Here is a 57,671-nt window from a genome sequence, read left to right on the forward strand (position 1 = left end):
TTGTAAGACATCAGGTTCTATTAAACCTGGTAAAATACCGAAGCTATCAGGTTTTACTGTTACAGACCCATCATTTAGTTTGGTAATACCTCGGGTTAGGTAATTGGTGATAATGACCTCGTCTAAATTTTGAACCCGATGTAGCGGGTTACCTTGATCTATTTTTTTTATGACCACGAACCGATTATCAAGCAATTGAAAGTCTAAAAAGGTTTCTTTTTCGAGTAAATTTAATACGTCTTCTAAAGAAAGGAGCGTATCTGGGTTCTTGATTCTTTTGTCTTTAATGGTGTCATCAGCAAAAGAAAAGCTAATATTGTAGCGCGTTTCAAGAGTTTTTAAAACAGTAACAAGTAGTTGCTTTTCTTCTTGAATAGTTTGCGCTTTTAGGTTGGCAACATTCAAAAAAAACAATATAGCAAAAATTAAAAAATTAAAGTTTTTACTCACCTTTTAATATGATAGTATCGTTGGTTTTACTATATGTTACATGTAAGGGTAAGGTAATGGATTTTAAAGCAATTTCTAAATTATCATGAGTAAAACTACCTGTAAAAAGTTGTGTGGAATCAATATTAATCAATGTAAAATCTACACTGTATTGTCTTTCAAATTCAGCAATAACTGTTTTGTACGGTAAGCTTTTAAAGGTGCTTTCGTTATTTAGCCACGAAGGAGTTGAGCGGTTTTCTTTTTCTTTAGCAATGGTTTTCCCATCAATAATTAAAAAACTGTCTCCAGGTTTTAATTTTGTTTCTTTCGATTTGTAGGTAACTCCAACTAAACCTTCGTAGCAAATAACCTCAAAATGATTGTCCCGTTGTTTTACATTAAATTGCGTACCATAAACGGTAACAGTTCCTGATTTGGTAATCACCTTAAATGAAGAGCCTTTGGCAACTTTAAAGAAAGCTTCGCCTTCAAGTTCCACATCACGGTCTTTTTTCCAATGGTTTTTATTAAAAACCAATAGCGATTTTGCGTTGAGGAAAACACTGGATGCGTCTGGGAGCGCAATAGTTGTTTTTTGAGCCAGATCCGTTGTGATTTTAGTATCTAAAGTCGTGGTGTAATAATACACGCTAAAACAAATGGCTAAAACAGCAGCAATTCGTAGAAACGGCTTCAACCAATGTGTTGGGGTTTGGGTTTTACCCCCGATAACTGTCGGTGTAATTTTAGATAATACGTTTTCAAGTTCTTTTGAAGTGTCGTAATCATCTGCCTTAAAAGCTTGTAGCCCGGAATTTAACCTTACTAAATCATCATAGTCTTCAAGGTTTTTAAACGCTTGTAGCTCCTGATCATTTAGATCATTATTTAACCATTTCGATATTAAAGTTTCTCTGTTCATCATTTTCTTATACAACTATATAACAGTTAAGTTTTATTTTTTCCTACCCTCAATTAAAAAAAGTTTAAAATTCAATATTCAAAGTTTATTGGTAATCAATTTTGAATCTTAAACCTGAAACTTTTGAACTTAAAGTTCCTTAATATCCTTCCGTAACTTTTTTAAAGCGCCATAAATACGTTTTTCAACTGCTTTCGTCGATATGTCTAAAAGTGCTGCAATCTCCTTAAAACGTTTTCCTTCTACACGGTTCATCATAAAGGCAACGCGTTGTGCTTCGGTTAAATTGGCCAGTGCTTTTTGCAGTTTATCATAATATTCGCTTTCCTGCATTAAAAATTCAGGACTCTCATTGGTATACTGTTTCGGTTTGGTTTGTTGGTGTTTTAAAACTACTTTTTGGTGTGCCACTTCATTTAGCATCATATTATTGGCAGTGGTAAATAAGAAACTCTTTGCTTTATCGGGTGAGATTTTTGTGCAATTTTGCCAGAGCTTTATAAAGGCTTCCTGCACTTTATCCTTGGGGTTTAGTAAATCACCAAACTTATAGTATAAAAAATCGTGTAAATTTTTAGAATGCTTATTAAAAATAGATGAAAACAGTCGCTCTTCGCAAATATTATCATGTAGTTGTTTGCCCATAAAAAGTGGTAGTTGGTGGCACTAAAATAAGGCTTTTTGGAATTTGGAATTTGGAATTTTTGATTTTTTTTCAAAAGTGGGGGTAGGGATTTTTGAAGTTATCCTGTTTTATTATCAAAACGACATGTTTAACCCAAAATCAAATATCATGAAAACTATTTTGAGAACATTATTGCTAACACCTTTTTTTGCCTTGTTATTGTTTACCTCTTGTCAAGAAGAAGTAATAGATATTACTGAACCTAATGAAGCGGAAATACTTGTTGCCGAATCCACCTTGACTAACTTAATGAGTGCCACATCCATAATGGATGGATCTGCGGATAATATTATTGACAATGCGAGTTGTTTATCTGTAGAATTGCCTATTACCGTTATTGTTAATGGTTTAGAAATTAGAGTCGATTCTAGAGAAGATTTTAAAGTTATTGAAGCTATTTTTAAAGAGTTTGATGACGATGAAGACCGATTGGATATTGTTTTTCCTATTACTATTGTTTTGTCTAATCACGATGAAGTGGTTATCGAAAACCGTGACACTTTAGAAGAATTAATTGATGAATGTCGTGGTGAAAATGAAGACGACGACGATATTGAATGTATCGATTTTCAATACCCAATGTCTTTTTCAGTGTATAATGCAGATTTTCAAGTTATCAATGTAATCACTATTGAAAATGATAGAGAATTATATCATTTTATAAAACGAGTTAGACATGAAGCAGGATTATTAGCAAGCCTTAATTTCCCAGTCACTATGGAATTAGCAGATGGTACTGAAGTAGTTGTAAACAATAATGAAGAATTACAACGAACCATTGAAGAAGCAAAAGATGTTTGTGATGAAGATGATGATAATGATTATGGCGATGACGATTTTACTAAAGAACGTTTAGACGAATACTTAATGACTTGCCCATGGGTTGTTCATGAGTTTGAAAGAAACGAAGACGATTTAAGAGAGCAATACCGTGAATATGTCATAGTGTTTAAAGAAGATCATGTTGTTAAGGTTCATGCAAGAGGTGGCGATGTTTTAACAGGAACTTGGTCAACACGTGTTACCCATCATGGTGCCCTAATAAAATTAGAGTTTGATACCCTTGCAGACTTCACGTTAGAATGGTTTGTATATGATATTGAACCAGGTAAGGTAAAACTCTATCAAGCTGGTGGGAACCGAATCATCTTAAAGAAAAACTGTGATATTGTTATTGATATTACCAAAGAACGCATTGAAAACTACTTACAAGAGTGTTTATGGAGAATTGCACGATTACAAGTTGATGGCGCCGATAATGAAAAAGAGTATATAGGCATGCCTTTAAAATTTTTCCCAGACAATGTTGTAAAACTTAGAGTAAATGGTGAGTTAGTAGAAGGTACTTACGAGGTTGGAGTGAGAACTATGGGTTTCATTTTGCAAATCACTCTTGATGGCAGACCAGATTTAAAATTAGAATGGTTAATCACGTTCTTAGAGCCAGGTTTAATTAAGTTGGAAAATGCCAATAATAAAATGATCTTGGAAAGACATTGTCCTGGTACCGATGACGATTTAAATTACATTGATGGTGTATTGATTAATGGAGCGTGGGAAGTTGCTGCTTATCAAGTTAATGGTGAAAATAAACCAGAAGAATTCTTGATGTACACTTTAAACTTTTTAGAAACTGGTAGAGTAGAAGTAACAGACCCTAACAATGGCGTATTTAGTGGAGCTTGGTTATCATATAGAAAAGAAGGTTTGAATCTTGGATTGTTCTTCGGAAATAATGCACCGTTTGATGACTTAAACCACCGATGGAAAATAGTTGAAATCACAGCAGATAGAATTGAAATGAAAGATTTAAATGCTAATGGTGAGATTGAACGCATATTAGTCCTTGAAAAGAAAGCTTAATATGTTTTGGTTGAAAAGGAGAAACTTATCTTTCGGTTTTTAGGTTAATTAGTTAAGTTTCCTTTGTAAGGCTGTCAAATTAAATAATTTGGCAGCCTTTTTTGTTTGCATTTTTACCACGTGATGCTTCAATAATACACAGCAAATCCTTAAATTTGCATTTCTTAAAATTACAATACAAATTATGTTTAATAATTTAAGCGATAAATTAGATAAAGCCTTACACGTTCTAAAAGGGCATGGAAGCATCACAGAAGTTAATGTTGCCGAAACCTTAAAAGAGGTGCGTCGTGCCTTATTAGATGCCGATGTTAACTTTAAAATAGCTAAAGAGTTTACCACAAGAGTTAAGGAAAGGGCGATTGGTCAAGACGTTTTAACGACCTTGCAGCCTGGGCAGCTCATGGTGAAAATCGTTAAAGACGAGCTTACCCAACTTATGGGTGGTGATGCCGAAGGACTCAACCTGTCGGGCAATCCAAGTGTTATTTTAATGTCAGGTTTGCAAGGTTCTGGTAAAACCACGTTTTCTGGTAAACTGGCTAATTTTCTTAAGACTAAAAAAACAAAGAAACCGTTATTGGTAGCCTGTGATGTATATCGTCCTGCCGCGATAGATCAGTTGCACGTCGTTGGCGAGCAAATAGGCGTAGAGGTATTTAGTGATAGGGGCAATACAGATCCTGTTGCGATTTCTCAAGCAGGTATAGCACATGCAAAGGCGAACGGATTTAATGTGGTTATTATAGATACTGCGGGTCGTTTGGCTGTAGATGAGGTCATGATGAATGAAATCTCCAACATTCATAAAGCCGTTCAACCCCAAGAAACTTTGTTCGTAGTAGATGCTATGACGGGTCAAGATGCGGTGAATACGGCCAAGGCATTTAACGATGTGTTGAATTTTGACGGGGTTATCCTTACTAAATTAGATGGTGATACTCGTGGTGGAGCTGCCATTTCTATTAAATCTGTAGTAAATAAACCGATTAAGTTTATTGGTACAGGAGAGAAAATGGAAGCCATTGATGTGTTCTATCCCGCACGTATGGCAGATCGTATTTTGGGCATGGGAGATGTGGTGTCTTTAGTAGAGCGTGCTCAAGAACAATTTGATGAAGTCGAAGCTAGAAAACTCCAAAAGAAAATTGCCAAGAACCAATTTGGTTTTGATGATTTCTTAAAGCAGATTCAGCAAATTAAGAAAATGGGAAACATGAAAGACCTTATGGGTATGATTCCCGGTGCTGGAAAAATGATGAAAGATGTAGATATTGATGATGATGCTTTTAAGGGTATAGAAGCTATTATTCACTCCATGACGCCAAAAGAGAGAACAAATCCATCCATAATAAACTCTAGTAGAAAAATTAGAATTGGTAAAGGTTCAGGGACTTCAGTTCAGCAAGTTAATCAGCTTTTAAAGCAGTTTAACCAAATGAGTAAAATGATGAAAATGATGCAAGGTGGGGGCGGTAAAAAGATGATGCAAATGATGAAGGGGGTGCGTTAGGGTTTTAGTTTGCAGTCTCAGTCTCAGTTTGCAATATTTTAAAAATTAAGTTAGGAATATGGATTTTAAAAAATTATTGGCTTATCAAAAAGCGTTTGATGTAGCTATGTTGATTTTTGAAATTTCTAAAACTTTTCCGAAAGAAGAAACATATTCGTTAACAGATCAGATTAGAAGAAGTTCTCGGTCGGTATGGGCAAATATTTCCGAAGCTTATAGAAAAAGAAGATACCCTAAACATTTTATAAGTAAACTTACAGATGCTGATGGTGAGAATTCTGAAACCAATTCTTGGTTAGATTTTGCATTGGCTTGTGAATATATTTCATCTGAAGATTACTCAAAATTTTCAGAACAAAGTAAAGAGATTGGAAAGATTATAAATTACATGATTAACAATCCAGGGAAATTTGGAGTAAAAATAGAATAGAAAATAGTCGTATAAGGTGTCTCCAGCAGAGTAAAAACTGCGACTGCAACTGCGACTGAAAACTTTAAGAAATGACAATTTTAGACGGAAAAAAAGTTAGTAACGATATTAAAAATGAGATTGCTGCCGAAGTTCAGAAAATGAAGGACAAAGGTGAAAAAGTGCCTCATCTTGCAGCCATTATTGTTGGGAATGACGGCGCTAGCTTAACTTATGTGGGTAGTAAGGTAAAAGCTTGTGAACGTGTCGGTTTTGAGTCTACGCTTGTTAAAATGTCAAATACCACCAGTGAGATAGAATTGTTAGACAAAATAAAGGAGCTAAATACGAATCCTGATATTGATGGCTTCATTGTGCAATTGCCATTGCCACCACAAATAAACACTCAAAAAGTATTACTGGCTGTTAATCCAGATAAAGATGTCGATGGTTTTCATCCTATGAATTTTGGTAAAATGGCTTTAGACATGTCAACGTTTATTCCCGCAACGCCGTTTGGAATATTAGAATTACTAGATCGTTATGGCGTTGAAACTAATGGGAAACATACCGTAGTTATTGGTCGTTCTCATATTGTGGGTAGACCCATGAGTATTTTAATGGGTAGAAAAGGGTTTCCTGGAAATTCTACCGTTACTTTAACACACAGTCATACCAAAAACATCACACAAATTACATCTCAAGCAGATATTATTATTTCGGCATTAGGGGTTCCAGATTTTCTTAAAGCTGAAATGGTAAAAGACGATGTGGTTATTATTGATGTAGGCATTACACGTGTGCCAGATGAAAGCAAACCTAGAGGTTATAGAATTACAGGAGATGTTGATTTTGCCAATGTCTCTAAAAAAGCAAGTTTTATAACACCCGTTCCTGGAGGTGTGGGACCAATGACCATTGCTATGCTACTAAAAAACACCTTACTTGCCAGAGAGCAACATATGATGTAGTTATCTTTTTATAACTATCCTTGTATTATGAACTGGCACATAAATCAGGTAATGTATTTATTTACAGGGGTATCTATTGGTAGTGCTCCGCACATCTTTCCCATTCTTATCGCACTTATATTTGCTGTGTTTTTTATAAGGTACGCCAAAAAAAAACTTCAGAAGAAGCAACAACATGTGTTTTTACATCTATTTGGATGCTTAGTATGTTTGACTGTTTTAGTATTTCATGTTTACAAAATATTTTTAGGAAATTATAAAATAGCGACAGATTTACCTCTGTACTTATGTAGTTTTTTGGCTTTACTAATACCCATATTCACACAGTATAGAAAGTACTGGATGTATGAAATCTTATTGTTCTGGATTATCGCCGGAACCTCCCAAGGCATTATAACACCTGATATTGCTGATGGCTTTCCTAGTTTTGATTACTTTAGGTATTGGGTCGTTCATTTAGGATTGGTAATTGTCATCTTATATGCCACATTTGTATTAAAAATGAAGCCAAAGCTATCAAGTGTTTTTAAGTCTTTTTTCGCCCTTCAGCTTTATGTTATTTGTATCATGTTTATAAATCACCTCTTAGATGCAAATTATTTTTATTTAAATAAAAAGCCTGCCTCAGCGTCGTTATTAGATTATTTTGGGGAATGGCCATACTATATAATAACGACTCAAATCATTATTATTCCTTATTTCTTGTTGATTTATTTACCCTTTCATTTAAGTAAAAGGAGCTATAAGTAGTTAAAATTTATTACCTTTTTTGAAAATATGTCTTACTTATGAAACAAGTCCATGTTCTATACTTCACTCTTTCAATGCTAATAGTAAGTTGCGATTCCAAGTATTTCAAAAAATCTGATGGTGTGAATATCAATATAACCTTTCCTGATTCCGGGAATTCTAAAAACTTAGATGGCAGATTGCTTTTAATTTTTTCTGATAATGATGAAAAGGAGCCTCGTTTTCAGGTGACGGCAGAACTTAAAGCACAACCTGTATTTGGAATGAATGTGAATGATGTTTCTCCAAATTCAACAATTCCTTTTGATAATAAGGCATTTGGGTTCCCGTATAAAAACTTAAGCGATATAAAAGCTGGTGACTATTTTGTTCAAGCTGTGTTTCATGTATATGAAACCTTCAATTTATCTACGGGACATACCGTACAATTGCCAATGGACAATGGTGAAGGACAGCAATGGAATAGATTTCCAGGAAACCTTTATAGCACACCGTTCAAAATAACAATTACTGAAAATGGTATGGAAGCGCTTGATATTGTTCTAGATCAGGTTATTCCTCCTATCGAGGCTCCAAAAGACACGGCATGGATAAAACATATTAAAATGAAATCTGAATTGCTTTCAAGGTTTTGGGGTAGAGATATCTATTTGGGAGCACACGTTTTATTGCCTAAAGGATTTAATGACCATCCGGAAGCAAAATATCCCTTGATGGTTTTTCAAGGACATTTTCCAACAGATTTTGGAGGTTTTAGAACCACAGCTCCAGACCCTGATTTGGAACCCGATTATTCAGATAGGTTTGATGTTAAAGGCTATAACATTATGCAGCAGCAAGAAGCTTACGATTTCTATAAACACTGGAACGAGCCTGATTTTCCTCGATTTCTTGTTATTGAAATTCAGCATCCAACACCTTATTATGACGATTCTTATGCGGTAAATTCGGCAAGTCAAGGGCCTTATGGCGATGCGCTTACTTATGAGTTAATTCCACATATTGAAGAACTTTTTAGAGGTCAAGGCGAAGGCTGGTCGCGTTTTTTATATGGCGGTTCCACCGGAGGCTGGGAAGCTCTGGCGGTTCAAGTAAAATATCCGGATGAATATAACGGGTGTTTTGCAGCATGTCCCGATCCAATTGATTTTAGAGCCTATTGTCTTACTAATATTTACGAAGATGATAATGCTTATTACGCTGATAGCAAGCATAAAATTATTGAGGTTCCAGCGCATAGAGATTACTTAGGAAATATAAGTTCCACAGTAAAAGAGAACAATCATTTAGAATTGGTTTTGGGTGATAAATCGAGGTCCGGTGGCCAGTATGATATTTGGGAAGCCACGTATTCACCACAGGGTGAAGATGGTTACCCCAAGCGTTTATGGGATAAGTACTCTGGTGATATTGATCATGATGTTGCTGAGTTTTGGAAGGAAAATTATGATTTAAGACATATTTTAGAACGCGATTGGTCTAAGTTAGGACCGAATTTAAAAGGAAAAATTCATATTTATTGTGGCGATATGGATAATTACTATTTAAATAATGCCGTCTATTTAATGGAAGATTTTTTAGAAAGCACCACAGATCCGTATTATGATGGTGAAGTGGACTACGGTGATAGGGCAGAACATTGCTGGAATGGCGATCAAGAAAACCCAAATCATATTTCTAGATTACGATACAATAGCATGTACGTTCCTAAAATAATGAAGCGCATCATGGAGAGTGCACCAAAGGATGCCGATCTAACGAGTTGGCGGTATAAGTAATCTTACTTGGAAAATAATTGCCCAATATCCTTAAAGGCTTTAAATTCTAAAGCATTGCCTGCGGGGTCGTAGAAAAACATGGTTGCTTGCTCGCCCATTTCGCCTTCAAAACGGACGTAGGGTTCAATTATAAATGACATGTTTTGACTTCGTAATCGTTCCGCGAAAGCCTTAAAAACATCCCAATCTAAAACCACACCAAAATGCGGAATAGGAACTGCTTTACCATCCACAGCATTGGTATGTAGCTCTTCAGCGTTTTCTTTGGGTTTATAATGAATGACGAGTTGGTGTCCAAAAAAATTAAAATCTGCCCAATGGTCGCTGCTACGACCCTCTTCACAACCTAAGGTGTCTCTGTAAAATTGTCTACAGGTTTTTAGATTGTGAACAGGAATAGCTAAATGAAACGGACGAACATCTGTAGTCATTATATTGTAATTTAATATTACTCTACAGGTACGTCTTTTCTATATTTTAACATAGAAACGCCTGCGATAAAAAATACAATCCCTAGTATGGTTAGGGCCCAAGGACTTAAAGCCACGAGATTATTTCCAAATAGACCTAGTACACCTAGTATTAGTGCTATCATTCCTCCAATTGTTAAAATTAAAGCTAATATTCTAATCATAATGTAGTTGTTTTGTTTAGGTGATAAATGTAACAATATTTTTGCAACTGTATTAAACTATTAGCAAATGGGGTAATAATAATTTGGATAGAACGAAAGCTTAGCGCTTGTTGTATACAAATTTTTATATTTTAAAATAGTGGAGATAATAATGCCATAAACTTGTACGCTAACGGTAAAGCCAGTTCTGTTATAAAGAATCTGCTGTTTAAATGATGCGATGGGTTTATATTCAGACGAGCGAAATACTTAGCGCTTATTGTTTCGCTTTGGTCTTTGAGTCTCGGGTTTGTAAGATTTAATAGACTCACTTAACAAGTCATTCAAATCTTCAAATTCATTTGGAGTGAGTTCGCGATATTCGCCCACAGGCATATCTAATTTAATATTCATGATGCGCACCCGTTGAAGTGTTGCCACATTATAATTTAGATATTCACTCATGCGTCTAATTTGTCTGTTAAGGCCCTGCGTTAATATGATTCTAAATTTGTATGTGCCCAGTTTTTCAACAATACATTTTTTGGTTATTGTATCCAGAATAGGAATTCCACCAGACATTCTACTTATAAAGGTTTGGGAAATTGGTTTATCTACGGTAACAATATACTCTTTCTCGTGGTTGTTGCTTGCACGTAAAATTTTGTTTACAATATCCCCGTCATCCGTTAAAAGTATTAAGCCTTCACTGGGTTTGTCAAGGCGACCAATAGGGAAGATTCGTTTCGGGTAATTAATAAAATCAATAATGTTATCCTTTTCAACACTGGTATCTGTAGTGCACACAATACCAACAGGCTTATTAAAAGCTAAGTAAACAAAATCTTTTTTTTCGTTTTTAATGGCTTCACCATCGACATGAACCACATCTAATAATGATATCTTTGTCCCTTTTTCAGGAATTTCGCCATTAATAGTTACACGTCCTGCTTCTATTAATTTATCGGCTTCTCTACGAGAGCAATAGCCAACTTCACTTAAAAATTTATTGATGCGTTTTAAATCTTCTGCCATGTGCCAAAAATACAATAAATCTAAGCGTTTAGGAATTCTATAATATGATTGTTTACTGTATTCGACTTCAGGCTGTGTCCGTAACCTGTAGTACTTATCAATTTGCTATTGGCATATTTATATTCAATTTTCAAAGCGTCCATATACGGAATGACCATGTCTAATTCATCATGAATAATTAAACCTTCGGTTTCAATGCTTTGAGAAAAGTCAGCAGCAGAATAATATTCGGGTGGGTGATTGTAATGTTTAAGCACATAGTCGTCCATACCTTGTTTGATACGCTCGTTATATCCCATCATTTTTCGGTAACGTTCAAAAATACCGACAACATCGGATGGAGCTCCTAAAATAACCAATTTTTTAAGCGTTGGTATTTTGTATTTGTAATGGGCAAAAATGGTAGCAGTGCCACCCACGGAATGCCCAATGATAACACTTGCCTTAAATCGATTGGCAACGGTATGTATGCATTCTGAATAAAATACGGCATTAAACAATTTGCTGCCAGAATTACCATGTGCCGGGGCATCTAAAGCAATGACATCATAATCGTTAACTTGTAACATTTTGATGAGTCTTTTCCAACGATAGGCATTGCTTTCCCAACCGTGGACCAAAAGAACGGTATCTTTGATGCCTTTCCAATGGTAGGTCATAATGGGGATGTCTTCATGAAAAACAAATTCCTGAACGGCTTTTTTTAAAAATTTGTCTGCATTACTGTCTAGTTTTCCTTTTCTTGGCGTGGATGAAATCTTTATGGCAAGTTTAGCCGCATAAGATTTTGATACAAGACTTATGAGGTTCAAAATAAAACCTAAAATTTTTGGTAGGTACTTGTTCATAGGGTTAACCCTCTCTGTTTACTAAATCCATAGAGAAAGCTGGGGTACAGATGGCAATATATTCACAGACTTCTGTGAATGGATTTGAATATTGAACACGCGTATTTTTGTTTATTTTAATGGATTGACCCGCTTCTAAAACAATAATGTCGTCGTTTATAACGAATTGCTTTTTACCGCTAATGATAAAGGTGTATTCATCAAATTCTGGAGTTTGAAAAGGTTCGCTCCAGCCCGCTGGTGCTTTCATGTGGGCCATACTGATATTGGAATCTCCATCTGTGGCTAGACCAAAATGTTCCTTGATTATTTTACCATCGGTTGTTGGGACTCTAAATGGACTGTCTTGTATTTTATAAGATTTCATAGTATAAAATTTGAAGCTATTATTTCATAGGTTTTCTTTTAATCATACCGCCTTTAAGGTCTTTCACAACGCTCATAACAACAAAGGCATTACGATCAATTTTATCAATTTCAGTTTGTAATTTAGCGAGTTCAAGTCTGGTTACAATGGTATATATAATATCTTTATCGTAGCTTCTACGGTGTAGCCCAAAGCCGCCTTTACCAGCATAAATGGTGCAAGCACGACGCAATTTTTCAGTAAGCATAATCCTTATGTCTTCATGCTTGTTTGATATGATGGTAACACCAACATATTCTTCAACTCCATCTACCACAAAGTCTACGGTTTTAGCAGCCGATAAATAGGTGAGAATGGCATAAAGAGCCACTTCAATAGATAACATATACGCACCCACAGAAAATATAATGATATTAATGAGGAGCAACACATCACCTATAGTAAGCGATAATTTTCTGCTTAAATAAATCGCTAATACTTCAGTGCCATCAATAACACTTCTACCACGCATAGACAAACCGATACCCAACCCTAAAAAGAACCCTCCAAAAACAGCTATGAGCAATTTGTCTTCTGTTATGATTGGGTACTCTATAAAGTGCACCACAAAGGCCAATAGGGTTATAGCCACGATACTGCGAATTGCAAATTTCATGCTAATGGTTCTTGAGGCCAATATGATAAAGGGTAGGTTAATTAAAATTAATAACACACCAAGGTTTAAAGAGGTTACATTTCCTAATAATAGTGAAATCCCTGTAGCACCTCCATCTATAAACTTATTGGGCAATAAAAATCCTTTTAAACCGAAACCTGCTGAAAAGACACCGATGACGATAAAAAGATATTCTTTTATAGTGTGTGATAATTCAACTTGTAAGCGCCTAACTACTGGAACTATTTCTTTTTTGCTAATGGATCTATCGGCATGTTTAGCTTCAAGTCTTTTGCGCACAAGGTCTACTAATAACTTCGATAGAAATGGATTCATATAAATTAATTAAGATTGTTCCAGTTTATAAAAAAATACTTGATTTTTGCGCTGTCAGGAATATGCATCGCTTCAATAGCGATATCCATATTGAATCTTAAATTCGCGGGTAACTCTTTTTTATCAATGGCGAAACTGGCATGGATGTCATCAACTGTAACCACCACCGAGTTTATCAAATTATCTATTCTTGAAATCTTGTAATTATCTGTAAGGTCTTTAAAAGTGCTGAGTATAGATATGTTTTTATCCGTGATATAACGGGGGTCAATGATTTGAATATTATCAATAACCGATGTGGAATCTAATGATCGACTAGGGGTTAAAGCCAATAACTTTTTACCACCTTTTTCATAAATATCAATCGTGTTTTTGCTGCCTGTAAATTCGTCGCCGCTAATAAAGGTGACAATAGAATCATTGCTAAAAATGGTTTTTAAGTTTTTTACACTTGTGGAATCTGTTAACAAGCCAATATGCTGTTTGCCGATTTGAAACGGGTTTTGTTCTTTTTCACAACTAAAAAATACACATAATAAGATAATTATAAGCGGGATCGATTTTTTCATAAATAGGTAATAGTTTAGGTTGTAATTAAAATTTAAGGCGTGCTATTTTTTCATGACTTTGTTCAGGATTCCAAAAACACTTCTTATAAAAGTGGCACTGGTAAGCACTTTAACTATGGGATTCATAACGGTGCTTTTTCTTCGTGTTGATGCCGCTTTCTGTTTTGATTCTGCTTTTTTAAGAGCTTCGCGTTCCTGTTTTGCTTTTTCTTTGGCTTCTTCGGCGTCAGCTAATTCAATTTTTTTATTTAAAAGTTCGTAGGCGCTATCTCTGTCAATGGTTTCGTTGTATTTTTTAACAAGTTTGGACTGTGCTAAAAGTTGGTTTAATTCACCTTCGGATAATACATCCATTCGGCTCATTGGTGCGCGCATCATGGTGGCGGCCAAAGGTGTTGGACGTCCTTTTTCGTCCAAAGCAGATACTAATGCCTCTCCAATACCTAAAGAGGTTAATACTTCGGCGGTATCATAATATTGCGAATCTGGGTAATTTTGAGCTGTAAGTTTTATGGCTTTTCTGTCTTTGGCAGTAAATGCTCTTAAGGCATGTTGGATTTTAAGCCCTAATTGTCCTAAGACAGCTTCTGGAACATCGGTAGGGTTTTGAGTTACAAAATATAAACCAACGCCTTTACTTCTTATGAGTTTAACAATACTTTCAATTTGACTTAATAAGGCTTTCGATGCTTCGTTAAAAATAAGATGTGCTTCGTCTATAAAAATTATAAGTTCCGGTCGGTCATTATCACCTTGTTCAGGGAACGTTGCATAGATTTCAGCAAGTAAACTGAGCATGAATGTTGAGAATAACTTAGGACGGTCTTGAATATCTGTCAATCTGATAATATTAATATAACCGCGACCATCGTCGTCAACACGTAATAAATCATCTACATCAAATGAGGTTTCACCAAAAAATAAATCAGCACCTTGTTGTTCCAATTCCACCACCTTTCTTAAAATAGCTCCTGTGGAAGCGGTTGAAATTCGCCCATAGGCCTTTGTAAACTCCGCTTTACCATCTTGAGTAGCATACTGCAGGATCTTTTTAAAATCCTTTAAATCAAGTATGGGCAGTTTATTATCGTCGCAATACTGGAAAATGACAGCAATAACACCAGTTTGAGTGTCAGATAAATTTAAAATACGAGATAATAAAACCGGGCCAAATTCGCTCACTGTGGCACGCAGGCGTACACCGTCTTGCTCTGAAAGCGTTAGGATTTCCACAGGAAACGATTTCGCTTCAAATGGCAAGCCTATTTTTTCATGGCGCTCATCAATTTTGGCATGACCAGGGCTAGGTTTAGCTAAGCCACTTAAGTCACCTTTAATGTCCATAAGCAACACGGGAATACCCTTATCACTTAAATTTTCAGCAAGAACTTGTAAGGATTTAGTCTTTCCTGTTCCGGTAGCACCAGCAATTAAACCATGCCGATTCATGGTTTTTAAAGGAATTTTTACATGGGCACCGGTGACCGTTTCACCATCCAACATGGCAGCACCAATAGGAATAAAATCACCTTTAGGGTTGTTGCCTTCGGTAATGTGGTTAAAAAAGTCCTCTTGCTTACTCATATATTTTAATTTGTGCTAAAAATACACGAAAAAGGAAGAAGAAAAAAATAAGACGTCTATTAGAAAAGTGAATTATTTTATTTTCTCAATGTAGATATTAGAAGTATTTGCACTCCTAAACACAGCGGGTGCCGTGTTACCACCTCTTACTGTTTGAACACTAATAGTTTGACCTGCGGAAATAAATAAAACTTCATTCAAATGTAATGAAGCTTCTCTATTATTGCTTAGAAATCTAATATAGCCTGTTGTTGCTATAGCGCCAGTTAACACACCATTGACAGCTATTTGGCTTTCAACAGACACACGTTGGTCCGTTGAGCCGCTTATACTTGGTACACGGTATGAAATGTTTGCTGCTATCCTGTACCTCCCAGTTGTATTTATGGTTAATGCGTTTCCTGAAATTGAATAGATAGAAGTATCATCATTCCAATGTAAATTTCCAAAAATGGGTATATTGGTAGAGGCCGCAGTGTTTAAATTGGTCGTAGTATTTGTGTTGCTATACTTTACCGAACTATTATGAGATATTTTACTCCAATCTGGAGCTAAAGCCGTACCAAAATTAAATTGAAATTCGTTCAAATCTGTATTATAGACTAGAAGTCCAATTGCTGGGTTTACAATGTTTCCAATCTCTATAGTGCTCAATCTTGGGATAAGCACACCTTTGTCGCTAGATTCAACATGTAAAATAGAGGAATCGTCTGGATTTGTAGTGCCTATACCTACTTGGGCGTAGCTTGAATAATAGGTGCAGCATAACAGCATGACTAAAATAGTGAACGTTTTCATGATAGAGGGATTGAGAGAGTGAGAACAATTTATATTGTTTTAATGATGCTAATTTACTAAAACGAAATCGGTTATCAAAATGGCTAGGTTATAAAGGAATATGTATCTTTGCAGCCTTAAGAAATGAGCCATGGATAATGGTTATACTTTCCAATAATTAATAGCGGTAAACGGTACCTAAATGGATTGGAAAACAGAAATACAAAGATGAAAAAAGAAATTCAAGATTTGGTTGATAAGGGTGTAATGTTGCCCTTAATGGAGGAGTTTTATACCATACAAGGGGAGGGTTTCCATAAAGGAACGGCAGCCTATTTTATTCGCGTGGGCGGATGCGATGTAGGATGCCATTGGTGTGATGTTAAGGAAAGCTGGAATGCAGATTTGCATCCTCCAACGGCGATAACGCAGATTGTGGAAAATGCCAAAAAATATAGTGATACGATTGTCATTACAGGCGGCGAGCCATTAACTTGGGATATGCAGCCTCTAACTACAAAATTAAAAGCTGAAGGCTTGCAAGTACATATTGAAACCTCTGGAGCCTATACATTAACGGGCATTTGGGACTGGATTTGTTTGTCACCTAAAAAAATGAAGTTGCCAACGCAAGCGGTTTATGATAAAGCGCATGAATTAAAAGTAATTGTTTATAATAAAGACGATTTTCGCTTCGCGGAAGAACAAGCTGCCAAGGTAAACAAAGATTGCATTTTATATTTGCAACCAGAGTGGAGCAAACGCGATAAAGTCGTGCCGGAAATTGTAGATTATGTGATGGCGAACCCCAAATGGAAAGTGTCGCTTCAAACGCATAAGTATTTGAATATCCCTTAATTAGTGCTCAGTCGCAGCATTCAGTTGCAGTATTCAGTCAAATTAATAAACATGTTCCTACAGTGTAAAACCATTGGAACATGTTTATAGTATCTAAAGACTACCGTCTAATTATTTCGTAAAAGGGACGGCCACTCTAACAGTTCCCCAACCTAAATGCATATCTACGCCATTTTCAGATTTCTCAAAGGCGATTGAAAAAGCTTCAAGAGATTCTTTGCCAGTTGAAACAGGAACAGATAGTCGTGCTACATCGTTGGCTTCTTTATAGTAATAAGAACCCCAAACATTTAAGTCTGTACTAACTATAGCAGTCCATTCTTTTTCTCCTGGAATGACATAAAACGTGTACATTCCAGCTTTAATGTTCGTGTTTCCTAATTTCATATCCTTATACAAGGTGAGTTCCGCAGCTTCGTTTGCTCCAGTTCGCCATACTTCACCATTCGGTGCAAGTTTGCTTAACGAGCGCTCTTTTAATTGCGGTCTACTATACACAATCTTGATTAGTTTATTGGATTCTTTGTAGCTGGTAGGAAATGCAGCGGCATCCATAGGGCTTTTGTCCATTTTCGCAAATGCTTGAGCGTCTATATTTGTGGATAATAACATGATAAATGCAAAAGCAAGTGTTGAAATACATGATGTTTTTTTCATAATAAGTTTTTGGTTTTTAAATTTGACTAAAGTTAAATGGAAATTCTCTTAAAGTTTTAATAAATGTCGTTTACAAGTGTTAAAGTTTAAAATTCTAGCCAACGCACCTCTTCTTGTCTAAGAATGATTAATAATTTATATAAAATTCATTTATTTTGTTATAAATTGAAATCATTTTATATAATTATGTTTTAAATATAAAAGGGTATCTGCATATTTGCATCATTAATTAGAATAAAAGAATTTAAAATATAGATTATGTGCGGAATTGTATGTGCTTTCGATTTGAAACAATCAGCTGAAGATTTAAGACCTCAAATATTAGAGATGTCTAAACGGATTCGTCATCGCGGACCAGATTGGAGTGGAATATATCATAATGAGAAGGCTATTATGGCACATGAGCGTTTGGCTATTGTAGACCCTGCGTCTGGAAAGCAGCCCCTATTTAGTGCCGATAAAAAATTAGTACTTGCGGCGAATGGCGAAATTTATAACCACAGGGAACTGCGCAAACAGTTTGAGGGTAAATACACGTTTCAAACGGAAAGTGATTGCGAAGTGATACTTGCTTTATACAAAGAAAAAGGAGCTGATTTTCTGGATGAGATGAACGGCATCTTTGGTTTTGCCATATATGATGCTGAAAAAGACACGTACTTTGTAGCGCGCGATCACATGGGGATCATTCCTTTATATATAGGTTGGGATGAAAACGGGACATTTTATGTTGCTTCAGAATTAAAAGCATTAGAAGGTGTTTGTACCAAAATACAGTTATTTCCTCCTGGGCACTACATGTCTAGTGCGGATGGCGAATTTGTGCAATGGTACAAAAGAGATTGGACAGATTATGAAGCAGTAAAGGACAATGAGACGAGTATTCAGGCCATCAAAGAAGCTTTGGAAGCGGCAGTACATAGACAGTTAATGAGCGATGTGCCTTATGGCGTATTGTTGTCAGGGGGTCTCGATTCTTCAGTAACATCAGCTATTGCTAAAAAATATGCAGAAAAACGAATAGAGTCAGACGATAAGCAAGCGGCTTGGTGGCCGCAATTACACTCTTTTTCAGTTGGATTGGAGGGGTCTCCAGATTTAGCTGCGGCTCAAAAAGTGGCCGACCATATTGGCACCATTCATCATGAAATCAAATTCACGATTCAAGAAGGTTTAGATGCCATACGTGATGTGGTCTATAACCTGGAAACCTATGATGTGACTACTATTAGAGCAAGCACACCTATGTACTTAATGGCACGGGTTATTAAATCTATGGGAATAAAAATGGTGTTATCAGGAGAAGGAGCCGATGAATTATTTGGTGGCTATCTGTATTTTCATAAAGCGCCAAATGCACGTGAATTCCATGAAGAAACAGTTCGAAAATTAGAAAAACTTCATATGTATGATTGTTTGCGTGCTAATAAAAGTTTAGCGGCATGGGGCATAGAAGGGCGCGTACCGTTTTTAGACAAGGAATTTATGGATGTTGCTATGCGTATCAACCCACAAGATAAAATGATTAACGGGGAGCGTATGGAAAAATGGGTCGTGCGAAAAGCATTTGAGGATATGTTGCCAGAAAGCGTAGCATGGAGACAAAAAGAACAATTTAGTGATGGTGTTGGGTATAGCTGGATTGACACATTAAAAGAAGTGGTTAATGAAGCCGTAACAGATGAACAATTAGCAAACGCCCAATTTAGATTCCCATTACAAACCCCGACTAGTAAAGAGGAGTTTTATTACCGTTCTATTTTTACAGAACACTTTCCTAGTGATGCCGCGGCATTATGTGTACCGCAAGAAGCCAGTGTGGCGTGTAGCACACAAATTGCTTTAGAGTGGGATGAGGCATTTAAAAACATGAATGATCCCTCTGGACGTGCAGTTGCCAATGTGCATGAAGATGCGTATTAAACTCAGATTTTTTTATTAAATAATCAAAGACCAACAATTTAGTTGGTCTTTTTTTTTTTTGAATACTTATTTTTAGAAAATCAACCAACCAAGTTTATAATTAAATTCTTCAGACGTATGCGTCAAAATCTAATTTTAGAAAAAAAACAGGTAAATACTTTAAATGTGCTATTTGTGAAATTGTACTAGTAGTTATTGGTATGAGATTTACAAGTAGATTAATTTTATTTAATACATATTTATGTATTTATCCAATTATATGTTGACCAGAAGTATAAAAATTGCAAAGCAGTGGGTGGACGAAGCTTATAAAAATTTGAATGATCCTTCAGGGCGATAAGTAGTAAGTATTTATGATTAAGCGTATTAGGCAAAATTAAAAGGCTTCAATTGCACATTCATCGTAAATATCTGCATTTTGTCGATAAAATACTTTATGTTTGTCATCGCCCTAAATAATTAAATAAAATGAATATTAAGATTAAGGATGCTTTCCTAGGAGTATTATTTTTTTTATTAACTTTTAGCTTGGCAGTTGCGCAAACTATTGTAAAAGGTACAGTTACAGATAATACCAATATGCCTTTGCCAGATGTTAATGTGAGCCTTAAAGGAACTTTTACAGGTACAACAACAGATTTTAATGGAAATTTTGTAATAGAATTACTATCTATTAAAGACGCTATTTTAATGTTTAGTAGTTTAGGCTTTAAAAACCAAGAGATCATAGTTAATGAGCCTTCGACTTTGTTAATTGTTATTCTAGAAACTGATATTAGTCAATTAGACGACATAATTATCACAGCAAACAGAACAACCCAATCCTCACAAAATGTAGCACAGAGTGTGAGTGTGTTAAGTTCAAAAACAATTCAAAGATCGGGTGCAAGGGAATTTAGGGATTATGCTTCTGGAATTCCGAATCTTTCTTTTGGTTCTCAAGGGGGTGATGGTGGCGGACGTTTTTCCAATGAAATTACAATTAGAGGTATAGCAGGCCATAATACGACTGCTCTGTATTTAAATGGTGCTCCTTTGCCAGAGAGGATCAATCCTAATCTTATTGACATATCAAGAATTGAGGTGCTTAAGGGACCGCAAGGCACTTTGTATGGCTCTGCTACTATGGGTGGTGCCATAAAAGTGATTTCCAATATACCTCAAACTGATAAAATATCTGGTTTTGCAGAAAGTGAAATAGCAACCGTAAAAGAAGGTGATGCAGATTATAACATTCAAGGTTTGTTAAACATTCCTATTACTAAAAATTTAGCCTTTAGAGGTTCTGGGTATTATAATTTTCAAAGCGGTATTTACGATAGGGTAGTTAATCAAGATATAGAATGGTTGAATAGTGATGCTGTTTTAACTGAAGATTTTTATGGCGATACCGAAGACTATTTTGGTAATCCATTTGCTATTGAAACAAACGGTTGTGAAGGCTGTTCGCGAGAGAATAAAGAAAACTTAGATGATAGATTCAATTATGGTTTTAATGCTAATCTTGGGTTTTATCCAACAGATGATCTGTCTATAATAGCGACTGTAATTCATCAAAAACTGAAAGGTGATGGTTATGATTTTGCCGAAAGTAATGTGGATTCTTTTATCCAAAACAGTAATACAGGTTTAGGTGAAAGTTTTAAAGACGGGTGGACAAATTATAGTTTACAAGCAGAATTAGAGACTAAATCAGGAACCTTCATTTCTAGCACCAACTTTTTAAATAGAGCTATTATTGAAACAGAAGATGCTTCAGATATAAATACGTATTATTGGATTGCCTATGATGACGACCCTGGCGTTGTACCTTTAGAATCAATTTGGGGTGCTACAACCGATAGAAGTATTGATACAGAATTATTTCAGCAAGAAATTCGTTTTAACTCGGATTTTGAAGGGAAATTCAATTTTTTAGCAGGAGTATTTTATAGCTCGAATACACAGTATTGGAATTATAAAGACGACAGTAAAGGTTTGGCAACCTATCTACTATCAGATAATGCATGGTATGAAGATGCGTACTGGGGTGAAACTGAAGCAGATTATGCGTATATTCTTAATAATAATGATTTACCCTGGTATGCCTATGATGGGGATTTCCATAATTCTGAATTTGCTTTATTTGGTCAATTTTATTACGACTTTACCGATACATTAAAATTTACATTGGGACTGCGCTATTTTAATGCTACGTCCGATCAAAGTACTAATGAGAATGGTGCAGATTTTGGGTTTGTAAATAAGTTTTTTAAAGCAAAATTTTCAGAAGATGGTGTAAATCCGAAATTCAACTTAACTTATAAAATAACTAAAGATAAGCTTGTTTATGCTACTGTAGCAAGAGGTTTTAGAATTGGGGATGCTAATGAGTCACTCCCTTTATTTGTTCTAGAAGAATTGGAAGCGCTTGATGGTGAGTATGTCAGAGAATATGATGCCGATTACCTTTGGAATTATGAATTAGGCTTTAAAAGTGCTTGGCTAAACGGTAAAATTATTGCCAATATTGCTTTGTTTTATAATAATTGGAATGACCTACAGCAATATAGATTATTGCCTTCTGGTTGGGGATATACAGCCAATGTTGGTTCTGCCCATACTGTTGGTTTGGAGTTGGATTTTAGAAAAAAAATATCTAAAAATTTTGAATTTGGTTTCGGATTAGGACTTCTTAGCCCAGAAATAGATGAAGGGAGTTTAGCACTAACAGCTTCTAAAGGAGATAAAATCCTTAATTCACCGAGTGTTACCGGTAATTTAAATGCAGAATACAATAAGGTTTTAAGTAATAACAATACCATTTACGCTACAGCAGGTCTGCAATATGTTGGTGAGCGTTTTGGAACGTATGAGCCAGAATTGGAACCAGAATTGATTTTTCCAGAATATACATTACTCAATGCCAGAGTAGGCTATGTGTTTTCAAATTTTGAAGTTGCTGTTTTTGGAAGAAACTTAACCAATAAGCAAGCCAATTTTGGAAACATACAATCCTTTGGGGCTATTCTACCAGGCAGACAACGTTACTCTACAAATAGACCGCTAACAATGGGTTTAAACTTAAAATATAAGTTTTAAATTTAATGTCACTCACAAATCTTTATTAGGCAAACGCACAAATTAAATGAGAGATATCATTTAATTTGTCCGTTTATATTACGCCTAATTTGTAATAGCTTTTCTATAAGAAAAGAGCAGTAAGATGTATAGTTGTAACTCTAATCAATAAAGCCGTTTTATTTACTCTAGTAAAGTTTAGTGGGTTTAAACTAGGCGTTTTTGTTTTGAGTCTCTATAGTGTTTTTTGCGAAAGCGTTGTGCGAGAGATGTAGTGTTTTAGAGGAATCGTTACCAGTAATCAAACAATATTTATTTCGTTTTTACGAGCTATCGATTATTTTTAAACATTAATTGAGGATTAATGCTCGACAATAAAACCAAGTTACTTTTTTTTAAAAGGTATTTAATACGTTACAGATAGTGTGGCTTGAAAAAAGTTACGACCAGAAAACTCTGTATTTTTTGTAGATGCATTATGAATATAACTTAAGCTAATAGGAAGGTTTAAATTATTAGAAAGTTTAAACGTTTTTATAGCGTCCAATCTTAAATTTATAAAAGAAAGTTTATCATAATCTGCATTAACATAGGCTTGGGCAGCATTATTAAAAAGAACACCAGCTGTAGGAGAGAGTTCGAAATTTTCAAAAAAATTATAGAATGTGTAGCTTAATTCAAGATATGTAGTGAAGTTTAGTTTTGGGTTTTCATCATTACCATCGTATCTGTAATCATTACCAGCAACATAAGTGCTTATTAGTCCGGAAAGTGGTAGATTTTTTTCTGTGAAATCAAAAGTGATACTTGCATCTAAAGTTTTTGCACTAGATTCGCCATAATAGAAATAATTATTATAAAAGTCTCCCTCGCTGTTATATTTAATTGGGGCGTAATAGTCGTCCAATCTCACTGTAAAGTACAGGGCAAACTCACACTTTTATTCCTAAGATCTTAATAAGATAGTTGTTATCGTAAGCCGCTTTTAGCCTTTTTCCTTTTAGTCCTTGCTTGGTTTGTTTATCTTTTCTTAGCAAGTTTAGTGCAATTTTGCTTAGTATAGAGAAATTTTGGGCAGCATTACCAGCTCTTTTTCTTGAGGCGTCTTCAGAGAAAGCCACATCGAGTACCCAATGTAGTTTGTTTTCAATTCCCCAATGTAAGCGTATCATTTTCTGTAGTGCTTTTGCATCTGTTTTCACACTTGATATATAATATCTTGTAGCTGTTTCTGTTGGCTTGTCGGAGTTTTTAAATTCTCTAATACTTTCTACTTTTACTATACTTTCCAGCCCTGTCCATTTATCTTGGTCTTCAATAAATTTAAAGTCATTGATAACACTACATTTTCGTGTTTCTATCCTGCCGTGTCCCAGATCTTCATCGGTATGGCTATCTATAGTCTTGCCAAAGCGAAATTCGTCTAGAATATCTTGATGCAATTGCTTTTGGTTTTCTTTTACAGCTAAGATGTAATCTGCTTCTTGTTTAATAATAGTTTCTGCAATAGCCTTTTGACAGCCCATGGCATCAATGGTAACTACACATCCTTTTACAGTAATTAGTTCCAGTAGTTTTGGTATGGCCGTAATTTCATTGGATTTTTCAGAAACCTTGACCTGTCCTAAAACCATATTGTTTTTGCTTGCCCAAGCACTTACCATGTGAAAAGGGGATTTCTTACCATTAGATTTAGCACCTCTCAAGGTTTTACCATCAATGGGAATAACCTCGCCAGCCGTTATATCAATCAAATTAGAGACCCAATCTATAAAACAGGTTTCAAATTGTTCTGAATCAATGGAAGAGAACACTCGGTTAAAGGTGTCATCAGAGGGCGTACCATTTGGCAAATCAAGAAATGAACGCAAAAAATCTACTTTTGCTTTGGCATAAGTTTCCATATCTTTCCATGAATCTGCCGCACAAATCACACTAATTATACCAATAAGAAGGATGTCTTCTAAGTTATGAAGCTTGTTTATATCGCTTCTAGGATCGTTTATCTTACTGAATATAGACTTGAATTTGTTCATTGTTTTTAAAACACTTAAATTATTGATTATCAGTATAATATACAATAATTTAAAATGAAAAACAACAGCTATCTAACTAAATATCAGATAATTAAGTGTGTTTTTAAGTAAACAAAATGGCTGAAAAAAGTGTGAGTTTGCCCTGACTGTAAAGTAATTATTAATAGTATAGATTAAAGAGAGTGTTATTTCATTATAGCCTCTTAAACCGTATTGGTTATGCAAGAATACATTCTTTCTAAAATTAGTGGTTGCCCAAGCTCCAATAGTAAATTTATCAGAAATTGAATATTCTAAATAGGGTTGGATAGCAAAAAAATCACCACCATAAGCTTGACCACGCCATATATAACGATTTGTGAAATCTACACTAAAAAAGAGTCTCTTTTCTGATTTAATAGCGACTGAGCTCTTAGAAACAGAGTCTGTTAGAACAAGTTTTGCTTTTGTAACAGCAGAGCCTACAACTCCAATTGTATTTTGAGCTTTTATAATTTGTGTTACTACTAGCAATAATGATATAAAAATAAATTTCATTATAAAGTTCTAAAATATTTAATGGTTAGGCTAAAAATATGTAAGGCTTAATTTATACTTACAGCATGTAATTATTGATAATCAAGTTTTGCTAACACCCTATCAATAGATCTATATAGTTTTATTTTATCTAATGGCTTGGTCACGCAGTCTGCAAAACCCTCTTCAAAAATTTTATTTTTATCCTGTTCAGAAGAAAAGGCTGTATGCGCTATAATTGGAAGATCTGGTCTAAAAGTTTTTATAATTCTGTTTGCCTCTATACCTGTCATAAAAGGCATTTTTATGTCCATCAGTACAAGGTCAATAGCATCGTTTTCCTTACAAATATCTACAGCTTCTTGTCCGTTTTTTGCTCTTATTACAGTGTAGTTTTTTAAACTTAAGATTTGTTTAGATAGCATAAAATTTATATTGTCATCTTCGGCAACGAGTACTGTTAAATGTTCTTCGTAGTTTTTAGCATTTTCTAAAGACCTGTCGGTTATATTAATTTTTGATTCTTTTTTTAAATTAAGTGGTATTGTAAATCTAAAAGTGGTCCCAATATCTTTTTTTGATTGGACCCATATGCTACCTTCGAGCATTTCAACATAAGCTTTTGAAATTGACAATCCCAGCCCTAAGCCTATCAGATTCATGTTTTCATTTGTTTGTATTTTGTGAAATCTGCTAAAAATATGGTTTAAGTCTTTCTCATCAATACCGGTACCCGTATCTGAGATAAAAAACTCAATAAGACCAGAATTGTAATTTATAGTATAGCCAAAATTCACACTTCCTTTGTCGGTAAATTTAATGGCGTTATTAAGTAGATTGATTATGATTTGCCTTAATTTAGTTTCGTCACTTATGAGTTTTGATTCTGGACCGTTATCAGGTATTAAAAGCACAATGTCTAGTGGAGCGTTATCTGGGACTATAACAGAAATAGTTTCTTTAATGTGGGACATAAACTCATTTAAAGAAAAGGCAGAGTAATTTGGTTTTACCTGTTTTGTGTCTATTTGAGACATTTTAACCAAATCATCTATGATATGGACTAGATTTTTACCACTTCGTTTTACAATGTTAATATATTTGAATTTTTCTTCACTTGGTAAATTGTTGTCGTCCAACAAATCAGTAAAGCCAATAATAGCATTCATTGGCGTTCTTATCTCGTGAGATAAATTGGTAAGGAAAGATGATTTTAACTTATCGCTTTCTTCAGCTTTTTCTTTTGCCGCTATTAGCTCTATTTTTTGTATATCATTGTCTAAGAATAAATTACCTATGTGGCCAAACTCACCAGAATGTTTTCTTAGTTTATTCATGTCACTACGCTGGCCTTCTTCTAAGACCTTTGTTGTAAGGTATAAAGGTAGATAGATGTATTTTTTTAAAAAAACGGTAATTATCAATAATGCTAATAAAAAAAATGCCACAATAATTTTTATGATTTCTTTTGACATTTCAAAATTTAATTCGAAAGGTCTTTTAAATACTAGCGTTTCTATCGTATTGCCTTTAAAGTCTATTAAGGGCACCATACTAGTTACATCATTTTTATTGGATATGGGTGTTTGAATACTATCCATTATCTCTAGATTAGAACTACTAATCTCTTTCAATCTCTTAAAGTGTTCTTCATCTAAATAATTAGCCATAATAAACACGCCACTGGGTTTGGTAAATTTTCTTTGAGGATCATTTGTTGGATGGATTGTAGCAGCATATATTTCTAATAAACCAATATCCGATTGATAATAAAAATGGGTTAATCTTTCTTTAATAATGTAAGGAAAAAAGTCCTGTGAGAGACTTATTTTATGACTAAAACCTTCTGTGTATTGATCCGCAATTAAATTTTGTTCCATATCGTAAGTAGCAACATAATCTATGTTGTAGGATGCTGTCATAGTGCCTACATTTGGACCATACCAATCGTCTTGAATTTCTGACCCGCTTTTTCTTCTTTTAATAAAGTCTACATGCTCGTCCCAATAGGTTAGGTCATCCACAGTGTTTTTATAAGGCTCAGACTTAAGTTCTAACAGGAGGTTTATTTCTTTTGAGAATTGGATATTAGAGGATTTATATACCATTTCTTCTTCATATAAGGTATAATAATAAAGATAGCCAAATAGACCTAGCATAGAAATGCTAGCTACAAATAACATAAGAATCACTTTTCCATAAGTGGTTTTTAAAGGGCTTGTCATGCGGTTTTAGGTCAAATTCTTTAATTTTTTAATATTAAAAATTAATTAGGGATTTTGCAACTTATGAAAAAATTACTTGAAATGTATACTTAATCGGATTTTTTTTACAATTCAACGATAAAATTGTCGTTTAAACGATGTATTGAATCTTTTTTTGAATTAATAGATTGCCAATAATCGATTATAGTTGTTAAAATAGCATCGATAGACAATTTGGTATAGATAACTCAAAATAATGATTATTTTCATTATTACTTAACCTTAAGAGGTCTCAAAATATGAGTTTATAGCGCTTTTGTGATATTGTGATTTTTTTACTGAATGAAATAAAAGTGAAATCCATTTTAAGATGCTTTTCAGTCATTTTAAGCCACTTTTACGTAATTAACAAATGTTGATAATTATCAGGTTCAATCGATGAAATGCTTTTAAAATGCGTTCTTAATTCGTATATTTGTTCGTATTCAAACGGATGCTAGATAGCATCTTTTTTTATGTCATAAATAATTAAAGAACAGATCATAAATAATAGAAATATGAGTGAAAAAAAAGAAGAATTTAACAAGCATAATTATTCGGCCGATAGTATTCAAGCTTTAGAAGGTATGGAACACGTACGTATGCGTCCATCCATGTATATTGGCGATGTTGGTACGCGCGGATTGCACCATTTGGTGTATGAAGTAGTAGACAACTCTATTGATGAAGCATTGGCGGGCCATTGCGATAACATTACTGTTACCATAAATGAAGATAACTCCATTACTACAGAAGATGATGGGCGTGGGATTCCAGTAGATTTACACAAAAAAGAAGGTGTTTCTGCGCTAGAGGTCGTCATGACTAAAATTGGTGCAGGTGGTAAGTTTGATAAAGACTCATATAAAGTATCTGGTGGTTTGCACGGTGTGGGAGTGAGTTGTGTGAATGCCCTGTCGGAACATTTAAGAGCGACCGTTTATAGAGACGGCAAAGTATATGAGCAAGAATATGAGCGTGGAAAATCCTTATATCCAGTAAAACAGATTGGTGAGACCGATAAGCGAGGTACAACCGTAACGTTTAAACCAGATTCTACCATATTCACACTAACTTTAGAGTACAGTTATGATACTTTGGCGAGTAGATTGCGGGAGTTGGCTTATTTAAATAAAGGAATAACCATTCACTTAATTGATAGACGAAGTAAAAAAGAAGATGGTGAATTTGAAGGTGAAACATTTCATTCTACGGAAGGTTTAAAAGAATTTATCCGGTATTTAGATGCCACACGTGAGCCTTTAATGAAAGATGTCATTGCTTTTGAAGGTGAGAAAAACGGCGTCCCTGTTGAGGTCGCCATGATCTACAATACCTCGTATGCCGAAAATTTACACTCCTATGTAAATAATATCAATACCCATGAAGGTGGAACACATTTGTCTGGGTTCCGTCGTGGTTTAACACATACCTTAAAAAAGTATGCAGATGAATCGGGATTACTTAAAAATTTAAAATTCGATATTGCTGGAGATGATTTCCGTGAAGGTTTAACAGCCATCATTTCCGTAAAAGTTCAAGAACCTCAATTTGAAGGTCAGACGAAAACAAAACTTGGTAATAGAGAGGTGTCTGCTTCCGTAAGTCAGGCCGTTTCAGAAATGTTAACCGATTACTTAGAAGAACATCCAGACGATGCTAAAATCATTGTTCAAAAAGTAATACTTGCAGCCCAAGCGCGTCATGCCGCTCAAAAGGCCCGTGATATGGTACAGCGTAAAACGGTCATGAGTATTGGTGGTTTGCCTGGGAAACTTTCAGATTGCTCCGAACAAGATCCTACAAAATGTGAAGTATTCCTTGTTGAGGGAGATTCGGCAGGTGGAACTGCAAAGCAAGGTCGTGACAGAGCGTTTCAAGCCATTTTGCCGCTTCGTGGAAAAATCTTGAATGTCGAGAAAGCCATGGTACACAAGGTTTTTGAAAATGAAGAAATAAAAAACATCTTCACAGCGCTTGGAGTAACTATTGGAACTGAAGAAGATAGTAAAGCATTAAACCTGTCTAAGTTACGATACCATAAGGTGGTCATCATGTGTGATGCCGATATTGATGGTAGTCATATTGCGACCTTAATCTTGACATTCTTCTTTAGATATATGAAAGAGTTGATCGAGAACGGACATATTTATATTGCAACGCCGCCGCTTTATCTAGTAAAACGAGGTGCAAAAAAACAATATGCTTGGTCTGATAAGGAGCGTGATGATATCGTTGCAGAATTTGGTGACGGATCAAAAATTCAGCGTTACAAGGGTCTGGGGGAAATGAATGCCTCTCAATTATGGGATACCACTATGAATCCTGAATTTAGAACCATGCGTTTAGTACAAATTGAAAATGGTACGGAAGCTGATAGAATTTTTTCTATGTTGATGGGTGATGAAGTGCCACCAAGAAGGGCGTTTATTGAAAAGAATGCCATTTATGCCAATATTGATGCCTAAATAAGGTAGTTACTATAAATTTTAAAGCCCCTAATATGAATTGTTAGGGGCTTTTTTTGACATCAAATCACGGTGAAAGGTAATTTTTATCGTTAAAAAGTTGTTTCGTGTGATTTTTTTTATATTTTTGCTTTTCCTTAAATCAATGAAAATGAAAAAAATCACATTCAGTTTATTCGTATTTCTAACAGTATTCACGTCAAAAGCTCAAAATGATTTAGACGCACTTCTTGCCGCTGGTGTAGATGATGCGGAACGTTTCGCCAATGACTATTTAATGCCAGGAACAAACGGGCTCATGTATAGTATGAATGCCAACTGGTTTAATACGGCCGATGCGAAACCGCTTGGAGGTTTTGAAATATCGGTCATTGTTAATGCGGCGTCCGTTAAAGATGAACACAAATCTTTTGAAATGAACACAGATTTGTATAACAATGTGACGTTCGTTAATGATCCAAGCTCACAAAGTGTTGCTACCGCATTAGGAGATAACGACCCAAGTGTTATGGTTGAGCTTACCTATGATGATCCTATTTTTGGCAGTCAAACAGAACAGATCGAATTACCAACAGGTATTGGTTCAGGAAATGTAAATCTATTGCCCACTGCTTTTATACAGGCCGGTGTCGGGCTTTTTAAAGGTACAGAGGTTAAAGTACGCTTTGTGCCTAAAATTAAAACAGACGATGTGTCCTTAAGTATGTATGGTGGTGCTTTACAGCATGAATTCACCAAATGGTTACCAGCAGATAAACTATTGCCAATAGCTATATCTGGTTTAGTGGCCTATACGCATTTAGATGGGTCTTATGATTTAACCAATTCATCAAATATTGAAGGCGAGAATCAACGTGTAGAAAATAAAACGAGCACCTGGTTGTTCCAATTGATAGCCTCAACAAAATTACCGGTCATTAATTTTTATGGTGGTTTAGGTTATATTAAAGGCACATCAGAATCAGATTTATTAGGGACTTACAAGGTTTCAAATGGGCTTGTTACATCAGATGATATTGTAAACCCATTTTCTGTATCGAGTGAAGTCTCAGGAGTTCGAGGTACTATAGGAACCAAACTAAAACTTGGCTTTTTCAGATTAAACGCCGAATACCATTTAGCCGAATTTGATGCCTTCTCTCTTGGTGTAAACTTTGGTTTCAGATAATAAAAAAAATAGTGATTTAGTTTTATTTATGTTAGTGTATTAGTTTTAAAAAGTGTAAGATTTAATCTTACACTTTTTTCATTTTCATCGTATTTATTCGTAATTTTGATAATCTTAAATCAACACAAATTAAATACAAAAATTATGAAGATTACAGTAGTTGGAGCAGGAGCAGTAGGTGCTAGTTGCGCGGAATATATTGCCATTAAAAACTTTGCTTCCGAGGTCGTTTTACTTGATATTAAAGAAGGCTATGCAGAAGGAAAAGCCATGGATTTAATGCAAACGGCATCATTAAATGGTTTTGATACAAAAATCACCGGAATTACTAACGATTATAGTAAAACTGCCGATAGTGATATTTGTGTAATCACTTCAGGGATTCCCCGTAAACCAGGGATGACACGTGAAGAACTGATTGGTATCAATGCAGGCATTGTTAAATCGGTGTCGTCAAGTTTAATCCAACATTCTCCAAACACAATAATTATCGTAGTAAGCAACCCGATGGATACCATGACCTATTTGGTTCATAAAACAACAAGTCTACCTAAAAGTAGAATAATAGGCATGGGTGGTGCTTTAGATTCGGCACGTTTCAAATACAGATTGGCGGAAGCTTTAGGTGCCCCAATAAGTGATGTTGATGGTATGGTTATTGGCGGACATAGTGATACAGGTATGGTGCCATTAACAGCTCATGCGACTAGAAACAGTGTAAAAGTTTCTGAATTTTTAAGTGAAGCACGCTTAGAGCAAGTAAAAGAAGATACGAAAGTGGGTGGTGCAACCCTTACAAAACTTTTAGGAACCTCTGCTTGGTATGCGCCAGGAGCTGCGGTAAGCGGTTTGGTTCAAGCCATTGCCTGCGATCAAAAGAAATTATTTCCTTGTTCAACCTTATTAGAGGGCGAATATGGTTTAAATGATTTATGTATTGGTGTTCCTGTTGTTTTAGGTAAAAACGGAATAGAAAGCATCGTAAACATAGAATTAAGTGACGCTGAAAAAGCACATATGAAATCAAGTGCAGAAGGGGTTAAAAAGACTAATGGATTATTAGAATTATAGCTTTTTAACCTCTCCTCTTGCATCCGACGAGTGTAACGAGAGGAATACACAGGGTCGGAACTGCTTTTTCGCAGTTCCGGGTGAGGTAAAATACAAAAATTCGGTTTTTGGCCCAAAGGCCAAAATGATCCCAATAACTATCGGGAGACGAAATACCTCTATAGCTCTGCCTCGAGGATAATCGGTTTCAAGAATTTTTTTATTTGAGGCGAAAATTACTCATTTTGTGACCAGTTGAAGGTTTTTTTGAGTTGCATGGCATCGCTACGGAACGAAAAAAAAGACAAAGAATGGGTGCGAAAGGGCAATTTTTTAGCGAATTGAAAAAGTTTAAACGAGTTCTTATATAAAGACTGTAGAAATACAGTCTTTATTTTTTATATTTGGCGCATGAATTCGAGATGGTGCATTAGTACTTTAATAGTCATTCTTACCTTGTTTGGTGTTGTTTGTCAACAGCAAATGTCAGCGCCAAATCAAGAAATTATACTTCAGTTTACAGATGCCGAAGTGACATCTGATGAGGCTCAAACTACGTTTGCCATTGTTAAACAACAATTGCGAGATTTAGGAGCAGATAATATACAAGTTACAAAGCAACCAAACGGTAGTTTAAAAATCACGTACTATAGTGATACCGATGTAGCAAGTATTAAAAAAATATTCTCGAAGGATTTAAATGTATCTCTTGATTACAATTCAAATACGCCTAATAAAGAACGACATCAAGCACCTTCAGATAATGAGGTTGCTAGCTATAATTTGGATGTTTACGAAATTCAAGATGGCAACAATACGCTTTGGGGTTCAGACGGGAAATATGTTTTAGAACCTAAGCTTAAAACAGACCAATTTTTCAATCCGAATATCTTAATATCTGTTGATGATATTGAAGATATTAGCAAAAATAAAATTACTTCAGTAGCCTTTAAAGTTCGTGAACAGGTTACCATTTCTATAGGTGATATTCTACATAAGATACCCGAAGTAAGAGCGGGTCCAGTATGCTAAGGAAATCATTCTTTAAGTATTATTTTTCTTAATACGAGCACAACTCGAAATAGAAAAATTGATATGATCCACTACCCAAATAGTACTATTATTACCTTATTATAAAACAAATCATTGTCAGTTCATACGGTAAATTATATATTTGCTCGTTTTAAAAAAATTGACCACAAATAAATTATTTCATGCAAAACAAAGGATTAGTAAAGTTATTTGCACTCTTGTTTGGTTTGGTAAGTATATACCAATTATCATTCACGTTCAAAGCAAATCAAATTGAAGGCGATGCAGAAGAAATCGCTATAAATAAAATACCCGATACAGAAGAAGGGTACCGCGCTAAGCGAAGTGCCGAAGAAGCAGATTATCTAGAATCTGTAGCAACAGACACCGTTTACAACATCGGGATTGCAAAATTCACTTATAATGATGTGAAAGCTAAGGCGATGAATCTTGGTCTAGACCTTAAAGGCGGTATCAACGTGATTCTTCAAGTTTCGGTTAAGGACATACTGAAAGGTTTAGCCAATAATACTACAGACCCAGTATTTAACAAAGCACTTGAAGACGCTTCAGAACTTCAAAAGAACAGTCAGAACACCTATTTAGAGGATTTCTTTGTTGCTTTCGATGCCATTAAGGGAGACACCAAATTGGCCTCACCAGATATTTTTTACACCAAAGCATTGGATGGAGAGATAGACGGATCTATGGATGATGAAGAGGTTAAGGATATTATTGAAACTAAAATAGATGAATCTATCGTGTCGGCGTTTGAAGTATTGCGCAAGCGTATTGATGAGTTTGGAGTAACGTCACCTAACATTCAACGTTTAGGAAACTCTGGTCGAATCCTAGTAGAGTTGCCAGGGGTTAAAGATGTTGAGCGTGCTACGGGACTGTTACAGAGTACGGCACAGTTAGAGTTTTGGGAAGCTTTTAAAGGGGAACAGTTTTTTCCGTTTTTAGCACAGGCCAATGAAGTATTAAAAGATGTTGTTGATGTGGATGCTACAACTGAAGATGAGGCGGAAAGTCAGGATGAAGAAGATTCTCAGATTGATGAGTTACTTGGTGAAGCCGAAACAGATTCGACTGCTGTTGCCGCTGTAAATCCATTATTCGATTTAATTAGAGGACAAGGGTATCAAGGTGGCCCAATTATAGCACAGTTCGAAATAAAGGATAAGGAAACGGTCGAAGAATATTTAAACACGCCAGAAGTGAGAGCCTTGTTGTCTGCAGAACAACGTTACGTAAAATTTGTTTTCGGAAAACCGAAAAAAGATAGTGAGATAGTCGATTTATATGCCTTAAAAGGGAACAGGGAGAATACGCCACAATTAAGTGGTGCCGTGGTTACAGATGCCAGAAACCAATTTGGACCTACAGGAAAATCAGAAGTGTCTATGCAAATGAATGCAAAGGGCGCTAAGATTTGGGAAGAAATGACAGGGAAAGCCTTTACCGAAGGAAGTCAAATAGCCATTGTTCTTGATGACGTTGTATATTCTGCGCCAGGCGTTACTACCGGGCCAATTGCAGGCGGTAGCTCATCTATTTCTGGAGATTTTACGCTTAATGAAGCGGTAGATTTAGCAAACGTTTTACGTGCGGGTAAATTACCGGCATCGGCAGATATTATTCAAAGTGAAGTGGTTGGACCATCTTTAGGTCAAGAAGCTATCGATAGTGGTACAAATTCATTTTTAATAGCATTGGCATTGGTATTGATCTGGATGATATTTTATTATGGTAAGGCAGGTGTTTTTGCAGATATTGCGATGTTATTGAATATTTTATTAATCTTCGGAATATTATCAGGCTTAGGCGCTGTACTTACATTGCCCGGTATTGCGGGAATTGTATTAACCATTGGTATGTCGGTGGATGCTAACGTCCTTATTTTTGAACGTATTCGAGAAGAATTGACCAAAGGTAAAGGGCAGAAGGAGGCCATACAGGATGGATTCAGCAATGCGCTATCTTCTATTTTAGATGCGAATATCACTACCGGTTTAACAGCTTTAATCTTATTTATTTTTGGTACAGGACCTATTAAAGGGTTTGCAACAACTTTATTAATTGGTATTGGTACGTCTTTATTTACAGCGATATTCATTACAAGATTGTTGGTAGACTGGTATGCAAACCGTGGTGGAAAATTAGATTTCTCTACACTAATGACAAAAAATCTGTTTAGAAATATTAACATCGAATTTTTAAAGAAACGTAAATTAGCTTTTATCATTTCAGGAGCTTTTATTCTTGTAAGTTTAGGATCATTATTTACAAATAGTTTAGACCAAGGGGTCGATTTTGTTGGAGGTAGAACGTATCAAGTACGTTTTGCACAAGATGTGAGCCCTTCTGAAATTTCAGCAACATTGTCTGATGCTTTTGGTAGTGCAGATGCGAAAACTTTTGGTGATGCGAATCAACTTAAAATTACAACGAAGTACAAGGTTAACGAAACGGGTGCTGAAGTAGATGAAGAGATAAGAACTTCACTTTTCAATGCATTACAGCCACATTTAGAAGGTATGACTTATGATGAATTCATAAGTGATTCCGATACTAAGACGGTTGGATTGATGAAGTATTACAAAGTGAGTCCAACAATTGCAGATGATATTAAACAAGCTTCGTTTTGGGCCATTTTAGGATCTTTAATTGTGGTATTCCTGTATATCTTATTCCGTTTTAAAAGATGGCAATACTCATTGGGTGCTGTTGCGGCGGTGTTCCATGATGTACTAATTGTTTTAGGAGTATTCTCTTTGACCTATAAGTTCATGCCGTTTAGTATGGAAATAGATCAAGCTTTTATTGCAGCGATCTTAACCGTGATCGGGTATTCATTAAATGATACCGTGGTTGTATTCGATAGAATTCGTGAATTCTTTAATGAACATACTAGTTGGGATTTTGATAAAGTGGTGAATGTATCCTTGAGCAGCACATTAAGCAGAACCTTAAACACCTCTTTAACAACCTTAGTGGTATTATTAGCCATCTTTATTTTTGGTGGTGATTCTATACGTGGCTTCATGTTTGCTTTAATTGTTGGTGTGATTGTAGGTACGTACTCATCTTTATTTATAGCAACACCAATCATGTATGATACGGTGCAAAAATTAGAAGATAAAAAGAAGAAAAAAGACTAACTCAAATTTTTTTCTAATGAGAGCCTATCGCCATTTTGGTTGATAGGCTTTTTTTGTTTTAAATCACAAAAACTTTGTAAATTAAAAAAGATCCATTATCATGCTTATGTGTTTCTAGGCACAGTGCTTCTCTTTATAGAGAGCATTTTCTTATAGGTTAAATTTAATTATTCGTTGCGTTTATGTTGATTTGATTGAGGATTAAAAACTATATTATTAAAGAGTTTTATGTATTCTTCTTTTGAGAATATTTACTAAAAACAATAAATAAAATACCACACAATAACCAAGCAGGAAGTGTTACAAAAGATAAAAATACATCAAATTGCAATGAAATAAAATAGAACAGTCCAAAGCTAATAGCCCAAGCCCAAAACACAGATTTGTTAAAGGAAAGCTTCTTCACTTCGGCATAATTTTTAACAATACCTGCTTTTTTATGAAAGAAATGCTCAAAGACAATGATGGCTCCAAAAGGAGCTAAAATAAATCCATAAAGCGCAACAAAACCTAAAAGTTTCATAGCAAAGGCAGGAAATAAACCAGCAATGGTTGCTACCGTCCCGGCTAAAATAGTCACTTTTGCAGTCGATAATTTTGGCAAAATTGCTTGAAATGCCAAACCAGCTCTATAAATAGTAGGGTTTGCAGTTGTCCAACCAGCTAATACCACAGCGATAATTCCAAAAATACCTATCGCATTATTTGCGAGAGGCCCAGGAGCTACCGGAGGGGCGTCGCCATTGCTTAGAAAAGCTTGTGCCTCTGGAGATTTTAAATACACAGCATATAACAAGGCTGCGGCAATCCACGCCATATAATGGCCCACATACATGCCTGCAGCAGTTGTCCAACCAGCTTTTGCTTTTTTAGCAAAACGAAAAACAGATAAATCAGACATCCCAACATGCATCGCACCATTGGCAAACCAAGACCAAATAACAACATGCCAAAAAGTGAATTTTGTTTGCCCAGGAAACGGCTCAGAACCTTCGCCCCATATATTCCAAAAATCAGAGAAACTAGTAACGTTTAATTGATTTAAAGCGACAATACCACAAGCTATAAAAGCCACCACAATAAATGGGGACATCCAGTTAGCAGCTTTTGTTACGGTGTCATAACCACGAGCAGCAATAATAGATATCACAGCACCAATTAAAATGACAATAATAACCCATGTTAAGCTATTGGGCATGGTGTCTGTTAATTTTGGCATGGCCATATCAAATGGAATACCTACGGCGGTAGCAGAAACCGTTATCATCGCGCCGGCAAGAAAGCAAAATAAAATGCCGTTGGCCAGATTGTAACCCGTGACCAACTTTTTGCCACAAATTTTTTCCAATTGAAAATATAGAGTGAGTCTGTTTTTTACAGCGATTTCAGCTGTTAAAAAACGCCAGCTCAAAACAGCTAGAAGATTTCCAATTAATAGACCAACAATAAGATCAAAAGCGCTAACCCCTGCTGTTAAAAACAACGGGCCAATCATAAACTCGGTTCCAGCAGCATGTTCGCCGGCATACATGCCTATAAAACTTTTCCAACCCTTAAGTTTTGATTGGGGAACAGGAGTTCTTTCAAACTCCCCACCTGCAATGTCTTCAATTATATCTTCTTCAATACTTACTTGGCTCATATAGTCTGGTTTTATCTAGATATTCGTAGCTTATAAAAATTATTTTATTAAATGGTATGGAAAATCCGAGGTGTTTTCACAACAAATTTGTTCCATAACTTGTTGTAATTCTGTCTTTAATAAAGATATCGTATGGTTGCCACCTTTTTTGCCAAGTGCTGAAACACCATACATAAAAGAACGTCCCATAAAAGTGAATTTAGCACCACTGGCCATAGCTCTTGCAACATCAGGACCTGAACGGATACCGCTATCCATCATCACTTCTATTTGGTCACCATATTTTTCGGCAATGGTTGGTAATGGCTTAATAGTGGATTGTCCTGCATCTAATTGACGGCCGCCATGGTTGGAAACAATAATACCATCAATCCCAAGTCTGATAGCTTCTTCTGCATCATATTCTGAGGCTACGCCTTTTAAAACCAATTTACCTTTCCACATATCGCGAATGGGCTTTATTTTTTCTTCATTTAATCTACCGCTAAAGGTTTGATCCATAAACTTACCTAGTTGTTTTAAATCTAATCCTTTAGGCATGTATGGTTTCAAAACCTCAAAACTTGGTATACCATGCTTTAGCGTTTGTAAACTCCAATGTGGTCTGCCAAATGCTTGTAAAATATTAGTTAAGTTCATTTTAGGAGGCATGGCCAATCCGTTTCTAATATCTCTGGGTCGGAAACCAAACGTAGGAACATCGCAAAGAATAACCAAAACTGGACATTCCGCAGCCTGTGCCCGTTTAATAATATCATCTCTTAATCTATCCTCTGTTGGATGATAAAGCTGAAACCAGGCTTTTCCTTCTGTAAGTTCACCCGCTCGTTCTATACTTGTGGTAGTAACCGTACTTAGAACAAACGGAATATTATGCTCAAAAGCGGCTTTAGCTAAAATTTCTGGTGAATTGGGCCAAATAAGCCCTTGCAGCCCAACGGGTGCTATGCCAAAGGGCGCATCATATTCTATACCAAATAATTTGGTTTTTAGCGAAGAACCATGGTGATCCCGAAGATAATTGGGTTTCAATTGAACTTCTCTAAGTTCCGATGTATTACGATGTAAATTAACGTCTTCATTACAACCACCATCCAAATATTCAAAGGCAAATTTTGGAATTTTTTTTTGAGCTTTGGTTCTTAAATCATTAATAGACGGGTAACGAGTATCGAATTTTAATTTCATAATGTTATTTAATTATAAAAGGGACATGTTTTTTGAGTGCATAATTTTGTTTTAAAAATTTTGAGTTTAATTTATTGTCTGAGATTGAAATGGCTGCCCCCAAAGCAGAACCTAGCGACGCATCTGTGGTACTTAGTTTTTTATCCCTAAAATAGTGTGATAAGAGTTTAATGTAAATATCGTTATTGCTAAAGCCACCGTCTATATATATTCTTTCGATATTGTTTTTCCCTAATGCTTTTTTTATACATTTAATTTGAAGAAGGACCAGCTCTGTCATTAATTGATGGTACGCATGTTCATATTTTTGATAGGACATTTGGGTTTTCTCTGGCATGTCTTCATCCGTGATACTTTCCCATTTGTAATAATGTTTAAAATCTTGAATGATTTCAAAATAAGTGTCAAAATCAAATTTGACCGAACGGTGATAGTCATCACTTACACCAAAATGCCTATCGAGTTTGGCAACTTGAATTTTATATTCATTACCTAAAAAAACACGTGTCGCCTTAACAGGTTTTCCGTTAATGCGCATGTAATTAATGGCACTGTTATCATCTGCTTCTGTAGCGATAGGGTTTTCAGTAAAGGGGTTAAAAACAATACTCCAAGTTCCTGTAGATACTAAAATAAATTTTTTCTTGATACTTTTTACATAAGGTAACAAAGCCGCTGAACTATCATGAATACCTACACCGATTTTAATACGTTTTCCATTATAATTCATATTTATGCTTGTTTCTGTAGAAACAATGGGTGGTAGGATTTTGTTAATATTTTCAGTGTAGACCCATTCATGATAATCTTTCTTCCCATAATCCCATAGGGCCGTGTGGCAACCAATACTTGTGTATTCACTTAACGGAATACCTGAGAAAATATAAGTAAGATACTGTGGCAGGTGTAGTGAATATTTGATTTTTTTAAAAACCTCTGGTTTAGTATATTTTAACCAATATAATTGAATACCAGAATTTAACATGCTTAAATCTGCACATCCTGTTTTTTTAAGGAATTCTTTTCTTGGACCATATTTTTCAAAGAAATCATCAACCAAATTTTGGTCAACAGGTTTTGTGTAATTATATAAGGGTGTTATAGGTTTTCCATATTCGTCTATATGCACAAAACTCGCTCCATAAGTAGAAAAATTTATGGCTTTTACATGATATTCTTTTGCTTCTAAAATTCGATGAAAAACCTCTTTGAGCCATGATTGTAAAGCGGGTAGGTTTTCGGTTGGAAATCCGTCTTCATCAGTGATTTCATCAAAATGAATGTATTCTTTATGGACTTCCTTGAAATCTTCATCAAAGAGAAAAAACTTTTTATTGGTTTTTCCAATATCGAAAACGGCCGTTACTTTTTGTTGCTTCCCCATATTTTAAAGCCCCGTGGCTACTGTGTTTTCCCCTCGTTCTTTAATCAGTGCCTTTCTAATACCCAAAGTGCGATATGAATCGATGGGACGTAATGCGCCACCACTATTTAGACGTGCTTTTTCAAGTAATGGCCTCACATCTGTTCTGTAAGCGCCTTGTAAAATCTCCTGACATTTAACGACATCATTATTAAGTTGAGCTGCTTTTAATTCCTGTTGGTCAATCAATAAGGCTTTTGCATAAGCCTCTTGAATGGCCTCCAGTGATTGAAGTAAATCTTCCAAGGGATCTTTAACATTATGGCTCGCATCAATCATCCATGCTAAATCTGGATTTTGTGGGTTGTTTTCCATCCCGTAAACCAATTCATTAAAAATCAGAAATAGGGCATAGGGTTTAATGCTTCCAACGGTCAGATCGTCATCACCATATTTGCTATCATTGAAATGGAAACCACCTAATTTGCCTTTCAGCATCAAAATAGAAACAATCTGTTCGATATTACTGTTTGGTAAATGATGACCTAAATCTACTAACGAAAATGCTTTATCGCCACATGCGTTAGCTAACATAAAGGATGTTCCCCAATCTTGAATAACCGTACTGTAAAAATTAGGCTCATAAGGTTTGTATTCTATAAGCATCTTCCAATCTGTCGGTAATCCTTTATAGATGGATTTTAAACTGTCCTCGGTATTTTGTAAAGCTGCCTGAAAATTGTTTTGTCCTGGAAAACAAGAACCATCGGCTAACCAAACGGTTAAGCTTTTAGAACCCAATTTGTTTCCAATATTGATAACATCTAAATTATGCGCAATGGCCTGTTCCCTAACTGCTTGACTGGTGTTACTTAAAGAGCCATACTTATAACTTTCCTTAGCTTTTTTTTGATCTTGAAACGTGTTGGAATTTACCGAATCGAAGGTTATATTCAATCCATTGGCCTGCTCTTTAATAGCGTTATAATCATTTGGAATATCCCAAGGTATGTGAAGTGATACCGCGCCAGCAGTTTGGGTAAGGGCATGTAAGATTCCAACATCTTCCATTTTTTGCTCTAAATTTGAAGGTTCGCCATAAAATGAAAAACGTCCAAAACGGGTACCGCCTGCACCTAAGGCCCAGCTTGGAATAGCTACTTGAAATTCAGATAATTTAGATACAATATTTGAAACATCGTGACTATTTTTTGTTAATCTGTTTGCTAAAAAATCAAAATGTTCATTATGATTATTTAGTTTTTTTTCATTTGAATCTTGAATATGATTTTTTTTGATTTCCATATATTTTTACTTCTTTTTAAGAGAAAAGAAACTCCCATAAACCTAAACTAAATGTTTATGGAAGTGTTCTTTAAAAACAACTCTACTCTACTAACTCAAAACTCTTTCTTTAAAATTATCTTACAAATGCATTAGCCATACCGCCATCCACATTAATAATATTACCAGTGGTTTTATCTAAAACGCCTACTAAGGCGAAAACGCCATTTGCGATATCTGCAGGATATATGATTTCGTTCAATAAATTTCTTTTGGCATAATGTGCAGGCAATTCTTCAACGGTAATGCCATAAGCTTTAGCTCTACCAGCAGCCCAATCACCTTCCCAGATTTTACTACCAACAATAACCCCATCAGGATTTACCGTATTGACGCGTATTTTATCTTTTCCTAATTCTGCGGCCAATAATCTAGCCATATGCTGTTGTGCGGCTTTTGACGTACCGTAAGCTACGTTATTTGGACCAGAAACCAAACCATTTTTACTGGCAATGGATATAAAATCACCTCCAAGGTCTTGCTTTCGCATAATGGCAACAGATTGCTTTGCCAAATCAAATTGTCCTTTTACTAAAACGTTTTGAAGAATATTCCAATCCTTATCCGTTGTCTCTTCTAAAGGTTTGGAAATTGCCAATCCAGCACTGTGCACTACAATATCAACACCTCCAAACTCTACACATGCTTTTTTGTAGGCATTTGCAATAGATTCTGTATTGGTAACATCGCATATCGCATAAGTAGATACATCTCTTTTATATGTTGCATTGGCTTCAATCAAACTTTGTTCATTGATATCTGTCAACACTACATTAGCACCTTCAGCAGCCAATTTATCAGCTATAGCTTTTCCTATTCCACCACCAGCTCCAGTAACAAAAGCAACCTTGCGTGATAAGGGTTGCTCTTTTGGCATCCGTGATAATTTCGCTTCTTCTAATAGCCAATATTCAATATCAAAAGCCTCTTGTCTTGGCAATGAGGTATAAGCCGTAATGGCTTCAGCACCCCGCATGACATTGATGGCATTGATATAAAATTCGTTTGCTACACGTGTCGTTTGCTTGTTTTTTGCAAAACTAAACATCCCTACTCCTGGGTATATAATGATTACCGGATTCGCATCACGCATTGCAGGACTGTTTGCCTTTTTGCATGTATTATAGTAATTTGCATATTCTTGTCTGTAAGCCTCAAATGCCGGCTCTAATTTCTTAAATATAGCATCAGAATCCGATAAATCCTCATTTTTACCTAAAGTCAGTACTAACGGTTGAATTTTTGTTCTTAAAAAATGATCTGGACAGGAGGTTCCCATAGGAGCCAATCGTTCTAAATCATTACTGTTGATGTATTCCATCACCACATCGGTATCAGAGAAATGTCCGATCATTCTATTTTCAGAAGAGCATAAACCTCTTAATAAAGGCATGATTTGAGCCGCTTTTTCCAAACGATCTGCTTTTGGTAAACTTTCAATTTTTTGTCCGCCAAATACACTACCTTTTTCTTTAATCTTATTTTCGATAAATTCAGAAGCCATTTCAATAACCTCTAAGCTGTTCATATAACATTCATAAGAGGTATCTCCCCAAGTGAATAAACCGTGACTCCCTAATACGATACCACGAATACCTGGATTATCTTCTAAACACTTTTCTATTTGAAGACCTAAATCAAACCCTGGACGTTGCCAAGGCACCCAGCCCATTGTATCTCCCCAAATTTCTTTGGTTACTTGTTCACTGTCTTTGGCAGCAGCCACGGCTATTAACGCATCTGGGTGCAAGTGGTCTATGTGTGTGAATGGAAGTAGCCCATGTAATGGCGTATCGATGGAAGGTGCTTTGCTGTCTAAATCATAAATACAATGGTTAAATAAACCCACCATTCTATCTTCATCTTCTAAACCACCATAGACATTTTTTAGATCTCTTAATCGCTTGGTGTAGATACCTGCGATACCACTTCTGTTTAGAGTACCAATGTCTCCCCCTGATCCTTTAATCCACATGACTTCAATATCTTCATTGGTTAGCGGGTCTTTTTCGATGGTTCTACAGCTTGTGTTGCCCCCACCATAATTAGTGATTCTTAAATCTGCTCCTAAGATGTTTGATCGGTATAAAAATAATTCTACTTGGTTATCATTTAAAGCCTCTGCTTTTTGATCATCCCATAAGTAATCGACGTAATTGAATTTTTTTGTTAGGTTCTTCATGGTTTTTAATAAAAATTTCAAGAACAAAAATATGTCCAAAGAGTTTGGTTTCTGTCCTGTACTGTGCCGTTTAATTAATACCATTTATTATATAAATGTATATTTTTTATTTTTAAAACTTTTACAAACGAATAATTCTATTTACTTTGCTAGTAGAGAAATATACTTACCATAAACTTATGATTGATAAAATGGAGATGTTTAAATTTATTAAAATCGACGAAAATTCGCGAATACCTAAATATAGGCAGATTGTAGATTCCATAATATATAACATATCTATGGGCAATCTTAAAATGGATCAAAAAATTCCATCTATTAATTTATTCAGTGAAGAGTTTTATTTATCTAGAGATACCGTAGAAAAGGCTTATAATATATTGAAGGAACGAAATATAATCACCTCTATAAGAGGCAAGGGCTATTACATAACTAGGACAAAACTGTTATCTAAAATAAATATTTTATTTCTGGTCAATAAGTTAAGTTCTTACAAATTACTTACTTATAATTCGTTTATTAATGCCATAGGAGGAAACTCACACACAGATTTACATATTTATCATTGCGATGAGTCCTTATTCTTGAATTTAATGGACAAACACAAATCAGCATACGATTATTATGTTATCATGCCTCATTTTAAAACAGAAGATTTAAAACATATTAGTTTTACCGATGAAGTACTCAAAGCCCTAAAAAAAATACCAAACGAAAAATTAATTATTCTCGATAACCTTAAACCTGGTTTGCATGGCCCTATTGTAGAAATTTATCAGGATTTTGAAAATGATATATATAATGCATTAACTGAAGGGTTTCCAAAAATATCAAAATATCAAAAGCTTATTCTAGTATATCCTGATAAAGCTGTATATCCGTTTCCAAGAAGGATTTTACATGGTTTTAGAAAATTTTGTATTGAAAAGTCAATGAATTTTGAAATACTTAATGAAGTATATGATGATATAATTCTTAAAAAAGGGGACTTATTTATTACCATTGTGGAAGCAGATTTAGTGAATTTGGTAAAGCAAATTAGGGATGACGAATTTATTTTAGGAAAAGATATTGGGGTCATTTCTTATAATGATACCCCGTTAAAAGAATTACTTGGTATCACGGTTATTTCAACAGATTTTAAGGTAATGGGGGAAACTACAGCACATATGATTCTAAACAAAGAAAAAGGTAAAATCAAGGTCCCTTTCAACTTTATTGATAGGAACTCAATGTAGTATATCTTAACTATACCCCAGCGTGAATACCTAATTTTAATACCACAGTATAGTTAATTTAACTCACTTCGAAAACATTTATTCAGTAGAAGTAATCCCATAGGGGCATATCAAAGAATTATAGACGTTTGAATTTCTTGCCCTTATTAAATTTGAAAATAACAAATTTAAAATAAATTATTCTTGATTATATCTTACCCGATCTTAAGGAGCCAATGGTAGATATTCATTAAGGTTTTGAAAACGATATATACAATCCATAAAAAGAACGGTTTCTAAAAATATCTAAGTATCAGAAGCTTATTTTAATTTATCCTAATAAATCGGAAACCCTGATTACAAACCAGAAAGCACTTCAGAAAATCCACTTTACAAATCCCAGGGCGATTGGGGGCGGGCATATGTATCTTCGGTGGTGCCTGAAGAATTAAGAGGAAATATTAATATCCAGGACAACTTTTAGAACTCATTTATATGACAGGACAAAAACTAGTTTAACAATCATTAAATGATGATAATGTCACTCAAATTGAGACCTGACAGATTTTATAATTAATCCATGTTTACAAGGCAACTAATTTAACAGATAAAAACTTTATTAAGGGCGCATGATAAAACACATGGTTTTAGTAAAAATCTATTTTGTACCGTTCCATTTTAAACTGTAGCGCATTCTAAACAGTATTGCACAGGATAGTGGAATAAAAATGAAAACGTAATTTTAGATGTTTAAACACAAAAAAATTAATGAAAAAAACACTTCTCTTTATTCTATTTCCTATTGTTTTATTGGCACAACAGGCAACTACACGCTTGGAAATTGATGAAAATAATTTTAACGATGTAGCCTTACATTCACTTCAAGATAAAACCAGTGATATTTTAACAACAGGTAAAGATGGCCATGTTTTTACGCTTCCACTTACTGAAGCCACAACACCATCAAACACCATTTTCTCATTTGAATATTTTTGTCCAACGGGAGTTGATTTTATTCAACTTTATTTTTATCCTTTGAAAGATAGTGTTCCTGCAAAAATGATTAGAGATGTTGGTTCCACGGAAGGTTGGATAGAATTTAAAGTTGATATTATAGAAGAATTAAAAAACTGGGGTAAAAAAGGCGATTACTTACGTATTGATTTCGGCAATGTTCCCGATTTAAAAATTCAAATCAAAAACCTTAAAATAAGAGACTTAACAGAAAGAGAAAAAGAACTTGCAGCCAAAAAAGAGCTCATTAAAAAGCAAGAAAAAATATTAGAACAAAATCTTTTAAGCTATTTAAGAACAGATACAAAAAGTAAATTGACCCATGTGCTTGTAAAAAGTGATAGCATTGTAATTACAGGAACGTCATTATCAAAAAATCTATATTTAGGTGAAGTTAGTATTTACGAACATGTTACTGAATTAAAAGATTTCGAATTTTTAAAACCAATAAACGTCAATAATTCAAAATTTCAAATTAGTGTTGAGCGTTTTGTAAACAGACATGATTTTACTCAGGACAGATTGCTATCAAAGTGGGTTTTAGTTGAAAAAACAAAGAGCGGTTACCAACGAATTTCTAATGCACGTTACCAAGATTCAGTAGTACCGAAATATACCTATCCGTTTGTTGAGCCTTCAACTATAAAAGGTCTTGGTGGGTATAGTGCCAATAGAGAAGCCCCAATATCAGATTTAGATGATTTAGGTATTACCAGTGCTACTGTAAATATCTGGATTAATGGTTTGTTAAGATCAAGTCCTTCGGATGATAATATACCTTTCGATTATATGGGTAAAACCTATTATATAAATAAAAAGGAGATTAAGAAATATGATAAAACCATGCGTTCTACTTCTGCAAAAGATATTGAGGTTTCTGCTATTTTATTAGTTGCTAAAGCATCCCAATCTATCGATAAAACTATTGGTAAAATTTTACAGCATCCCGATACCGATCCCGCTGGAATTTATGCCATGCCCAATGTAACTACTCCTGAAGGTGTTCAATATTATGCTGCCATTCTTGATTTTTTGGCAGATAGATATAGTAGGCCGGATAAAAAATATGGACGCATCCACCATTGGATCATCCATAACGAAGTAGATGCCGGTTGGGTATGGACCAATGCTGGGGAAAAAACCGCTTTGGTATTTATGGATCTGTACCATAAATCTATGCGTATCTCCCATAATATTACAAGAAAATATAATGCCAACTCCAAAGTGTTTATATCACTAACGCATTATTGGAATTGGACCTCCAACCCTCATTTTTATCTTTCCAAAGAATTATTGGAACAACTTTTACAATTCTCCAAAACAGAAGGCGATTTTGAATGGGCCATTGCACAGCATCCTTATCCAGAATCATTGCGGGAACCCAAAACTTGGTTAGACAAAAAAGTGAGCTTTGATTTTGATACCAAGCTCATTACTTTTAAAAATATTGAAGTGTTAGATGCTTGGGTTAAACAACCCGAAGTTTTATATAAAGGAAAGTATAAACGCACGGTGTACCTTTCTGAAAATGGTACAAACTCGCCAACCTACAGTGAAAATGATTTAAAAGAACAAGCTGCAGGTATGGCTTATGCCATGAAAAAGATTAAATATTTAGATGGGATTGATGGCTTTCAATATCATAACTGGCAAGATAATCGTCGAGAGGGAGGTTTACGAATTGGATTGAGACGATTTCCTGATGATGAAGAACTACCAGGTGCCATAAAACCAGTTTGGAATGTGTATCAAGCTTTTGGAACCGATAAAGAAGACGAAGTTTTTGATCAATACAAAGAGATGATTGGCATTAAAAGTTGGGATGAGATCAGGCAAAAAGTGGATATTGGAAAAAAAAAGCCCAAACCTTAAATAACGTTCAGAGTGATACTTGGGTTGCAACGGATGCTTTGGGGAGAAAGCTTCCTGATTATGAGGAGTGTGGTCCAAAAAAAGAAAACCGTTATGTTGGCATATTTTATTTTATTACACATGACGATGCAAATGCACCAGGACCTTTTAATGTGACAGAAATCATCCAGAAAAATCCAGAAAATCCAAAATGGGGCAACGGTAGTCATTATTGGGGAGAGCCAGAAATTGGTTATTATTTGAATAGTGAAGAATGGGCCATTCGAAAACATGCCATTCAACTTATTGATGCTGGCGTTGATGTCATCATTTTAGACGTCACAAACAATAAGACCTATTTCGAGGTTTATTCCACTATCTGTAAAGTTTTTGAGGAGATGCGAAAGGAAGGTGAAAACACCCCTGATATTGCCTTTTTGGGGAGTGAAATATCCGTTAACACGCTTTGGGAGGAATTTTACTCCAAAGGACTTTATAGAGATTTATGGTTTATATGGAAGGGTAAGCCATTACTTCTTTATGGACAGCATGAACAACCCCAACGAAATTTGGTCAACGATATAAAGTTTTCCGAAAACATTAAAAGCTTTTTTAATTTAAAACAAAGTTGGGCTTGGACATCGTTACCATGGTATGATAAAAACGGTAAAGACGAATGGCCTTGGATAGACCACTATCCACAAGCTATTTCTTGGCATAAAAATCCTTCGGAAAAAGAGATGATACCCGTAGCTGTTGCGCAGCATCCACTTTCAAATATTGGTAGAAGTTTTCATAATTTTTATCAACCTAACACCAATAAATTAGGATTAACACCATATACGGATAATGGCTTGTTTTTTCAAGAGCAATGGAATAGGGCTTTGGAAGTTGAACCAGAATTTGTATTTATTACAGGTTGGAACGAATGGTCTGCACACAGTCAGAAAATGGGTAAAGACATTAGTAAAGAATTACAAAAATGGAGTTTTTATCCCGGGGTACATTTAGGTAACGCAGGAAGACCTTTGAAAGAAGGAGATGTATATTTTATAGATCAATATAACCAAGAATATAGTAGAGATATTGAACCTATGAAACACGGACACTCCGATAATTATTACTATCAACTAATGGCGAATGTTCGTAAATTTAAAGGTGTGAAGACTCCACAAGTATCAGATGCTTTCAAAACCATTTTAATATCTGGAAGTTTTGAACAGTGGAATTCTATTAACAACACATTTTATGATCATATAGGAGATGTTGAACACAGAAATAGTCAAAAACAAGGAAGTGCAGGACCGTATATAAATACTAATGGACGCAACGATATTGATCTTTGTAAAGTAACTGGAGATGAAAACAATGTATATTTTTACGTAAAAACGAAAGAAAAATTATCCCCAAGTACAGATTCCAATTGGATGCTACTCTTTATTGATGTTGACCAGAATAAATCAACTGGTTGGGAAGGATATGATTTATTGGTTAATCAAAATATTACTGATTCTAAATCATCAACCATTCAAAAATACCATCCAAAAAAAGGTTGGATAGAAGCTGGCATTACTTCATATAAAACAGAAGACAAAGATCTTATGTTATCCATTCCAAAAGCATTATTTAGACAAAATGAAACTTTAAATTTTGATTTTCATTGGGTTGATAATCTAAGCAAATTAGAAACTATATACGACTTATTCGAGGCAGGAGACAATGCTCCAAGTAGGAGAGCCAATTACAGATACTAAATTTATAAAATGAGAACAATAAAAACAATCCTTATCACGACTGTATGTTTGACGCTTTTTGCCCTAACTATTGATGCTCAGGAATCCAAAACATCTGTTTATCCGAGAGAAACAGATGTGACCTCTTTAACACATAGTGATTTGGATAATCTCAAAAGAAAAGAAATCATATACAAAGATCTCGATAAGGACGGAGATCCAGATATCATAGAATTATGGTGGAATGGAAAGCGTGTGCGTTGGTTTGATGAAAATGACGATGCGACAACGAATGATAAATGGGGCGATATGCGCAACGACGCTTTGCAAGTTGATGTGGATGATGATGGATTTTACGATGGCCCCGGGGATTATAATGTAAAATGGGCCGATAGAGATAAAGATGATATTCCAGACATCCAAATATTTAGTCGCAATCCAGAAGTTGGTTATGACTGGGTTTTTGCTGATAGTGGCTCTATTTATTTTGTAATGATTGATTTAGATAATACGGGTTTGCTTATGGACATTGAGTGGAACGATCTTTCCGTTTCCTGGACACGTTTTGATAGAGGTCCCAATTGGCGTACTAATTATCACGGCAATACCACTTTTTTGAAAGAACACGCACCAATTTGGTCTGTTGAAAACCCTAAATTTTCTTGGGAAAATCCGTTTCTTTTTTATGATTTTGATGAAGATGGTTTATCAGAAATGTCCATTCGAGTAGCAGATAACCGAAAGTTTGACAAAAACGATCGAAACAAATTGAGTTTTGATGGTATTGTAGACGAGGCTTGGATAAGCTATGATCTGGATAACGATTCTGGACGTGATAACGAAATGGATTATGATATGACCCTGTACGTTGCTGGAGCTCCTGGATTGGATTATAAAGACCAAGTACACAACTTCCCAGAAGTTAAAGCCCCTGATTGGGTGATGCCTTATTACAGACACGCCGAATGGCGGCAACAAACACAGTTTATTTATCTCAATCGCGAAGGTGCTGTAAATCGCCTCTTTTCTGCTACTTGGGCACGCGCTTATTTAACGGTTGATGAAGATGATGACAGCCACCGCTGGGAACGGGTTGAAATTTATTACCCTGGCGACCCTTATATTTTGGAGCGAATGAATAAAAATTCGCCCATTTATCATCCGCAATCTGATGCTCTTGGAGACCGTAGTGAATGGGATACTGATTTTAGTGGAAAAGCCAAATTGTACCATACGGACTGGGATGGCAAAATTCATCTTTTAGGTGCTGAAAAAGGCGTTTGGACTGTGGATATTAACAGGGCTTATTGGGCTGGAGCGCATCCAAATGGCGTAGCTTCTACAAAAATGCCAGAAAAGGCGGAGGAAGTCATTCAATATGAAGACACCAATAATAATGGCTATTTTGATAAAATCAGTTATGATTATAATGGTGATGGACAACAGAACAGAACCGATTTTTTATTGGAATTAGGTATCGATGATATTGGAAAAACAGTAGATGTGACGGAACTTAATTGGGATCAACTAAGGTTACATAACAGTGAAATTGCAAATGAGAATTGGAAAAAGGCACAACGCTTATTTAGAACGGTGTTTCGTTATGGTTTAGTCGATCCTGAAATCATTAAATTAAGTAAAGCGTCGTCAGTACAAGAAAAGTATGAGAATGCGTATTGGTTAAAAGAACGTATCATTCGAAAAACTTTAACCATAGCTCCCGAAAAATCACACAAAGAATTTCTAACGGCTTATTATAAATCTGATGCTATAGCATTAGAAAAATTAATAATTAAGCTAAAACTATCAGAAAATTAAAAAGTTAAATAATGAAATTAAAAACACATAAAGGCGTGTATAACAAAAATTCTCTAAGATGGGTGTTAGGCATTTCTTTACTCTTATACAATTGTGCCACTACTACAAATAAAACCATTCCACAGAGCCAAATATTGGAAGACCTTTCTCAAATATCTAAAGATCATTCTGCAATTTTCCAACTCTCAGATTCAGATCGTCCTGGTTCATGGTGTTGGTTCCAGGATCAACGTGTTATCATGGACATAGATGATCCCGATACCCCAATTCTAATGACGGGCGTGGTGACCTATGGAGATAGTTTAAGCGATAAACGTGGCGATATTGATCTCTATTGGGCGCGGTTCGATCTCAATAAAAAAAATCCATTGTTACAAAGGGAACGCATTGAACTTGATGACCAATTACAAATGGATGATCATGCCTCGCCTTCTTTTTTAATTAGACCCGATGGCCGTTATCTTGTTAATTGGTCCAAACATGGCAATGATAAATTTATAAGAACCAAAATTTCAAAAAACCCTCACGATCCTACTATATGGAATGAAACCATCCTATCTGATGCACCACAGGCAGGAATAACCTATACAAATCCCATATACCTATCTGAGGGCAATAATGGAAATGGACAGATATTCAATGGGATCCGTTCCCAGGGATTTGATTCCAATTTTATTTATTCGAATGATCTTGGGGAACATTGGATCTATGGCGGACAAACCCTAAACGCAAAAGACGCATGGCCAGATCACCCAGACGGAGGAAGAGCCTATGTAAAATATGCAGGGGATGGAAAATCAAAAGTCCATTTATTTGCTACAGATGATCATCCTAGGGTTAACTTTAGCAAAGATAGATCAAAGCCTGGACCTTATCTTAACTCCATATACCATGCCTATATAGAAAATGGAAAGTTGCATAAAACAGATGGAACTATCATAGATGAAAATCTTTATGATGAAAATGCTATTCCACCCACTGAAATGACACTTCTTTTAAAAGATAGTACTGTCATTGATAGTATGGCCATGCGAAGAGGTTGGGTTAATGATATTAAAATCACTCCAGACCATCAACCCTTTGGAGTTATCCAATTTAGAGCGAATGACAATCAAGAAGATCATTGCTATTTTTATGTGAGATATGATGGGAAAAAGTGGCACGTAAATTTTATGGCGTATGCAGGAGATAATTTCGGTCCCACTAATGAAGGCGATTATACTGGCCTTGCATCGGTTGATCCATCAAATCCAGATGTGGTTTTTATTTCAACAAGCACAAATCCTATTACAGGAACACCTTTAATTAGTTCGGTTTCTGGTAAACAACAACAAGAAATTTATATGGGAAGAACTAGGGATTTCGGTAAAACATGGACATGGGCTGCATTGACTGCTAATTCGGAATCTGATAATCTTCGACCGATTGTGCCAGAATGGATAAAAGGCAAAAGCTTGGTGCTTTGGATGAAAGGAAACTATCCTAAATTTTATGTTTATGACACTAAAATATTGGGGCAGATCATTAATCATAACTAATTACATGGCAACATTCATTTTGAGAAATAAACTACTCACAGTTTTCAGGATAACCAAGACCTTACAGGTTTTTAAAACCTGTAAGGTCCACAAAATGAACAAGCCGAAAATGCTAAAAATATGTTTCTATTATAAATTTTTGCTATATACTAGACCATCATAAAAGATAAAAACAGTCTATAACTTTCACCCATCATATAAAAATAACGTCAACCTAATTAATTATAAACAAATGCCATACTTAAAAACCGTATTCTCATGCGTTATTAGTCTTTGGATTTTTGGATGCCAATCCCTTTCAAATAAAAAATCTGATGAACCAATTAAAAACAAACGTCCAAATATCATCTTTATCCTGGCCGATGATTTTGGGATCGTGGATACACAGGCCTATGCCAATCATTTTATGGAGCTTGATACCTCAAAAATGTATTATGAAACGCCAAACATTGACGAACTGATCAGTGAGGGGACCGCATTTTCACAGGCTTATGCCAATCCGCTTTGTTCCCCAACACGGGTAAGTATCCTTACCGGTATGTACGCATCGAGATTGGGCTTTATGACCGCCATGCCATTGCGACCTACCTACTACAATCAGAACCTCCCCATTCCTGACGGTTATTATCCGCACGATGTGTTGGAGCATAAGGACGATATTAAAATTGAGCAGGCCTGGATCAATGCAACTTCTAACTCGGCGGTGCCGACCGGCAGGGATATCGATCAGGGAAAAGACGTGCTATCCCTTGCAGAGGCCTTGATCGACTATAATTCGGCATTTATCGGTAAATGGCATATTGGGGGTTTCGGGGCTGAAGGCTATCAGCCACAGGATCAAGGCTTTGAAAACTTGGCGTATTTTGATGGTGGGGGATCTGTATATTTCGACTGGCGCAAGGGCTGGGAAAATTCTTCCAAACAAACCTTTCCTAAAATGCCGCAAGATGAATGGGAAATAGGGGATTCGGGAGCCGATACCGGAGAAGACTATTTGACCGATGACCTTACCGAACAGGCTTTAAATTATATCGACCGAAGATCAAAAATCAAGGATCAACCCTTTTTTCTGTATTTTTCGCATTTTGCGGTGCATTCACCTTACCAAGCGCTTGAAAAGGATGTAGAATATTTCAAAAACAAAAATACCAAAGGCTGGAACGGGCATAAAGACCCTGTTTACGCTGCGATGATCAAAAGCATGGACCGCTCGGTCGGTGCCATTCTTGATAAACTGAAGGAAACGGATCTCGAAGAAAATACACTCGTTATATTTATGTCGGATAACGGGGGGATAGATTCCAAGATAACGCCCCAGGGAGATGGCACGGACAACGCCCCATTTTTAGGCGGGAAGGCGACCTTAAACGAAGGTGGCATCCGGGTGCCACTTATATTTAGGTGGAAAGGTGAAATTAAAGAAGGACAGTGGGTGGATGTGCCGGTTGATTGTACCGATATCTTTCCGAGTATTTTGGCAGCTGCGGGTTATGATTCCAAAGAAATTGTTGAAGATCAAAAACTGGATGGGCAAAATATAATGCCGTTGTTGACAGATGTTGACAATTCAAAAAAATCCTATTCCAAAGAAACACACTACTGGCATTATCCCTTTAATGTCATCTATAACAGTCCCTATGATGGCTATCCGCTCACACCACATTCAGCCATTAGGGATGGGGACTATAAACTTATTTTTGACTGGTATGGCCGTTTGTACCTATACAATATTGAAAAAGATCCCTTTGAAAAAAACAATATAGCTGAAGAAAGACCTGAACTTAAAAGTGCTTTATTCAATAAGCTTAATTTATGGTTAGAAAAGAATGTTGAAAAGCGCTATTTACCAAGCCTTAATAAAGATTATAATTCTGATAAGGAAATTCGAGACAAACCCTTTGTGAACCTGGTACCTATTAAGAAAAATAAATAGAATTTTTTATAATAAAGAAAGAAATCAGCTTTAGGGCTGATTTTTTCTATCTTCCGCAAAAAGTTCATAAGGACTTTTGCTGTAATTGTATTGCCACCCGCCTTTTGGCTGTACTTCTTTAAAATCTTTTGCACCGTAAAAACCATCATTATAATTTTCCATCCATTCGAAAGTTAATTTTTGAAGTTTATCTCGATCACTTTTATAATCTGGATGGTTGTATAGATTATTTAATTGGTAGGGGTCGTTTTTTCTATCGAAGAGTGTATTTGTGATTGGGTTGTTATCTTTATCCATAGAAAAAGTAAAATCCTTGGTAACCACACCTCGCCAATTGATGTTTTTTGCATGCCCCAATCTATAGACCCATAGTGGCACATAATCGTTAGCATCAATGCTACTTAATGCCAATTCTTTAGATAAATCCCTACCATCATAACCTTGTTTTGTTTCAATGTCCAAATAGCCCAAAATTGTTGGCATTATATCCATGGTTCCCAGCATGGTTTCTGATTTTATTCCTGCTTTAATTTTCTTGGGATATTTAATTATAAAAGGGACTCTGTTTGAATAATCATGCGGGTATTGTTTTGGCAATTTTGCGTTATGAGATTCCAACATGTCGCCATGGTCTGCCGTAAAAGCCACCAATGTATTATCTTCAATGCCCATTTCTTTTAATTGATTCATCAGTCTTCCAAAAGCGACATCAACGCCTGTAACAGAAGCCAAGTGTCCATGGTACATCCGTTTTCTATCTTCTGTAACTTCTAAACCTGGGCGTAATGTTATGGAGTCTCGATTGTATAAACTCATTAATTCATCTAAAGTATCATACCTGTAATGCATTTTCCCGTCTTCTCCTTTAAATTTGCCCCAATCGTGTGGTGGATGCCAAGACACAATAAGAGCGAATGGTTTGGATTGGTCTATATCTTTTAAATAATTGATGGCCTGATTGGTTTGTGCGTAAGGTTCCCATTCATTAAAGATCTCTTTTTCTCCTTTTTCGTTCCAGAAAAAAGCCTTTCCCGGGCGAAAGTCCACATGGCAGTTGTTGGTCAATAAAGTGTCAAAACCATACGACAGTTCTTTAGGAATCGGTCTATTTCTATCTCCACCCAATAAATGCCATTTCCCAACATAAGCGGTTTGATATCCTTTTTCTTTTAGAACTTCTCCCAAAAGCTTTGTTTTGTTTGGTAAAAGTGGTACATCATTTACAAAAGCACCATTTTTAAGCGGATGCATCCCGCTCATCAACATGCCCCTGAAAGGTGTGCAAACAGGTTGGCTTGAAAATGCATTACTGAGCAATATGCCTTCACTTGCCATTTTATCCAGATTGGGTGTTATGATCTGTTCATTGCCATAAGCACCAAGCATATCATACGAATGTTGGTCTGAAAGTACAATAATAAGGTTTGGCAAGGTTTCAGGTTTAGCATCGACTTTGGCTTGCTCTTCCTTATTTTGCTTGCAAGAGACCACTATTATTACTGAAAATAGGATTAGAAATATATGTTTCATCTTTTGTTTTTATAAAACCAAAATAGCTGTAAAAGTTAAATTTCACAGCTACTTTGTATTCATTTACTCTTGTTTTACCAACCTGGATTATTAGGTAGTAAATTTTGATTTTTACCAATTTCAACAGCAGGAATTGGGCATAAAATGTATTTATCATCCCAACCTCTATTTGGGTTTCTCCATTGTCTTAATAGGTGGTTATTATATTCTTGTTCTGAAGTTCCCCAACGCCGCAAATCGAATAATTCTCCCATTTCCGCATACAATTCCCTGGTTCTTTCTTCTCTAATAATAGTTCTTAGAGCACTTTGATCAGTCGTAGTAATTTCACTAGCATTGACTCTGTCCCTAGCTGTTCTTAGATACGGCAATGCACTTGCAGGAGTACCATTTTCATTATAGGCTTCAGCTAACATTAAAAAAGCATCCACATATCTGTAAACGATGTGATCTTTGGAGTGAATAACGTTTCCTGGGGCACCGCCATCTATATATTTTGTAGAACATATGCCGTTTCTACCTCCATATATACCACCTCCTACAGCAAGAGGAGTAGGTGCAAAAGTACGCGTATTTCCATTTCTTTTATCAATATAAGAATATGTAAAGCCATCTGTTAATCTAAGATCATCCTCTTCATATAAGTCCAACATATTTGGATGCCAGGCGATTTGATAACTACTACCTCTGGTTGCCTGCACGCCACCCAATGTACTAAAATCCGGATTGGACCAAAAAGGCAGTACACTACCAAGAAAATTTTCATATACATTGCCATGCGCAAAAATAATTTCTTTATTCCCTTCATTGCTCAGGTCAAAAATGCCTTTCCAATCTGTTTCCAATCCAACATCATAATTGCCTGCATTATCAGCCAATGGCTTTAATGCATCAATAGCTTTTTGATAATTTTCCGTAATCTGCAATGGAAATCCAGCAGATGTTAAATACACCTTGCCCAGTAAAAAGGCACCACCTGCTTTCGTCACTCTTCCTGTACCGGTTTTGATCCATTTTACTGGCAAATTTTCATTGG

44 protein-coding genes (2 of these 44 only partly in view) are annotated in these 57,671 nt (G+C 35.5%); 20 read left to right on the forward strand and 24 right to left on the reverse strand.

Features of this window, described 5'->3' with window-relative positions:
- The 3 genes from FAF07_RS12700 to FAF07_RS12710 form a co-directional block, all read right to left on the reverse strand.
- On the reverse strand, window positions 1-450 hold the 5' portion of the coding sequence (locus FAF07_RS12700) for a TonB-dependent receptor plug domain-containing protein (RefSeq protein WP_246067698.1). The gene continues 1,866 nt to the left of window position 1, outside the view; 450 of the gene's 2,316 nt are visible here — the first part of the coding sequence; it begins with the start codon at window positions 448-450; its stop codon lies beyond the left edge, outside the window.
- Window positions 443-1,357 (reverse strand): FecR family protein, encoded by a 915-nt coding sequence (locus tag FAF07_RS12705; protein WP_246067699.1) that lies wholly within the window; start codon window positions 1,355-1,357, stop codon window positions 443-445. Before FAF07_RS12705 ends, FAF07_RS12700 begins: the two co-directional genes overlap by 8 nt.
- Before the next feature lie 126 nt (window positions 1,358-1,483).
- Window positions 1,484-1,999: an RNA polymerase sigma factor gene (locus FAF07_RS12710; RefSeq protein WP_142785456.1), complete on the reverse strand. Its 516-nt coding sequence runs from the start codon at window positions 1,997-1,999 to the stop codon at window positions 1,484-1,486.
- Window positions 2,000-2,147: 148 nt separating this feature from the next.
- Here FAF07_RS12710 and FAF07_RS12715 point away from each other — a divergent pair, with 148 nt between their 5' ends.
- The 6 genes from FAF07_RS12715 to FAF07_RS12740 all read left to right on the forward strand — a co-directional run bounded on the left by FAF07_RS12715 (window position 2,148) and on the right by FAF07_RS12740 (window position 9,323).
- Entirely contained in the window at window positions 2,148-3,902 is a 1,755-nt protein-coding gene (locus tag FAF07_RS12715) for a hypothetical protein (protein WP_142785457.1), read from the forward strand.
- Window positions 3,903-4,086: 184 nt separating this feature from the next.
- On the forward strand, window positions 4,087-5,415 hold the full coding sequence (gene ffh / locus FAF07_RS12720; RefSeq protein ID WP_142785458.1) for a signal recognition particle protein: 1,329 nt from the start codon (window positions 4,087-4,089) through the stop codon (window positions 5,413-5,415).
- Between the two features lie 58 nt (window positions 5,416-5,473).
- Window positions 5,474-5,845 (forward strand): four helix bundle protein, encoded by a 372-nt coding sequence (locus FAF07_RS12725; protein WP_142785459.1) that lies wholly within the window; start codon window positions 5,474-5,476, stop codon window positions 5,843-5,845.
- Between the two features lie 71 nt (window positions 5,846-5,916).
- Window positions 5,917-6,795, forward strand: a complete 879-nt coding sequence (locus FAF07_RS12730) for a bifunctional 5,10-methylenetetrahydrofolate dehydrogenase/5,10-methenyltetrahydrofolate cyclohydrolase (protein ID WP_142785460.1) — start codon at window positions 5,917-5,919, stop codon at window positions 6,793-6,795.
- 27 nt (window positions 6,796-6,822) lie between these two features.
- Window positions 6,823-7,545: a YwaF family protein gene (locus FAF07_RS12735; protein ID WP_246067700.1), complete on the forward strand. Its 723-nt coding sequence runs from the start codon at window positions 6,823-6,825 to the stop codon at window positions 7,543-7,545.
- 38 nt (window positions 7,546-7,583) lie between these two features.
- The gene (locus tag FAF07_RS12740; protein ID WP_246067701.1) at window positions 7,584-9,323 is read left to right on the forward strand and encodes an alpha/beta hydrolase-fold protein; all 1,740 of its coding nucleotides are present in this window, start codon (window positions 7,584-7,586) and stop codon (window positions 9,321-9,323) included.
- Between the two features lie 2 nt (window positions 9,324-9,325).
- On the opposite strand, the gene FAF07_RS12745 is transcribed toward FAF07_RS12740, so the two are convergent.
- The 9 genes from FAF07_RS12745 to FAF07_RS12785 all read right to left on the reverse strand — a co-directional run bounded on the left by FAF07_RS12745 (window position 9,326) and on the right by FAF07_RS12785 (window position 16,128).
- Window positions 9,326-9,754 carry a VOC family protein gene (locus tag FAF07_RS12745; protein WP_142785461.1) on the reverse strand — a complete coding sequence of 143 codons (429 nt, stop codon included), beginning with the start codon at window positions 9,752-9,754 and terminating at the stop codon, window positions 9,326-9,328.
- Window positions 9,755-9,771: 17 nt separating this feature from the next.
- The gene (locus FAF07_RS12750) at window positions 9,772-9,957 is read right to left on the reverse strand and encodes a hypothetical protein (RefSeq protein WP_142785462.1); all 186 of its coding nucleotides are present in this window, start codon (window positions 9,955-9,957) and stop codon (window positions 9,772-9,774) included.
- A gap of 249 nt (window positions 9,958-10,206) precedes the next feature.
- The gene (rluF, locus tag FAF07_RS12755) at window positions 10,207-10,971 is read right to left on the reverse strand and encodes a 23S rRNA pseudouridine(2604) synthase RluF (protein ID WP_142785463.1); all 765 of its coding nucleotides are present in this window, start codon (window positions 10,969-10,971) and stop codon (window positions 10,207-10,209) included.
- Between the two features lie 20 nt (window positions 10,972-10,991).
- On the reverse strand, window positions 10,992-11,819 hold the full coding sequence (locus tag FAF07_RS12760; protein ID WP_142785464.1) for an alpha/beta fold hydrolase: 828 nt from the start codon (window positions 11,817-11,819) through the stop codon (window positions 10,992-10,994).
- 4 nt (window positions 11,820-11,823) lie between these two features.
- The gene (locus FAF07_RS12765; RefSeq protein ID WP_142785465.1) at window positions 11,824-12,186 is read right to left on the reverse strand and encodes a cupin domain-containing protein; all 363 of its coding nucleotides are present in this window, start codon (window positions 12,184-12,186) and stop codon (window positions 11,824-11,826) included.
- 19 nt (window positions 12,187-12,205) lie between these two features.
- Window positions 12,206-13,177 carry a YitT family protein gene (locus FAF07_RS12770; RefSeq protein WP_142785466.1) on the reverse strand — a complete coding sequence of 324 codons (972 nt, stop codon included), beginning with the start codon at window positions 13,175-13,177 and terminating at the stop codon, window positions 12,206-12,208.
- A gap of 5 nt (window positions 13,178-13,182) precedes the next feature.
- Window positions 13,183-13,746, reverse strand: coding sequence for a hypothetical protein (locus FAF07_RS12775; RefSeq protein WP_142785467.1), 564 nt, complete (start codon window positions 13,744-13,746; stop codon window positions 13,183-13,185).
- Between the two features lie 42 nt (window positions 13,747-13,788).
- Window positions 13,789-15,330, reverse strand: a complete 1,542-nt coding sequence (locus FAF07_RS12780; protein ID WP_142785468.1) for a helicase HerA-like domain-containing protein — start codon at window positions 15,328-15,330, stop codon at window positions 13,789-13,791.
- 72 nt (window positions 15,331-15,402) lie between these two features.
- The gene (locus FAF07_RS12785; protein WP_142785469.1) at window positions 15,403-16,128 is read right to left on the reverse strand and encodes a hypothetical protein; all 726 of its coding nucleotides are present in this window, start codon (window positions 16,126-16,128) and stop codon (window positions 15,403-15,405) included.
- Window positions 16,129-16,335: 207 nt separating this feature from the next.
- On the opposite strand from FAF07_RS12785, the gene FAF07_RS12790 reads away from it, so the two are divergent.
- Entirely contained in the window at window positions 16,336-16,965 is a 630-nt protein-coding gene (locus FAF07_RS12790) for a 7-carboxy-7-deazaguanine synthase QueE (RefSeq protein ID WP_142785470.1), read from the forward strand.
- Between the two features lie 111 nt (window positions 16,966-17,076).
- On the opposite strand, the gene FAF07_RS12795 is transcribed toward FAF07_RS12790, so the two are convergent.
- Window positions 17,077-17,622 (reverse strand): DUF2911 domain-containing protein, encoded by a 546-nt coding sequence (locus FAF07_RS12795; RefSeq protein ID WP_142785471.1) that lies wholly within the window; start codon window positions 17,620-17,622, stop codon window positions 17,077-17,079.
- 258 nt (window positions 17,623-17,880) lie between these two features.
- Here FAF07_RS12795 and asnB point away from each other — a divergent pair, with 258 nt between their 5' ends.
- Window positions 17,881-19,545 (forward strand): asparagine synthase B, encoded by a 1,665-nt coding sequence (gene asnB, locus FAF07_RS12800; RefSeq protein ID WP_142785472.1) that lies wholly within the window; start codon window positions 17,881-17,883, stop codon window positions 19,543-19,545.
- Window positions 19,546-20,013: 468 nt separating this feature from the next.
- Window positions 20,014-22,626: a TonB-dependent receptor gene (locus FAF07_RS12805; protein WP_142785473.1), complete on the forward strand. Its 2,613-nt coding sequence runs from the start codon at window positions 20,014-20,016 to the stop codon at window positions 22,624-22,626.
- Between the two features lie 385 nt (window positions 22,627-23,011).
- Here FAF07_RS12805 and FAF07_RS12810 read toward each other — a convergent pair whose 3' ends face one another.
- The 4 genes from FAF07_RS12810 to FAF07_RS12825 all read right to left on the reverse strand — a co-directional run bounded on the left by FAF07_RS12810 (window position 23,012) and on the right by FAF07_RS12825 (window position 27,382).
- Complete coding sequence (locus FAF07_RS12810) at window positions 23,012-23,512, reverse strand: hypothetical protein (RefSeq protein WP_142785474.1); 501 nt, start codon at window positions 23,510-23,512, stop codon at window positions 23,012-23,014.
- Window positions 23,513-23,537: 25 nt separating this feature from the next.
- Window positions 23,538-24,641 (reverse strand): ISAs1 family transposase, encoded by a 1,104-nt coding sequence (locus FAF07_RS12815; RefSeq protein ID WP_142784254.1) that lies wholly within the window; start codon window positions 24,639-24,641, stop codon window positions 23,538-23,540.
- 72 nt (window positions 24,642-24,713) lie between these two features.
- Window positions 24,714-25,178: a hypothetical protein gene (locus FAF07_RS12820; RefSeq protein WP_142785475.1), complete on the reverse strand. Its 465-nt coding sequence runs from the start codon at window positions 25,176-25,178 to the stop codon at window positions 24,714-24,716.
- 71 nt (window positions 25,179-25,249) lie between these two features.
- The gene (locus FAF07_RS12825) at window positions 25,250-27,382 is read right to left on the reverse strand and encodes an ATP-binding protein (protein WP_142785476.1); all 2,133 of its coding nucleotides are present in this window, start codon (window positions 27,380-27,382) and stop codon (window positions 25,250-25,252) included.
- Between the two features lie 536 nt (window positions 27,383-27,918).
- Here FAF07_RS12825 and gyrB point away from each other — a divergent pair.
- The 5 genes from gyrB (at window position 27,919) to secDF (ending at window position 36,282) form a co-directional block, all read left to right on the forward strand.
- Complete coding sequence (gene gyrB, locus FAF07_RS12830; protein WP_142785477.1) at window positions 27,919-29,868, forward strand: DNA topoisomerase (ATP-hydrolyzing) subunit B; 1,950 nt, start codon at window positions 27,919-27,921, stop codon at window positions 29,866-29,868.
- 151 nt (window positions 29,869-30,019) lie between these two features.
- Window positions 30,020-31,036 (forward strand): DUF6588 family protein, encoded by a 1,017-nt coding sequence (locus FAF07_RS12835; protein ID WP_142785478.1) that lies wholly within the window; start codon window positions 30,020-30,022, stop codon window positions 31,034-31,036.
- Window positions 31,037-31,180: 144 nt separating this feature from the next.
- Window positions 31,181-32,107, forward strand: coding sequence for a malate dehydrogenase (locus FAF07_RS12840; protein ID WP_142785479.1), 927 nt, complete (start codon window positions 31,181-31,183; stop codon window positions 32,105-32,107).
- Between the two features lie 390 nt (window positions 32,108-32,497).
- Entirely contained in the window at window positions 32,498-33,118 is a 621-nt protein-coding gene (locus tag FAF07_RS12845) for a hypothetical protein (protein WP_142785480.1), read from the forward strand.
- 182 nt (window positions 33,119-33,300) lie between these two features.
- Window positions 33,301-36,282, forward strand: a complete 2,982-nt coding sequence (gene secDF / locus FAF07_RS12850; protein WP_142785481.1) for a protein translocase subunit SecDF — start codon at window positions 33,301-33,303, stop codon at window positions 36,280-36,282.
- 226 nt (window positions 36,283-36,508) lie between these two features.
- On the opposite strand, the gene FAF07_RS12855 is transcribed toward secDF, so the two are convergent.
- The 5 genes from FAF07_RS12855 to FAF07_RS12875 form a co-directional block, all read right to left on the reverse strand.
- A complete protein-coding gene (locus FAF07_RS12855) occupies window positions 36,509-37,924 on the reverse strand; it encodes a purine-cytosine permease family protein (protein ID WP_142785482.1) in 1,416 nt (471 codons plus the stop codon).
- A gap of 39 nt (window positions 37,925-37,963) precedes the next feature.
- On the reverse strand, window positions 37,964-39,112 hold the full coding sequence (locus FAF07_RS12860; RefSeq protein ID WP_142785483.1) for an alpha-hydroxy acid oxidase: 1,149 nt from the start codon (window positions 39,110-39,112) through the stop codon (window positions 37,964-37,966).
- A gap of 4 nt (window positions 39,113-39,116) precedes the next feature.
- On the reverse strand, window positions 39,117-40,496 hold the full coding sequence (locus tag FAF07_RS12865; protein WP_142785484.1) for an FGGY-family carbohydrate kinase: 1,380 nt from the start codon (window positions 40,494-40,496) through the stop codon (window positions 39,117-39,119).
- Window positions 40,497-40,499: 3 nt separating this feature from the next.
- Window positions 40,500-41,780 (reverse strand): sugar isomerase, encoded by a 1,281-nt coding sequence (locus FAF07_RS12870; protein WP_142785485.1) that lies wholly within the window; start codon window positions 41,778-41,780, stop codon window positions 40,500-40,502.
- Window positions 41,781-41,895: 115 nt separating this feature from the next.
- Window positions 41,896-44,001, reverse strand: coding sequence for a bifunctional aldolase/short-chain dehydrogenase (locus tag FAF07_RS12875; RefSeq protein ID WP_142785486.1), 2,106 nt, complete (start codon window positions 43,999-44,001; stop codon window positions 41,896-41,898).
- 197 nt (window positions 44,002-44,198) lie between these two features.
- Between FAF07_RS12875 and FAF07_RS12880 the strand changes: the two genes are divergently transcribed.
- The 6 genes from FAF07_RS12880 to FAF07_RS12905 all read left to right on the forward strand — a co-directional run bounded on the left by FAF07_RS12880 (window position 44,199) and on the right by FAF07_RS12905 (window position 55,105).
- Entirely contained in the window at window positions 44,199-45,239 is a 1,041-nt protein-coding gene (locus FAF07_RS12880) for a GntR family transcriptional regulator (protein WP_142786625.1), read from the forward strand.
- A 747-nt stretch (window positions 45,240-45,986) separates the two neighbouring features.
- Window positions 45,987-48,104 (forward strand): DUF5722 domain-containing protein, encoded by a 2,118-nt coding sequence (locus tag FAF07_RS12885; RefSeq protein ID WP_142785487.1) that lies wholly within the window; start codon window positions 45,987-45,989, stop codon window positions 48,102-48,104.
- Window positions 48,105-48,142: 38 nt separating this feature from the next.
- Window positions 48,143-49,837, forward strand: coding sequence for a glycoside hydrolase family 71/99 protein (locus FAF07_RS12890; protein WP_142785488.1), 1,695 nt, complete (start codon window positions 48,143-48,145; stop codon window positions 49,835-49,837).
- 9 nt (window positions 49,838-49,846) lie between these two features.
- Window positions 49,847-51,634, forward strand: coding sequence for a hypothetical protein (locus tag FAF07_RS12895; protein WP_142785489.1), 1,788 nt, complete (start codon window positions 49,847-49,849; stop codon window positions 51,632-51,634).
- 11 nt (window positions 51,635-51,645) lie between these two features.
- Window positions 51,646-53,172, forward strand: a complete 1,527-nt coding sequence (locus FAF07_RS12900; RefSeq protein ID WP_142785490.1) for a BNR-4 repeat-containing protein — start codon at window positions 51,646-51,648, stop codon at window positions 53,170-53,172.
- Between the two features lie 232 nt (window positions 53,173-53,404).
- Window positions 53,405-55,105 (forward strand): sulfatase, encoded by a 1,701-nt coding sequence (locus FAF07_RS12905; RefSeq protein WP_142785491.1) that lies wholly within the window; start codon window positions 53,405-53,407, stop codon window positions 55,103-55,105.
- Between the two features lie 30 nt (window positions 55,106-55,135).
- On the opposite strand, the gene FAF07_RS12910 is transcribed toward FAF07_RS12905, so the two are convergent.
- Entirely contained in the window at window positions 55,136-56,635 is a 1,500-nt protein-coding gene (locus FAF07_RS12910; RefSeq protein ID WP_142785492.1) for a sulfatase-like hydrolase/transferase, read from the reverse strand.
- Window positions 56,636-56,709: 74 nt separating this feature from the next.
- On the reverse strand, window positions 56,710-57,671 hold the 3' portion of the coding sequence (locus tag FAF07_RS12915) for a RagB/SusD family nutrient uptake outer membrane protein (RefSeq protein ID WP_142785493.1). It continues 574 nt past the right edge of the window; only the last 962 of its 1,536 coding nucleotides appear in the window; its start codon lies off the right edge, out of view; its stop codon occupies window positions 56,710-56,712.

It is taken from the genome of Changchengzhania lutea (genome assembly GCF_006974145.1).
Classification (GTDB): domain Bacteria; phylum Bacteroidota; class Bacteroidia; order Flavobacteriales; family Flavobacteriaceae; genus Changchengzhania; species Changchengzhania lutea.

Coding starts and splice junctions, on each gene's coding strand:
- FAF07_RS12705 (WP_246067699.1), bottom strand. CDS start 1,357: ATGATGAACAGAGAAACTTTAATATCGAAATGGTTAAATAATGATCTA.
- FAF07_RS12710 (WP_142785456.1), bottom strand. CDS start 1,999: ATGGGCAAACAACTACATGATAATATTTGCGAAGAGCGACTGTTTTCA.
- FAF07_RS12715 (WP_142785457.1), top strand. CDS start 2,148: ATGAAAACTATTTTGAGAACATTATTGCTAACACCTTTTTTTGCCTTG.
- ffh (WP_142785458.1), top strand. CDS start 4,087: ATGTTTAATAATTTAAGCGATAAATTAGATAAAGCCTTACACGTTCTA.
- FAF07_RS12725 (WP_142785459.1), top strand. CDS start 5,474: ATGGATTTTAAAAAATTATTGGCTTATCAAAAAGCGTTTGATGTAGCT.
- FAF07_RS12730 (WP_142785460.1), top strand. CDS start 5,917: ATGACAATTTTAGACGGAAAAAAAGTTAGTAACGATATTAAAAATGAG.
- FAF07_RS12735 (WP_246067700.1), top strand. CDS start 6,823: ATGAACTGGCACATAAATCAGGTAATGTATTTATTTACAGGGGTATCT.
- FAF07_RS12740 (WP_246067701.1), top strand. CDS start 7,584: ATGAAACAAGTCCATGTTCTATACTTCACTCTTTCAATGCTAATAGTA.
- FAF07_RS12745 (WP_142785461.1), bottom strand. CDS start 9,754: ATGACTACAGATGTTCGTCCGTTTCATTTAGCTATTCCTGTTCACAAT.
- FAF07_RS12750 (WP_142785462.1), bottom strand. CDS start 9,957: ATGATTAGAATATTAGCTTTAATTTTAACAATTGGAGGAATGATAGCA.
- rluF (WP_142785463.1), bottom strand. CDS start 10,971: ATGGCAGAAGATTTAAAACGCATCAATAAATTTTTAAGTGAAGTTGGC.
- FAF07_RS12760 (WP_142785464.1), bottom strand. CDS start 11,819: ATGAACAAGTACCTACCAAAAATTTTAGGTTTTATTTTGAACCTCATA.
- FAF07_RS12765 (WP_142785465.1), bottom strand. CDS start 12,186: ATGAAATCTTATAAAATACAAGACAGTCCATTTAGAGTCCCAACAACC.
- FAF07_RS12770 (WP_142785466.1), bottom strand. CDS start 13,177: ATGAATCCATTTCTATCGAAGTTATTAGTAGACCTTGTGCGCAAAAGA.
- FAF07_RS12775 (WP_142785467.1), bottom strand. CDS start 13,746: ATGAAAAAATCGATCCCGCTTATAATTATCTTATTATGTGTATTTTTT.
- FAF07_RS12780 (WP_142785468.1), bottom strand. CDS start 15,330: ATGAGTAAGCAAGAGGACTTTTTTAACCACATTACCGAAGGCAACAAC.
- FAF07_RS12785 (WP_142785469.1), bottom strand. CDS start 16,128: ATGAAAACGTTCACTATTTTAGTCATGCTGTTATGCTGCACCTATTAT.
- FAF07_RS12790 (WP_142785470.1), top strand. CDS start 16,336: ATGAAAAAAGAAATTCAAGATTTGGTTGATAAGGGTGTAATGTTGCCC.
- FAF07_RS12795 (WP_142785471.1), bottom strand. CDS start 17,622: ATGAAAAAAACATCATGTATTTCAACACTTGCTTTTGCATTTATCATG.
- asnB (WP_142785472.1), top strand. CDS start 17,881: ATGTGCGGAATTGTATGTGCTTTCGATTTGAAACAATCAGCTGAAGAT.
- FAF07_RS12805 (WP_142785473.1), top strand. CDS start 20,014: ATGAATATTAAGATTAAGGATGCTTTCCTAGGAGTATTATTTTTTTTA.
- FAF07_RS12815 (WP_142784254.1), bottom strand. CDS start 24,641: ATGAACAAATTCAAGTCTATATTCAGTAAGATAAACGATCCTAGAAGC.
- FAF07_RS12820 (WP_142785475.1), bottom strand. CDS start 25,178: ATGAAATTTATTTTTATATCATTATTGCTAGTAGTAACACAAATTATA.
- FAF07_RS12825 (WP_142785476.1), bottom strand. CDS start 27,382: ATGACAAGCCCTTTAAAAACCACTTATGGAAAAGTGATTCTTATGTTA.
- gyrB (WP_142785477.1), top strand. CDS start 27,919: ATGAGTGAAAAAAAAGAAGAATTTAACAAGCATAATTATTCGGCCGAT.
- FAF07_RS12835 (WP_142785478.1), top strand. CDS start 30,020: ATGAAAAAAATCACATTCAGTTTATTCGTATTTCTAACAGTATTCACG.
- FAF07_RS12840 (WP_142785479.1), top strand. CDS start 31,181: ATGAAGATTACAGTAGTTGGAGCAGGAGCAGTAGGTGCTAGTTGCGCG.
- FAF07_RS12845 (WP_142785480.1), top strand. CDS start 32,498: ATGAATTCGAGATGGTGCATTAGTACTTTAATAGTCATTCTTACCTTG.
- secDF (WP_142785481.1), top strand. CDS start 33,301: ATGCAAAACAAAGGATTAGTAAAGTTATTTGCACTCTTGTTTGGTTTG.
- FAF07_RS12855 (WP_142785482.1), bottom strand. CDS start 37,924: ATGAGCCAAGTAAGTATTGAAGAAGATATAATTGAAGACATTGCAGGT.
- FAF07_RS12860 (WP_142785483.1), bottom strand. CDS start 39,112: ATGAAATTAAAATTCGATACTCGTTACCCGTCTATTAATGATTTAAGA.
- FAF07_RS12865 (WP_142785484.1), bottom strand. CDS start 40,496: ATGGGGAAGCAACAAAAAGTAACGGCCGTTTTCGATATTGGAAAAACC.
- FAF07_RS12870 (WP_142785485.1), bottom strand. CDS start 41,780: ATGGAAATCAAAAAAAATCATATTCAAGATTCAAATGAAAAAAAACTA.
- FAF07_RS12875 (WP_142785486.1), bottom strand. CDS start 44,001: ATGAAGAACCTAACAAAAAAATTCAATTACGTCGATTACTTATGGGAT.
- FAF07_RS12880 (WP_142786625.1), top strand. CDS start 44,199: ATGTTTAAATTTATTAAAATCGACGAAAATTCGCGAATACCTAAATAT.
- FAF07_RS12885 (WP_142785487.1), top strand. CDS start 45,987: ATGAAAAAAACACTTCTCTTTATTCTATTTCCTATTGTTTTATTGGCA.
- FAF07_RS12895 (WP_142785489.1), top strand. CDS start 49,847: ATGAGAACAATAAAAACAATCCTTATCACGACTGTATGTTTGACGCTT.
- FAF07_RS12900 (WP_142785490.1), top strand. CDS start 51,646: ATGAAATTAAAAACACATAAAGGCGTGTATAACAAAAATTCTCTAAGA.
- FAF07_RS12905 (WP_142785491.1), top strand. CDS start 53,405: ATGCCATACTTAAAAACCGTATTCTCATGCGTTATTAGTCTTTGGATT.
- FAF07_RS12910 (WP_142785492.1), bottom strand. CDS start 56,635: ATGAAACATATATTTCTAATCCTATTTTCAGTAATAATAGTGGTCTCT.